The organism is Bradyrhizobium cosmicum (assembly GCF_032290525.1).
Lineage (GTDB): Bacteria > Pseudomonadota > Alphaproteobacteria > Rhizobiales > Xanthobacteraceae > Bradyrhizobium > Bradyrhizobium cosmicum_A.
In genome coordinates, this window is record NZ_JASXTA010000003.1 from 455,961 (window position 1) to 499,162 (window position 43,202).

Annotated in this window: 45 protein-coding genes, 1 tRNA gene and 1 other RNA gene (1 of these 47 only partly in view); 26 read left to right on the forward strand and 21 right to left on the reverse strand. The window is 64.8% G+C overall.

Annotated elements, in window-relative coordinates; translation table 11 throughout:
- Positions 1-594, forward strand: the 3' portion of a protein-coding gene (locus QSV46_RS08295) for an IclR family transcriptional regulator (protein WP_314949053.1). It extends 183 nt beyond the left edge of the window; 594 of the gene's 777 nt are visible here — the last part of the coding sequence; its start codon lies beyond the left edge, outside the window; it ends in the stop codon at positions 592-594.
- A 116-nt stretch (positions 595-710) separates the two neighbouring features.
- Here QSV46_RS08295 and QSV46_RS08300 read toward each other — a convergent pair whose 3' ends face one another.
- Both QSV46_RS08300 and QSV46_RS08305 read right to left on the reverse strand, forming a co-directional pair.
- A complete protein-coding gene (locus QSV46_RS08300; RefSeq protein ID WP_314949054.1) occupies positions 711-2,345 on the reverse strand; it encodes a gamma-glutamyltransferase family protein in 1,635 nt (544 codons plus the stop codon).
- Positions 2,342-3,652, reverse strand: coding sequence for an aspartate aminotransferase family protein (locus QSV46_RS08305; RefSeq protein WP_314949058.1), 1,311 nt, complete (start codon positions 3,650-3,652; stop codon positions 2,342-2,344). Before QSV46_RS08305 ends, QSV46_RS08300 begins: the two co-directional genes overlap by 4 nt.
- A 99-nt stretch (positions 3,653-3,751) precedes the next feature.
- On the opposite strand from QSV46_RS08305, the gene QSV46_RS08310 reads away from it, so the two are divergent.
- A complete protein-coding gene (locus tag QSV46_RS08310) occupies positions 3,752-4,615 on the forward strand; it encodes a LysR substrate-binding domain-containing protein (protein ID WP_314949060.1) in 864 nt (287 codons plus the stop codon).
- 83 nt (positions 4,616-4,698) lie between these two features.
- On the opposite strand, the gene QSV46_RS08315 is transcribed toward QSV46_RS08310, so the two are convergent.
- Together QSV46_RS08315 and QSV46_RS08320 are read right to left on the reverse strand one after the other, a co-directional pair.
- Positions 4,699-5,601, reverse strand: a complete 903-nt coding sequence (locus QSV46_RS08315) for a hypothetical protein (protein ID WP_314949065.1) — start codon at positions 5,599-5,601, stop codon at positions 4,699-4,701.
- Positions 5,602-5,838: 237 nt separating this feature from the next.
- Positions 5,839-6,882 carry a methyltransferase gene (locus QSV46_RS08320; protein WP_314949067.1) on the reverse strand — a complete coding sequence of 348 codons (1,044 nt, stop codon included), beginning with the start codon at positions 6,880-6,882 and terminating at the stop codon, positions 5,839-5,841.
- Between QSV46_RS08320 and QSV46_RS08325 the strand changes: the two genes are divergently transcribed.
- Together QSV46_RS08325 and QSV46_RS41390 are read left to right on the forward strand one after the other, a co-directional pair.
- Entirely contained in the window at positions 6,857-8,563 is a 1,707-nt protein-coding gene (locus tag QSV46_RS08325; RefSeq protein WP_314949070.1) for a winged helix-turn-helix domain-containing tetratricopeptide repeat protein, read from the forward strand. The genes QSV46_RS08320 and QSV46_RS08325 overlap by 26 nt on opposite strands.
- A gap of 157 nt (positions 8,564-8,720) precedes the next feature.
- On the forward strand, positions 8,721-9,032 hold the full coding sequence (locus QSV46_RS41390; RefSeq protein ID WP_409997158.1) for a recombinase family protein: 312 nt from the start codon (positions 8,721-8,723) through the stop codon (positions 9,030-9,032).
- Here the strand turns inward: QSV46_RS41390 and QSV46_RS08330 are convergent.
- Together QSV46_RS08330 and QSV46_RS08335 are read right to left on the reverse strand one after the other, a co-directional pair.
- Positions 8,988-9,064: transfer RNA gene (locus QSV46_RS08330), tRNA-Arg, on the reverse strand. The two genes, QSV46_RS41390 and QSV46_RS08330, sit on opposite strands and share 45 nt — an antisense overlap.
- A gap of 231 nt (positions 9,065-9,295) precedes the next feature.
- Positions 9,296-10,795: an ATP-binding protein gene (locus QSV46_RS08335; RefSeq protein ID WP_409997154.1), complete on the reverse strand. Its 1,500-nt coding sequence runs from the start codon at positions 10,793-10,795 to the stop codon at positions 9,296-9,298.
- Positions 10,796-11,143: 348 nt separating this feature from the next.
- On the opposite strand from QSV46_RS08335, the gene rpmH reads away from it, so the two are divergent.
- From rpmH to dapE, 11 genes are all read left to right on the forward strand, one after another.
- Positions 11,144-11,278, forward strand: a complete 135-nt coding sequence (rpmH, locus tag QSV46_RS08340) for a 50S ribosomal protein L34 (protein WP_008542748.1) — start codon at positions 11,144-11,146, stop codon at positions 11,276-11,278.
- Between the two features lie 26 nt (positions 11,279-11,304).
- A complete protein-coding gene (rnpA, locus tag QSV46_RS08345; protein WP_314949182.1) occupies positions 11,305-11,700 on the forward strand; it encodes a ribonuclease P protein component in 396 nt (131 codons plus the stop codon).
- A 13-nt stretch (positions 11,701-11,713) separates the two neighbouring features.
- The gene (gene yidC / locus QSV46_RS08350) at positions 11,714-13,561 is read left to right on the forward strand and encodes a membrane protein insertase YidC (protein WP_314949184.1); all 1,848 of its coding nucleotides are present in this window, start codon (positions 11,714-11,716) and stop codon (positions 13,559-13,561) included.
- A gap of 159 nt (positions 13,562-13,720) precedes the next feature.
- Positions 13,721-14,374, forward strand: coding sequence for a ribosome biogenesis GTP-binding protein YihA/YsxC (gene yihA / locus QSV46_RS08355; RefSeq protein WP_314949186.1), 654 nt, complete (start codon positions 13,721-13,723; stop codon positions 14,372-14,374).
- Entirely contained in the window at positions 14,374-14,745 is a 372-nt protein-coding gene (locus QSV46_RS08360) for a DUF423 domain-containing protein (protein WP_314949188.1), read from the forward strand. The genes yihA and QSV46_RS08360 overlap by 1 nt, the downstream gene beginning before the upstream one ends.
- A gap of 208 nt (positions 14,746-14,953) precedes the next feature.
- A complete protein-coding gene (gene argB, locus QSV46_RS08365) occupies positions 14,954-15,841 on the forward strand; it encodes an acetylglutamate kinase (protein ID WP_314949190.1) in 888 nt (295 codons plus the stop codon).
- 161 nt (positions 15,842-16,002) lie between these two features.
- Positions 16,003-16,989 carry a DUF1036 domain-containing protein gene (locus QSV46_RS08370; protein WP_314949268.1) on the forward strand — a complete coding sequence of 329 codons (987 nt, stop codon included), beginning with the start codon at positions 16,003-16,005 and terminating at the stop codon, positions 16,987-16,989.
- 211 nt (positions 16,990-17,200) lie between these two features.
- On the forward strand, positions 17,201-17,896 hold the full coding sequence (locus QSV46_RS08375; RefSeq protein ID WP_314949192.1) for a pyrimidine 5'-nucleotidase: 696 nt from the start codon (positions 17,201-17,203) through the stop codon (positions 17,894-17,896).
- A gap of 124 nt (positions 17,897-18,020) precedes the next feature.
- Complete coding sequence (dapD, locus tag QSV46_RS08380) at positions 18,021-18,866, forward strand: 2,3,4,5-tetrahydropyridine-2,6-dicarboxylate N-succinyltransferase (protein ID WP_314949194.1); 846 nt, start codon at positions 18,021-18,023, stop codon at positions 18,864-18,866.
- A gap of 214 nt (positions 18,867-19,080) precedes the next feature.
- The gene (locus tag QSV46_RS08385; protein ID WP_314949196.1) at positions 19,081-19,725 is read left to right on the forward strand and encodes a DUF805 domain-containing protein; all 645 of its coding nucleotides are present in this window, start codon (positions 19,081-19,083) and stop codon (positions 19,723-19,725) included.
- On the forward strand, positions 19,722-20,888 hold the full coding sequence (dapE, locus tag QSV46_RS08390; protein WP_314949198.1) for a succinyl-diaminopimelate desuccinylase: 1,167 nt from the start codon (positions 19,722-19,724) through the stop codon (positions 20,886-20,888). Before QSV46_RS08385 ends, dapE begins: the two co-directional genes overlap by 4 nt.
- Before the next feature lie 164 nt (positions 20,889-21,052).
- Here dapE and truA read toward each other — a convergent pair whose 3' ends face one another.
- The 3 genes from truA to def form a co-directional block, all read right to left on the reverse strand.
- Positions 21,053-21,790: a tRNA pseudouridine(38-40) synthase TruA gene (gene truA / locus QSV46_RS08395; protein ID WP_314949200.1), complete on the reverse strand. Its 738-nt coding sequence runs from the start codon at positions 21,788-21,790 to the stop codon at positions 21,053-21,055.
- A complete protein-coding gene (fmt, locus tag QSV46_RS08400; RefSeq protein ID WP_314949202.1) occupies positions 21,790-22,713 on the reverse strand; it encodes a methionyl-tRNA formyltransferase in 924 nt (307 codons plus the stop codon). The genes truA and fmt overlap by 1 nt, the downstream gene beginning before the upstream one ends.
- Before the next feature lie 165 nt (positions 22,714-22,878).
- The gene (gene def, locus QSV46_RS08405) at positions 22,879-23,403 is read right to left on the reverse strand and encodes a peptide deformylase (RefSeq protein ID WP_314949204.1); all 525 of its coding nucleotides are present in this window, start codon (positions 23,401-23,403) and stop codon (positions 22,879-22,881) included.
- A gap of 171 nt (positions 23,404-23,574) precedes the next feature.
- Between def and QSV46_RS08410 the strand changes: the two genes are divergently transcribed.
- The 3 genes from QSV46_RS08410 (at position 23,575) to QSV46_RS08420 (ending at position 26,606) form a co-directional block, all read left to right on the forward strand.
- Complete coding sequence (locus QSV46_RS08410; RefSeq protein WP_314949206.1) at positions 23,575-24,774, forward strand: DNA recombination protein RmuC; 1,200 nt, start codon at positions 23,575-23,577, stop codon at positions 24,772-24,774.
- Positions 24,775-24,852: 78 nt separating this feature from the next.
- Positions 24,853-25,155: a GIY-YIG nuclease family protein gene (locus QSV46_RS08415; protein WP_314949207.1), complete on the forward strand. Its 303-nt coding sequence runs from the start codon at positions 24,853-24,855 to the stop codon at positions 25,153-25,155.
- 86 nt (positions 25,156-25,241) lie between these two features.
- Complete coding sequence (locus QSV46_RS08420) at positions 25,242-26,606, forward strand: AmpG family muropeptide MFS transporter (protein ID WP_314949209.1); 1,365 nt, start codon at positions 25,242-25,244, stop codon at positions 26,604-26,606.
- Positions 26,607-26,751: 145 nt separating this feature from the next.
- On the opposite strand, the gene QSV46_RS08425 is transcribed toward QSV46_RS08420, so the two are convergent.
- From QSV46_RS08425 to ffs, 5 genes are all read right to left on the reverse strand, one after another.
- The gene (locus QSV46_RS08425; RefSeq protein ID WP_314949211.1) at positions 26,752-27,189 is read right to left on the reverse strand and encodes a hypothetical protein; all 438 of its coding nucleotides are present in this window, start codon (positions 27,187-27,189) and stop codon (positions 26,752-26,754) included.
- Between the two features lie 29 nt (positions 27,190-27,218).
- Positions 27,219-27,821 carry a recombination mediator RecR gene (recR, locus tag QSV46_RS08430; protein WP_314949213.1) on the reverse strand — a complete coding sequence of 201 codons (603 nt, stop codon included), beginning with the start codon at positions 27,819-27,821 and terminating at the stop codon, positions 27,219-27,221.
- A gap of 1 nt (position 27,822) precedes the next feature.
- Positions 27,823-28,143, reverse strand: a complete 321-nt coding sequence (locus tag QSV46_RS08435; protein WP_314949215.1) for a YbaB/EbfC family nucleoid-associated protein — start codon at positions 28,141-28,143, stop codon at positions 27,823-27,825.
- A gap of 27 nt (positions 28,144-28,170) precedes the next feature.
- Positions 28,171-29,997, reverse strand: coding sequence for a DNA polymerase III subunit gamma/tau (locus QSV46_RS08440; RefSeq protein WP_314949217.1), 1,827 nt, complete (start codon positions 29,995-29,997; stop codon positions 28,171-28,173).
- Positions 29,998-30,092: 95 nt separating this feature from the next.
- Positions 30,093-30,189, reverse strand: an RNA gene (gene ffs / locus QSV46_RS08445) — signal recognition particle sRNA small type.
- Between the two features lie 183 nt (positions 30,190-30,372).
- On the opposite strand from ffs, the gene QSV46_RS08450 reads away from it, so the two are divergent.
- The 8 genes from QSV46_RS08450 to QSV46_RS08485 all read left to right on the forward strand — a co-directional run bounded on the left by QSV46_RS08450 (position 30,373) and on the right by QSV46_RS08485 (position 36,891).
- Positions 30,373-31,230, forward strand: a complete 858-nt coding sequence (locus tag QSV46_RS08450) for a transporter substrate-binding domain-containing protein (RefSeq protein ID WP_314949219.1) — start codon at positions 30,373-30,375, stop codon at positions 31,228-31,230.
- Between the two features lie 126 nt (positions 31,231-31,356).
- Positions 31,357-32,019 (forward strand): amino acid ABC transporter permease, encoded by a 663-nt coding sequence (locus QSV46_RS08455; RefSeq protein ID WP_314949221.1) that lies wholly within the window; start codon positions 31,357-31,359, stop codon positions 32,017-32,019.
- A complete protein-coding gene (locus QSV46_RS08460) occupies positions 32,016-32,810 on the forward strand; it encodes an amino acid ABC transporter ATP-binding protein (protein ID WP_314949222.1) in 795 nt (264 codons plus the stop codon). Before QSV46_RS08455 ends, QSV46_RS08460 begins: the two co-directional genes overlap by 4 nt.
- Positions 32,810-33,565 (forward strand): SDR family NAD(P)-dependent oxidoreductase, encoded by a 756-nt coding sequence (locus tag QSV46_RS08465; RefSeq protein ID WP_314949224.1) that lies wholly within the window; start codon positions 32,810-32,812, stop codon positions 33,563-33,565. Before QSV46_RS08460 ends, QSV46_RS08465 begins: the two co-directional genes overlap by 1 nt.
- Positions 33,562-34,689, forward strand: coding sequence for a muconate cycloisomerase family protein (locus QSV46_RS08470; RefSeq protein WP_314949226.1), 1,128 nt, complete (start codon positions 33,562-33,564; stop codon positions 34,687-34,689). The genes QSV46_RS08465 and QSV46_RS08470 overlap by 4 nt, the downstream gene beginning before the upstream one ends.
- Positions 34,690-34,843: 154 nt before the next feature.
- Positions 34,844-35,263 carry an HIT family protein gene (locus QSV46_RS08475; protein ID WP_314949228.1) on the forward strand — a complete coding sequence of 140 codons (420 nt, stop codon included), beginning with the start codon at positions 34,844-34,846 and terminating at the stop codon, positions 35,261-35,263.
- 10 nt (positions 35,264-35,273) lie between these two features.
- A complete protein-coding gene (nudC, locus tag QSV46_RS08480; protein WP_314949231.1) occupies positions 35,274-36,218 on the forward strand; it encodes an NAD(+) diphosphatase in 945 nt (314 codons plus the stop codon).
- A gap of 163 nt (positions 36,219-36,381) precedes the next feature.
- Positions 36,382-36,891, forward strand: a complete 510-nt coding sequence (locus QSV46_RS08485; protein WP_314949232.1) for an Lrp/AsnC family transcriptional regulator — start codon at positions 36,382-36,384, stop codon at positions 36,889-36,891.
- A gap of 147 nt (positions 36,892-37,038) precedes the next feature.
- Here QSV46_RS08485 and QSV46_RS08490 read toward each other — a convergent pair whose 3' ends face one another.
- The 7 genes from QSV46_RS08490 to QSV46_RS08520 all read right to left on the reverse strand — a co-directional run.
- Positions 37,039-38,538 (reverse strand): phosphomannomutase/phosphoglucomutase, encoded by a 1,500-nt coding sequence (locus QSV46_RS08490; RefSeq protein WP_314949233.1) that lies wholly within the window; start codon positions 38,536-38,538, stop codon positions 37,039-37,041.
- A gap of 156 nt (positions 38,539-38,694) precedes the next feature.
- Positions 38,695-38,901 carry a DUF86 domain-containing protein gene (locus QSV46_RS08495; protein ID WP_314949270.1) on the reverse strand — a complete coding sequence of 69 codons (207 nt, stop codon included), beginning with the start codon at positions 38,899-38,901 and terminating at the stop codon, positions 38,695-38,697.
- Positions 38,856-39,002, reverse strand: a complete 147-nt coding sequence (locus QSV46_RS08500) for a hypothetical protein (RefSeq protein ID WP_314949234.1) — start codon at positions 39,000-39,002, stop codon at positions 38,856-38,858. Before QSV46_RS08500 ends, QSV46_RS08495 begins: the two co-directional genes overlap by 46 nt.
- A gap of 16 nt (positions 39,003-39,018) precedes the next feature.
- Positions 39,019-39,315, reverse strand: a complete 297-nt coding sequence (locus tag QSV46_RS08505) for a nucleotidyltransferase family protein (RefSeq protein ID WP_314949235.1) — start codon at positions 39,313-39,315, stop codon at positions 39,019-39,021.
- Between the two features lie 62 nt (positions 39,316-39,377).
- On the reverse strand, positions 39,378-39,890 hold the full coding sequence (locus tag QSV46_RS08510; RefSeq protein ID WP_314949236.1) for a TIGR02281 family clan AA aspartic protease: 513 nt from the start codon (positions 39,888-39,890) through the stop codon (positions 39,378-39,380).
- Between the two features lie 118 nt (positions 39,891-40,008).
- The gene (gene hrpB, locus QSV46_RS08515) at positions 40,009-42,483 is read right to left on the reverse strand and encodes an ATP-dependent helicase HrpB (RefSeq protein ID WP_314949237.1); all 2,475 of its coding nucleotides are present in this window, start codon (positions 42,481-42,483) and stop codon (positions 40,009-40,011) included.
- A gap of 116 nt (positions 42,484-42,599) precedes the next feature.
- Positions 42,600-43,202 (reverse strand): UDP binding domain-containing protein (locus QSV46_RS08520; protein ID WP_314949238.1); only part of this gene is annotated, 603 nt, incomplete at its 5' end.

Here is a 43,202-nt window from a genome sequence, read left to right on the forward strand (position 1 = left end):
ATGCTCGACGAAGTCCGCGCGGAGCGGAGCTACCGCCTTGCCGCGTCCGTCATCAGCGTCGGCCACGCGATGCGGACAGGGTCACCCGTGCTCAACGCGATCGGCGCGATGATGCGGGCAGAATCGGCGAAGCGCCGGCTCAACGTGGGGTTAGCTGCCGCGGATAGAACCATGATGGTCTATCTCGAATCGATCCGCTACAGCCCCCGCGCGGCACTGCGCAACGTGGTCGCCGGGCAGCAGGTGCCGATGGAGTTGACGTCGCTCGGTCGCGCCTATCTGGCCGGCGTCGCCGGGGCTGAGCGCGAGCGATTGCTAAGACTGTTCAAGCGGCGCAGCGCTGCGGCCACCAAGGCACTGCTTGCGGACGTCAGGAGATCGATCAGTTCCGTCGAACGGGACGGCTATTGTGCGGTGTCGTGGCAACCCGCCGTTCTTGCCGTCGCAACGCCGATCGCGCTCGACGGGCTTCCGGTCTACGCACTGAACATGAGCCTGCAGAATGTCGATCGGTCCGATGCGCTGGCGAGCGAGATGGGTGCGTATCTCAACGCCTTCGCGGCCAAGTGCAAGGAGGTGCTAGCGAGTCGGTGAGGCAACGATGCCGTGGGGGGCGTGGAAGATGGTGGTCGATGGCGTGGAGCTGACCCGTGCTCGCTAGAGCGACGCGTCAGCCGGAAAACTGACGAGCTTCGTCGAAGCCGAGACCGTCACAGGGCGACGACATACCCGTCCCGCCTCGGATCGGCGGCACCCGTCATCACTCCGGTTTCCGGATCAAGCGCGAGGGCCTGCATGCCGCCGCAGAGCATGGTCCACCCGGTGTCCAGGATTTCGATCTCGTGGCCGCGGCGTTTCAGGTCGGCGATCGTTTCCGGCGGGATGCGGTTCTCTGCTTGAATGAAGCGGCCATCCCAAAGCCGTGCACGCGGCGCCTCGATAGCCTGCTGCAGCGGAAGGCCGAACTCGACATACTGCACGAAAGCCTGAGCCTGGGTTTGCGGGATGCCGTAGCTGCCGGGCGTACCGAGCGCGAGCACCGGACGGTTGCTCCGCGTCGCGAGCGATGGCGCCATGGTCACCGGCAATGCGTCGCCCGGTTTGGCCAGGTTCGGGCTTCCCGGCTGCACATCGGCCCAATGGAGGTGATTGTTGAGGCAAACGCCGGTCCCGGGCACCACGACGCCGCTGCCGAACGGGCTGCCGAGACTCTGCGTGATGCAGATCAGATTGCCCTCGGCGTCTGCGATCGAGAACGAGGTGGTGTGCCCGGGATCGGCACGATCCTGCGGCATCCACTGCTCGGTCGGGCCGGTGATCGGCCGGCCGTCGCTCACGCGCTGCCGAAGCCGCGCAATCACCGTGTCGGACAAGACGTCGGCTGCTTGATCCAGCCCCAGATGACCGTGTGCGATGCGCTCGCCGGCTGCAAGACGGATCGCACGATAGACCGTGTCGAGATGATCCGCGCCGTCCTTCGGCAGGCGCCCAAGGTCGTAACCTTCAAGAATTTTGAGGGTCAGGGCCAATTGGAAACCGCCGCATTGCGACGCCGGGACGTGAAGCTCGAGCCCCCGATACGACACGGTCAGGGGATCGAGCCAATATGGCTTCACGGCGGCGAAATCCACCAGCGTCAGGCTGCCGCCGAGCGCGCCGAGATGGTCTCTGATCCGCCGGCCGAGTTCGCCGCCATATAGATGCTCCGGCCCTAATTCGGAGATCTCGGCAAGCGTCCGCGCGAGTTCGGGCTGAGTGACGACGGTGCCGAGCTTCACCGGCATGCCATCCTGCAGGTAGTTCTTGACCAATGCGCTGTGGAGCTCCGGCCAGGGCTCGAGCAGCGGCACTTGCTCGTTGATCTCATCACGACCGAAGTCCGAGAGGGCAAAGCCGTCGTGCGCCAGCGTGATCGCCGGAGCCAGGACATCGGGAAGCGATTTGCGGCCATAGCGCGAGAGCAGCTCACACCAGCCCGCGAGATTTCCGGGCGTTGAGGCCGCCTGCGGGCCGCGCTCGAGCTCGAAGCGGCTGGTGTATCTGCCGACCCGGAAGCTCGCGGGCATCGGCGGCGTGAAGTCGAGCACGCGAACGCGCTTCTCGCTTGCGACCCAGATCGTGGCCAACCCGAACCCGGCAAGCCCCGACATGAACGGTTCGACCACATTGAGGGCGGCCGCGGTGGCCACGGCCGCATCGAAAGCATTACCGCCCTGGATCAGGAGCCGTCCACCAGCCTGCGCCGCAAGCGGATGCGCGGCAGCGACCATGCCGTGCCGCGAGAACAGCGTCGGACGCCCATATGTCCTGGCAAGTTGCACCTGTTCAGGCTTCCCGGCGATCATCGGCCGCTGGCTGCTGCCTGGATCGCCTCCGACATGATCTCGAGACCGCGATCGATTTCGGCCTCGGACACCGTGAGCGGCGGCGCGATGCGGAAGACGCCGCCCATGCTGGGCAGCTTGACGATATTCATGCTGAGACCACGACGCATGGTTTCCTCCATGATCCGCGCGCCGAGTTCGAAGCCCGGCGCCTTCGACTGCCGGTCGACGACGATTTCAAGACCGAGCAGAAGTCCGCGGCCTCTGACGTCGCCGACGCATTCGAACCTTTGTTGCAACGACAGCAATCCATCCCGGAGCCTGTCGCCCCTTGCGGTCGCCTGCGCGACCAGCCCGTCGCGCTCGACCACGTCGAGCACCGTCACGCCGATCGCGGCGGGCAGCGGATCGGAGACATGCGTGGTGTAGAACAGAAAGCCGCGCTCAAACGCGGCCTGCTCGATGGCCTTTGTCGTCATGACCGCGGCGAGCGGCAGGCCCGCACCGAGCGTCTTCGACAGCGTGAGAATGTCCGGCACGACACCGTCGCGCTCGAAGGCGAACATGTGCCCGGTGCGGCCAATTCCGGTCTGGGCCTCGTCGAGGATCAGCAGCATCCCGCGCTGTTCGCATTTTCGCTTCAGCGCGGCGAGATAGCCGAGCGGCAGTTCCAGAATGCCGCCGCTGGACAGGATCGGCTCGGCGATGAAGGCCGCCAGATTGCCGGTCGACTGGCTGTCGATCAACGCGAACGCATCGTCCAACTCGGTCTGCCAGTCGTTGCTGCCATCGGCGCTCCTGAAACGCGGCCGATAAGCGTTCGGCGCGGGAATGACGAACGATCCAACCGCGGCCGGCCCGTAGCCGCGCCGGCCCGCGCTGTAGGTCGCAGATGCCGCGGCGCCGGTCATGCCGTGCCAGCTTTGCGCGAAGGCGACGATCTCGTGCCTGCCGGTGACGAGCTTCGCCATCCGGATCGCCGCTTCGTTGGCTTCCGCACCTGTCGTCAGCAACTGCACGCGCTCGAGGCCGGGAGCAAGCGCGGCGAGGCGCTCGGCCAAATTCACCACCGGGCGCGAGAGCATGCCGCTGAAGAGATGAGCGACCGCACCCATTTGCCGCGCGACAGTGGCGACGATGTCGGGGTGCGTGTGCCCCAGCACCGCACTCATCTGACCCGAGGTGAAATCGAGGATGGCGCGTCCATCGGCGTCGTACACGAAGCTGCCGGCCGCCCGCTCGATAATGACGGGTTCAAAACTCGGGCCGTAGCGGGTCAGATGCGTGTTGGCGGAAGCCCAGAAATCGGTATCGGCGTTCAAGGTCATGACAAGCCACCTGCGCTTGGAATGTCAGAGCTCTAGTCAATCCTTTGACTTCAGGCTAATTGATATAATTCAACGTAGATATCAATCTGACTGATACCAATGCTGGATCTCATTCTCCTGCGGAATTTCGTTATTGTGGCCCGTGTCGGCTCCATCAGCCTGGCCGCCTTGCAGATCGGCCGGACGCAGTCCGCGCTCAGCATGCAAATCCAGCGGCTGGAAGAGACGATCACGCAACCGCTGTTTCACCGCAGCGGGTCCGGCATGAGGCTTACCGCGGCCGGCGAAAAACTGCTCGCGCACGCTGAGACGCTGCTGGCACAGCACGATGAGATTTTGGCCGACATGAGCGGTGAGGGCCTCAAGGGCGCGTTGAGCCTGGGATGCCCGGAGGACTATTCGATCGCCTTCCTGCCGGCGCTGCTGAAGGGGTTCTGCGCGCTCCATCCCGATGTCGAACTGCGCATGGTCTGCGCCCCGACCTCCGAGCTGCGCCCCATGCTGGCCCGGCGCCAGATCGACATGGCGCTGGTCTCGCTGTCTGATGCCGGCGCGAGCGATGTGATCCGCCAGGAGCGCTTCGTCTGGGTGGCGAACGAGGCGGAACCGAAAATACTGACGCAAGACGTCCTGCCTCTGGCCCTGGCGGCACCGATGAGCCTGGATTACCGCGCAGCCTGCGCCGCGATGAACGCGGTCAACCGACGCTACAGGGTCGCTTACGCAAGCAACAGTCTCGCCGGCTTGATCGCGATCGCGCGGTCCGGTCACGCGATCAGCGTCCTGACGCGAACCGCCGTTCCGTTCGATCTTCACGTCGTGTCGGCCGGATTGCCTCTGCTTCCGACGATCGGCATCGCGCTCGAATTCTCGGAGGCCAGGCCGTCTTTGTTGGCGACAACACTGGCCGAGCACGTCCGCACCGTGCTGCCCGGACTGAAGACCAAGGCGGAGATCGACTAGAACGGCATCGGGAGAGACGTCGCTGATGATGCTCTATCCAGCTGAGCGAGGGGCCCGTACGCCGGCTATGTCACCCGGCGCCGTTACAATTTTCCATAGACGCGCCCGGCGACAGCCTTCAGGCGCTCGACAGAGCCGGATTCGGGATGCGGCTTGACCGGCGCGAACAGGATCGACGCCTGCCTGCCGTTCTTCCAGACATAGATGGTGACGGCGTTGCCGTTGCCCTTGGTGCAGGAATGCTCACCGAACGCTTCGCCGCCGAACTCGGGTATCGCCACGTGTTGGCACGGGCCCGTGCGTTTCATCATGCTGACCACCGTGGCGCGCGAGATGTCGATCACCGCGACGGTCATGGTGTTGGCCTCGCGATCAAACATCATGCAGCTGCCCGCACCGGTCCGCTGGACCGTCAGCGTGCTGTTGTCGAGAAAACCGTCGGCATCTGCGGCAGTGAGCCACTCGCAATTGCCGAAGCGTTCGCTGCTCTTGCTCACATTGGCGATGGCAACGCGCGCGGCTTCGGTGAGCGGCCCGAGCAACGCGTCGTCGGCACGCCGGCCGGTCGGATAGACGCTGATCTGCAGAATGTAATCGCCCGACAAGGTGACGATCGAGGCCTCCTGGCGCTCCGCGCCGGCGGCGCTCGTTCCGCCCTGGCCTTCCTCGCCGATCCCCGCGACCGCGTTCAGCGGCATGCGCTCGCCAAGCGTCTTGACGAAGGTCGCGTACAATTCCCTGGCGCGGTCCTTGTCGGGATTGCGGAACACGGTCAGCATCATCGTGTCGCCGCGCCCGCCCTGGTAGATGCAGCCCCGGCCATCCTGATTTGAAATCAGTGACCATTTGAGCGCCGGCATCGCGCCGGCGAGTTCCCTGGCGCTGATGAACGGGCAGGTTTCGGCCGCGCGCGCGGGAAGCACCGGGCCGGCTGCAATTGCCAGGAACAGAACGAAGCAGGAGGGCAGACGGTCGATAATACGCATCCGGCAACTTACCGCCGAAATGGCGCGCCGCGGGCGATGAAGATGGCCACTATTGCTGCGCCGTGGCACTATGATGCCATAGCCGATTACGCGCTCCGGCGGAGTAACCCGCGATCTTTCGCTACGCCTCATGGGCCGCAGTCTTCCCGATTTCCAGTGGCCCGTCGATAGCGACCTTTTAGATCAGTCCCGGAAATGGCGTGATAAGCCGAGGCCGGAGAAAAGCTCGGTCGCGTCTCACTTGATGCCAATCACCATCGAATCTGGGCCAACCAGCGGCTCGACGCGCGTTTCGACAAAGCCCGCCTCCTTGAGCCAACCGATGCAATCGGCTCCTGTGAAATCGAAGCCTTCGCGGGTTTCGATCAGCATGTTCAGGCTCATCAGGAGCCCGAACGCATTCTTCCTGCGCTCGTCATCGATGATCGGATCGTAGACGATGAGCGCGCCACCATAAGGAAGCGCCTGGTAGGCGCTTCGGATCAGCATTCGCTTTTTCTCGAGGCTCCAGTCATGCAGGATGTGCCCCATGATCAGCACGTCGGCCGTGGGCATCGGGTCGGCGAAGAAGTCACCTGCTTGGAACGAGAGCCGCGACGAGAGGCCATGCTGCACCGCGTAGGCCTCGAAATGCGGCTTCACCACTGAAAGATCGAATCCGATGCCCTCGAGATGGGTGTGCGCGCGGGTGAGTTCGACCGCAAGGGCGCCTTGGGCGGTACCGATATCGGCGAAAGTCTTGTGGTCGGCCCAGGGGAATTTGTCCACGATCGCGTGTGCGGCGCCAAGGCTCAGTCCCGTCATCGCCTTAAGGAAGTCGGCGAGGATTGCCGGGCTCCGGTAAATCTCATCGAATAGGTCCCGGCCCTGCTTGGCCTCGTTCTGCGGCTCGCCGGTCCGCAGCCCCTGGGTTAGCGAGCCCCAGAATGGATAGAGCCGCGCATTTGCCATTTCGAGTATGCCGCCCACATAGGTCGGCTTGCGGCGATCGAGAAACAGCGCGCCCGCCGGCGTATTGGAATAGAGCGCGTCGTGGCGCTCGAGTTGGCCGAGCGCGACCAGTGCATCGAGGAAATCGCGGACGCTGCGCGGATGCAGCTTGAGCTGCGTGGTCAACGCCTCGGCGCTCATCGGCCCGTCGGCCAGCACTGTGAACAGTCCGAGCTCTATCGCGCTCAAAAGCGTTTTCGAACCCCAAAATGCAAAACCAAGCTGCATGATAGCCTCCGGCGTCGGCGTGGAGGCGGGCGTCGTAATGTTCGGCTGGACCTGCTGGTTCATGACTGCACCTTTGCGTATTCGCGTGAGAGCCAGCCTAGCCAAGCCGACAGCACTCCGCATGGAGACGCTATTGATTTTTCATGCTCATTCCATTGACATACCAATTGGAGCGGCAGAGAGCGGCGGCATGCGCCTTCACTTCGATCAGTGCGTCCTGGACACGGAGCGTCGGGAGCTCCGCCGTGGACTGGCTCCGGTGCCGGTGCAGCCTCAGGTCTTCGATCTGTTGGTCTATCTGATTGAGAACCGCAGTCGCGTCGTCAGCAAGGATGACCTCCTCCTCGCGGTCTGGAACGGACGGATCGTATCCGAATCGACCCTCATCAGCCGCATCAATGCGGCACGCCGCGCAATCGGCGACGATGGCGATCAACAACGCCTGATCCGGACGGTCCCGCGCAAGGGTGTGCGGTTCGTCGGCGAGATAAAGGGGGAATTGAACAGCGTTGCGTCATCGGACTTGGCGCGGGAGACGCCGATCGGCGGCCTCGCGCCGCCGGACCGGCCCTCGATTGCGGTCCTGCCTTTCGTTAACATGTCGAACGATCCCGACCAGGATTTCTTCGCCGACGGAATCACCGAGGACATCACGGCGGCGCTCAGCCGCATCCGTCAGTTCTTCGTGATCGCGCGCAACGCGACACAGCGATACAAGCAAGCGCCGCTAGATTTGCGTGAGATTGCCGCGACGCTCGGTGTGCGCTATGTGGTGGAAGGTAGCGTGCGCAACGCCGAAGGGCGCGTCAGAGTTTCGGCTCAGCTCCTCGACGGCCTCAGTGGAAACCATATCTGGACGGAGCGCTTCGACCGCAAGCTGAACGATATATTCGCTGTCCAGGATGAGATCGCCTTGGGGATCGCCGGGCAGATCGAGCCCGAGCTCAGCCGCGCCGAGTATGAGCGGACCAAGGCAACGCCACCGGAGAATCTTGGTGCCTGGGAACTCTTCCATCGTGGAATGGCGCTGATCGCGAAGCGCACCCGGGAGGGCAACCTCGAAGCCCGCCAGTTGCTCGAAAGATCGTTGAGCCTCGACCCCAACTTCGCACCAGCCCACGCGGCGATCGCCTGGAGTCAGGCACAGGACCTCTTCTTTTGCTTTGCTGTTCACGATCCAAGGGATATTTTCGACCGGGCACGCCGCGCCGCAACGCTCGATGATCGCGACCCCCTGTCACATCTTGCGCTCGCCTGGGCGCTGACCTTCATGCGTCAGCCGGATTCTGCGATCGAAGCGGTGAAACGGTCGATCGCGCTTAGTCCAAGCTTTGCCCATGCCCATGCGATCCTGGGTCGGCTGCTGATTCAGTCCGGCCGATGTCTTGAGGGCATCGCGGAGGCCGAACAGGCGATCCGTCTGAGCCCCTTCGCGCCAAGCGCGCGGCAATATCTCAACGTTCTTGCAGTCGGGCATTTCTACCTCGGTGAGTACGCCAAAGCCATCGAGATCGCCCGTCAGTCTATCCAGACTTTTGACACTTGGGTGCCACGGATGCTGATTGCGTCGTCGCTAGGGCATCTCGGCGATCGCGCGAACGCCGAGCAGGCGCGCGTCGAGCTGGAGAAGCACCACCCTCGATTTTCCATTGCTCAGGCGCGGCGTGACTACGTGGTCTTCGACGAACGATGTCTCGAACGCCTGCTAACCGGTCTGCGCAGGGCCGGCGTACCGGAAAGCTAACGGGCATCTGGAACGGCGCGCTGCCGCCGGTCGGCTATCGCATCGTGGAAGCCACCGAGCAACGCGGCCACCGCACGAAAGGAGACGCTGGAGATCGATCCAATCCAGGCCGAAACTGTACGGCTGATCTTCAGCCGACGCGCGGGGAAAACGGCTCATCAGGACCGATCGGCGTCAAGTTGATTGCCAAGCCCTCAACGTAGCGGGCGTCCGAACGCGCAACGGCAGGCGCTTGGGGGGCGATGCCGTTCACAAGGTACTCACCCGAACGACGTACGGGGCGGTCACCGCTTCAACCAAGTATTGGAAAACGCACGAATGCAAACCGGAGGCAGTGGTGGTCGAAATGGCCGCGCCGCCGATCATCGACGTGGCCGAGTTCGAGGCCGTGCAAACGTTGCTCGTCCAGTTTTTGTATCGAAAATGGCGCGCCCGGAACGATTCGAACGTCCGACCCTCAGATTCGTAGTCTGATGCTCTATCCAGCTGAGCTACGGGCGCGTGTTTCGCGAACAGTGCGAGCCAAAGCCCGCAGGCAGCCTCCGGACAGCGCCGGAGGGGTGCGAAAGAGCGCTTTGACTAACCGCTCTTGTCCCGGTTGGCAAGGTCCGGATTGGAGAGATTTTCGCGTATTTGTCCCTCTGGCCGTCATTCCGGGGCGACGCGAAGCGGCGAGCCCGGAATGACGGAAGTGGCGGAAGTCGCGCCAAGTCTCGCTCGGCCGCCGGCCGACTACGCCCTTGCCCGCTCGTTGCGGATCGAGAGCAGTTCCACGGGGCGGTCGGGGATGACGATCCGGAACGTGGCGCCGATGGTGCCCTCGACCAGATGGATGTCGCCGCCATGGGCGCGCACGAGCTCGGCGGCAATGGCGAGGCCGAGGCCGCTGCCGCCGGGGCGACCGGAGGTCTGGAATGCCTCGAACAGATGGTCCCGGGTCTTCTGGGGGACGCCGGGCCCGGTGTCCGAGACCTCGATGATGGCGACGGCGCCTTCGCGTTTTCCGGTGATGCGGATCTGCTGCGCGCCGCCCTCGGCGGAGGCATGGCTTTCCAGCGCCTGGGCGGCGTTGCGGACGAGGTTGAGCAGCACCCGGAAGAGCTGGTCGGGATCGGCATCGACCGCGAGCCCGCGCTCGATCGCGGCGACCCAGGCGATCGAGGCGTCCGAGGCGAGCCCTGCGGTCTCGCGCACCTCCAGCACGACCGGCTCGATCAGGATCATGCGGCGGTCGGGCGCCGCCTCCTGGGCCCGGCCATAGGACAGCGTCGACTGGCAGAAGGCGATGGCGCGCTCGAGCGAGCGCACCAGCTTTGGCGCGAAGCGCTGCACCCGCGGATCGGGCACGCTGGCGAGCTGGTCGGACAGGAGCTGCGCCGAGGCGAGCAGATTGCGCAAATCGTGGTTGATCTTGGAGACGGCGAGCCCGAGCGCGGCGAGCCGGCTCTTCTGATTCAGCATCGACATCAGGTCGCGCTGCATGTCCGACAATTCGCGCTCGGCGACCCCGATCTCGTCGCTGCGCTGGCTCGGCACGATGATTCGGGCCGCGCTTTCAGGGTTTTCGTGGAAGCCGACCAGGCTCGCGGTGAGCCGCCGCATCGGACGCACGAACAGATAATGGAGCGCGAGGTAGACCAGACCCGCGGTCAAAACCGCGATGATCAGCGCCACCACCACGACGTTGCGGGAGAAGCGGTACATCGACTGCCGCAGCGGCAATTCGTCGGTGACGATCTCGACGAACTGGGCATTGCCGACGCCGGGGCCGACGATGCGGATGGCCTGGTTGCCGGTCTCCAGCATCATCTGGAACGAGCCGGTGATCGCCTCCCACACCGTCATGTCGCGCAGATCAATGTCATGCTCGATGGCTGTGGGCAGGTTGTCGCTGGCGAGCAGCCGGCGCTGCTGGCCCATCTTGATGGCGACGGCGCGGGCATTGATGCTTTTCAGGATCTCACGCGACAGCGAATCGGGGACCATGCCGAGCGGTGCGGCATCCAGCACCAGCGCCGCCGTGTTGGCCGCCGCGACGCGGTCGTTGAGCCGGTTGACCCAGAAGTTGGCGATGGCAGGCACGTAGAGCAGAACGGCGGCGATCATCACCAGGGGGACGGTGAGCAGCAGCAGCTTGCCGGAGAGCCCGAGCCCGCGCGTTCCGCGAGGCCACATCACTGGCCGGCCCGGCTGATCCGCATCCTGGATCGGCTGGAGGTCTGTCGCTGCCACGAAATTCGCCCCTATTGGCCTGGCTCACGGAGGATGCGACCCGTCCGGGGGCCGGTCAAATTACGGATCGCTAATCTTCGCAGCCCGGATGTAAGCGCAGATATCGCAAGTCGCTACCTCAAGGGTTAAAAACCCCGCACAAACAGCGATATTCACCGGAATCGCGCGCTCATGCGGCGTTGACGAAAACAAGGCGCTCGCTTATAAGCCGGCCAAATTGTCCGCGATGACCCGGTGTGACGCCGGGAGCGGCTCTCTTGGGGCCGAAAAGGGCCCGTTTTGGGCCGCATCTTCCGGACTTTATCATCAATTCTACAGGCAAATTGCCCGGTCAGCGGAGAAAAACCCGTGAAGCGGACTTATCAACCCAGCAAACTGGTGCGCAAGCGCCGTCACGGCTTCCGTGCCCGTCTCGCCACTGCGGGCGGCCGCAAGGTTCTCGCAGCCCGCCGCGCCCGCGGCCGCAAGCGTCTGAGCGCCTGAGCCGGACCCCCTTTTGGGATTTCATCATGGATCGGCTGAGGCAGCGGGCGGATTTCCTCGCCGTTGCCAATGGCGCGCGGGTGAATAGTCCCGCGTTCGTCCTGCAAAGCCTTGACCGAAAAAGCCTTGGCCGCGACGACAGCGGTCCGATCCGGATCGGCTTCACCGTTACAAAAAAGAACGGCAACGCCCCCGAGCGCAATCGCATCCGGCGCCGGCTTCGCGAACTGGTGAAGCGGCTCGATCCGGTGTCGATGCAGCCCCATCATGATTATGTGCTGGTCGGCCGAAGGGACGCGCTTTCGCGCGACTTCGCCACCATGCTCGACGATCTGCGCATAGCGTTTACACGGCCCGCGCGGCATATGGCCAAGGGTCGTGGCCAGAGGCCAGGCCCCGCGACAAGCCGCAAACCGGATTGATGACGAGAGAATGATGACCGACAACCGCAATACCATCCTCGCCGTCATCCTGTCGGGTCTGGTCCTGATCGCCTGGCAGTATTTCTACAACGTGCCGGCGATGGAGAAGCAGCGCGCCCAGCAGCAGACGGCCGAGCTCCAGAAGACCACGCCGCAGCCGTCGGCGTCCGCGACGCCGGGCGCCGCGCCGCAAGCGGGCGGTGCCGCTCAGCCCTCGACGCCGGCCGCGAACCAGGCCCAGCCGGTCGTCGCCCGCGACACCGCGATTGCAGCCAGCCCGCGCGTGAAGATCGAGACACCGCGGCTTGCCGGCAGCATCTCGCTGAAGGGCGGCCGCATCGACGACCTCGCGCTGGTGCAATACCGCGAAACGGTCGATCCGAAGTCGCCGCCGATCTACCTCTACTCGCCCTCGGGCACCGCGGAGCCCTATTACGCCGAGTTCGGCTGGGTGGCGGCGACAGGCGTGACGGCGAAGATGCCGGGCGCGCAGACCGTCTGGCAGCAGGACGGCAGCGGCAGCCTGACGCCTGCCACGCCGGTGGTGTTGAAATGGGACAATGGCGAGGGCCTCACCTTCCGCCGCACCATTGCGGTCGACGACCATTATCTCTTCACCGTCAAGGACGAGGTAAGCAATGTCGGCAACGCGCCGGTCACGCTCTATCCGTTCGCGCTGATCTCGCGCCACGGCGCGCCCCAGGTCTCCGGCTACTACATTCTGCATGAAGGCCTGATCGGCTATCTCGGCGACCACAAGCTGCAGGAATACGCCTACAAGCAGATCGACGAAGCCAAGACGGTCAACTTCAAGGCCACCAATGGCTGGCTCGGCATGACCGACAAGTACTGGGCCTCGGCGCTGCTGCCCGACACCGACGCCCAGCTTCAGGCGCGTTTCTCGTCGAACCCCGTCGGCAACGTCCACACCTACCAGACCGATTATTTGCTCGACCCGGTCACCGTCGCGATCGGCGGCACTGCCACCGCGAATGCGCGTCTGTTCGCCGGTGCCAAGGAAGCCGGCGTCGTCGGCATCAACTTCCCGCTCGCCGGCCTCGGCGGCTACAACAAGGAGCTCGGCCTCAACCATTTCGATCTGTTGATCGACTGGGGCTGGTTCCACTTCATCACCAAGCCGATGTTCCTCGGCCTCGACTTCTTCTACCGCTTCTTCGGCAATTTCGGCGTCTCGATCCTGCTCGTGACCGTGATCGTGAAGCTGTTGTTCTTCCCGCTGGCGAACAAGTCCTACGCCTCGATGGCGAAGATGAAGTCGATCCAGCCGCAGCTTATGGCGCTGAAGGAGCGCTATCCCGACGACAAGGTGAAGCAGCAACAGGAGATGATGGAGATCTACCGCAAGGAGAAGATCAATCCGGTCGCCGGCTGTCTTCCCGTGGTGATCCAGATTCCCGTGTTCTTCTCGCTCTACAAGGTGCTGTTCGTCACCATCGAGATGCGGCACGCGCCGTTCTACGGCTGGATCAAGGACCTCTCGGCGCCGGATCCGACCAACCTGTTCAACCTGTTCGGCCTGATCCCGTTCGACCCGACCACGATTCCCGTCTTCGGCCACTACCTCGCGCTCGGCATCTGGCCGATCATCATGGGCATCACGATGTGGTTCCAGATGAAGCTGAACCCGACGCCGCCGGATCCGACCCAGCAGATGATCTTCAACTGGATGCCGCTGATCTTCACGTTCATGCTGGCGGGCTTCCCGGCGGGCCTCGTGATCTACTGGGCCTGGAACAATCTGCTCTCGGTGCTCCAGCAGAGCTTCATCATGCGCCGCAACGGCGTGAAAGTGGAGCTGTTCGACAATCTCAAGGCGACGTTCGCGAAGAAGGCGACGTAGCTCTCCGGGCAAGGTGCCCGCCGATGTAATGCGGGCACGATGCTTCCAAGTCGTCATGCCCGGGCTTGTCCCGGGCATCCACGTTTTGGAAGCGCGCTCCGCGGCAAGACGTGGATGGCCGGGACAAGCCCGGCCATGACGAAAGGATAGAGCCTTCGCATGACCAACGACGAAGATGCGAAGCTGATCGAGGCCGGGCGAAAGCTGTTCGCGCGCGACTGGCAGTTCATCTGGGCCTCGCCTTCGATTCAAGCACTGCCGCCGATGGCGGGGCTGGAGATCGCCTTTGCCGGGCGCTCCAATGTCGGCAAGTCCAGCCTGATCAACGCGCTCACGGGGCGCAACGCGCTCGCGCGCACCTCGCACACGCCGGGCCGCACCCAGGAGCTGATCTTCTTCGAGGTCCCCGGCAAGTCTGACCTGCGCCTCGTCGACATGCCCGGCTATGGCTATGCCAAGGCGCCGAAGAGCCAGGTCGCGTCCTGGACCGAGCTGATCCACACATTCCTGCTGGGACGCGCCTCCCTCGCGCGCGTCTACGTGCTGATCGACGCGCGGCACGGACTGAAGGACGTCGATCTCGAGGTCCTGAAGACGCTCGACCGCTCCGCCGTCAGCTATCAGATCGTACTGACCAAGACCGACCAGGTGAAGGCCGCAGAGCTGCAGTCGCGCGTCGCCGAGACCGAGGCCGCGCTGGCCAAGCATCCGGCCGCGTTCCCGAATGTGCTCGCGACCTCGTCGCGCAGCTCGACCGGCATGGAGAGCTTGCGCGCCGCGATGGCGAAGCTGCTGGAAGAGCGGACCAAGTAATGACCGCGTTCCGCCTGCTGCTTGGGCTTGCCGGCTTGATGGGCGCCGCCGGCGTTGCGCTGGCTGCTGCCTCTGCCCACGGTGCGGATGCCGGCCGGCTTGCCTCCGCCAGCGCCATGCTGCTGTTTCATGCAACTGCCATACTTGCGCTTGCCGCGGTCGCCTTGCACGCGCGCGGACTTCTGCATGGCGGAATTGGCCTCGTTGCGGCGTTCGGTTTCGTGATCGGCGCAGCATTGTTCGCGGGCGATCTCACCTTGCGGCAATATGCCGGCCATTCGCTGTTTCCCTATGCGGCGCCGACCGGCGGAACGGTGATGATTGCGAGCTGGCTGGCGGTGACGCTGGCGGCGGTGGCGGCGAAGAAATAAGTCTCGTGCCCCGGACGCAGCGCAGCGCTTCAGCGGTGCGCTGCTGAGCCGGGGCCCATGCCGCTTTCTGGGTCCCGGCTCAGCGGCGCGGCACTACGCGCCGCACCGCGTCCGGGACACGAGAGCGGCATGCCAGTCACGCTTTGCGCCGCGCCCGCCAATCGGATAGAACGCAGGCCGCGTTAGTCCCGCCAGCGAGATCCGCCTCATGACCGACATCTCCCCGCTCGACCAGGCCCGCATCCTGTCCGAAGCGCTGCCGCACATGCAGCAGTATGACGAGGAAACCATCGTCATCAAATATGGCGGCCATGCCATGGGCGACGAGGAGACCGCGAAGAACTTCGCCCGCGACATCGTGCTGCTCGAGCAGACCGCGATCAATCCTGTCGTCGTGCACGGCGGCGGGCCGCAGATCGCGACCATGCTCAAGCGCCTCGGCATCCAGTCGGAGTTTGCAGCCGGCCTGCGGATCACCGACGCCGCGACCATCGAGATCGTCGAGATGGTGCTGGCCGGCTCCGTCAACAAGCAGATCGTCGGCTACATCAACGAAGCCGGTGGCAAGGCCGTGGGATTGTCGGGCAAGGACGCCAACATGGTGAAGGCGTCGAAGACGACGCGTACCATCATCGATCCGGACTCGCACATCGAGAAGGCGGTCGATCTCGGCTTCGTCGGCGACCCCGAGAAGGTCGACCTCACGCTGCTCAACCAGCTGATCGGCTACGAGTTGATTCCGGTGCTGGCGCCGCTTGCGACCTCGAAAGAGGGCCAGACGCTGAACGTCAACGCCGACACTTTTGCCGGTGCCGTCGCGGGCGCGCTCAAGGCCAAGCGCCTCTTGCTGCTCACCGACGTGCCGGGCGTGCTCGACAAGTCGAAGAAGCTGATCCCGCAGCTCTCGGTGAAAGATGCACGAAAGCTGATCGCCGACGGCACCATTTCCGGCGGCATGATCCCGAAGGTCGAGACCTGCATCTACGCGCTCGAGCAGGGCGTCGAAGGTGTCGTGATCATCGACGGCAAGATGCAGCACGCGGTGCTGCTCGAGCTGTTCACCAACCAGGGCACGGGAACGCTGATCCACAAGTGAGAGACGAGCGGTCGCAGCGGAAAAAAGTCGTCATGCCCGGGCTTGTCCCGGGCATCCACGACTTTCCGCGCTCGCTGCTGCACGTGGATGGCCGGGTCAAGCCCGGCCATGACGAAGCGAGAGAGCGGCGGCCTCGCCGCTCCTTCCTGTCGCGCTTCCTGATGACGCTCCCCGCCGCGGCGGTCTCGTTCCTGTTCTCCTCCGCGCCGGCCTTTGCCGACCTCAAGATCTGCAATCGCATGTCCTATGTCGTGGAAGCCGCGATCGGCATCGACGACAAGGCGGCGACCGCGACGCGGGGTTGGTTCAGGATCGATCCCGCCAGCTGCCGCGTGGTGGTGCAGGGCACGCTGACCGCCGACCGCATCCTGCTCAATGCCCGCGCGCTCGGCGTCTATGGCGCCTCGCCGATCCCGCAGAACGGCAGCGACATGCTGTGCGTGGCGCAGGACAATTTCGTCATCGCCGCCGCACGGCAATGCCGCAGCGGCCAGACGCAAGTCCCCTTCACCCAGATCACGCCGACGCGGGGCGACGACGGCAACCTCACGGCTTATCTTGCGGAGGATTCCGAGTATGACGACGAGCAGGCACGGCTCGCCGCCATCCAGCGGCTGCTGGTGATCATCGGCTATGACGTCGGCGCGATCGACGGCGTCGACGGACCGAAGACGCAAGGCGCGCTGGCGGCGTTCCTGAAGAGCCGCGGGCTGCCGTCCGACGCCGTGTCGTCGCCGAATTTCTTCAAGACCATGGTCGATGCGACGCAGACCCCGTCCGCGAGCGGCCTGACCTGGTGCAACGACACGCCGCACAAGGTGATGGCGGCAGTCGCCACCGACGACGGCAAGTCGGTGACGAGCCGCGGCTGGTATCGCATCGATCCAAGGACCTGCCTGCATCCCGATGTAACCGGCCAGCCCAGGCAGGTCTTCAGCTTCGCGGAAGCCATCGACGCCGACAATCGCGCGATCAAGCTGAGGGACAAGCCGCTGAACTGGGGCGGCGACAAACAGCTCTGCACCCGCGAGACCAAGTTCGAGACCAACGAGCAGACCGATTGCGCCGCCCGCGGCTTCGCGGCGACGGGTTTTGGCGCGGTGGACATGTCGGGCGGCGGCAAGACGCTGCGCTTTGCGATGCCGTGATGGGTGTTGTGATGCTGTTGCGACAAACTCAACTGTCGTCCCCGCGCACGCGGGGACCCATAACCACGGGGAGTTGTTGCGGCGCAAGCTGCGAACTCCGAGTCTTCGTCAAACCACGCCCCGTGGTTATGGGTCCCGGATCCGCGCTTCGCTTGTCCGGGACGACAGCGGAGAGTGAGCGACGCTCCCGTGTAACGGATCGAGAGTTGGCATGAACCCACCCCGCGCCTTTGCCCATGTCGACACCTGGGTGTTCGACCTCGACAACACGCTCTATCCGCATCACGTCAATCTGTGGCAGCAGGTCGATGCCCGGATCGGGGAGTTCGTCTGCAACTGGCTGAACGTGGCCCCGCTGGAAGCGCGAAAAATCCAGAAGGACTATTACCAGCGCTTCGGCACCACCATGCGCGGCATGATGACCCTTCACGGCGTGCGGGCCGACGACTATCTCGCCTATGTGCACAAGATCGATCACTCGCCGCTGGAGCCGAACCCGGCGCTCGGTGCAGCGATCGCAAAGCTGCCGGGGCGAAAGCTGATTCTGACCAACGGCTCGGTCAGCCATGTCGATGCCGTGCTGGCGCGGCTCGGCTTTGCTTCGCATTTCGACGGCGTGTTCGACATCATCGCGGCCGGCTTCGAGCCGAAGCCGGCGCCGCAGACCTACCGGAAATTTCTCGACGACCATGCGGTCGACCCGGCACGCGCGGCGATGTTCGAGGACCTCGCCCGCAACCTCACCGTCCCGCACGCGCTCGGCATGACCACCGTGCTGGTGGTGCCGGACGGGACGAAAGAGGTGGTGCGCGAGGACTGGGAATTGGAGGGCCGGGACGCCGCCCATGTCGACCACGTCACGGATGATCTGGCGGGGTTCTTGGACAAGCTGTCCCACCCCAAATAGCCGCTGTCCCGGACAAGCGTAAGCGCAGACCGGGACGAGGGCGGAGTATACCTTGACTCCGCCCGTCCAAATCCCGAAAAAGCGCCCAATCCATCAAAATTCCCGTTCTGAAGAGGAAATCCCGATGTCGCTCCAAGCCCTGGAATCCACCATCAACAGCGCCTTCGACGCGCGTGACGGCATCTCGACCTCGACCAGGGGCGAGGTGCGCGAGGCCGTGGACCAGGCGCTGGAGATTCTGGACAAGGGCGAGGCGCGCGTCGCCGAGCGCGAGGCCAGCGGCAAGTGGAAGGTCAATCAATGGCTGAAGAAGGCCGTGCTGCTCTCCTTCCGCCTCAACGACATGGGCGCCATTCCCGGCGGCCCCGGCAAGGCGACGTGGTGGGACAAGGTGCCCTCGAAGTTCGATGGCTGGGGCGAGAACCGCTTTCGTGATGCCGGTTTCCGCGCGGTCCCCGGCTCCATCGTGCGCCGCTCCGCCTTCATTGCCCGCAACGTCGTGCTGATGCCGTCCTTCGTCAATCTCGGCGCCTATGTCGATGAGAGCACCATGATCGACACCTGGTCGACGGTCGGCTCCTGCGCGCAGATCGGCAAGCGCGTGCACATCTCCGGCGGTGTCGGCATCGGCGGCGTGCTCGAGCCGCTGCAGGCCGAGCCCGTCATCATCGAGGACGATTGCTTCATCGGCGCGCGCTCCGAAGTCGCCGAAGGCGTGATCGTGCGCAAGGGCGCGGTGCTGTCGATGGGCGTGTTCCTGGGCGCCTCGACCAAGATCGTCGACCGCGAGACCGGCGAAATCTTCATCGGTGAAGTGCCGGAATATTCGGTCGTCGTTCCCGGCGCGCTGCCCGGCAAGCCCATGAAGAACGGCCAGATCGGCCCGAGCACCGCCTGCGCCGTGATCGTCAAGCGCGTCGACGAGCGCACGCGCTCGAAGACCAGCATCAACGAACTGCTGCGGGATTGATCTGAGCCGCGAACCATGATCCACCACCGTCACCCTGAGGTGGCCGCTCCTTCAGCGGCCCTCGAAGGGCGACGGCCCGGCTACATCCCGACCGTTCATCCTTCGAGGCTCGCTGCGCGAGCGCCTCAGGATGACGGGTCTGACAGGGCTCGAACCCCGCCTTCAGTTCAAGCGACCAATTTCCGGGCGGCTCCTCCCGCCCGGAGCCTTTCGGATGGACTGGACCTGGTATCTCCTCCGCTTCGACGGCCGCATCAACCGCGCCCTGCTGTGGCAGGCGTTGCTGATCGTCGCATTGCTGGCGGGCTTGCTCGGGCTGATCGGTCAGGCAATCCACGTCCTCAACGGCCAGAGAATGTTCACCTCCACCCTTACGCTCGATTTCGACTTCGGCCTCGACGACCTCTTCAAGCTGGTCGATCCCCGGGCCTATCGCTCGCTGGCATCTTTTGATCGCACGGATCTGATCCTGAAGGCGTTCGGCCTGGCGCTGTTCTCCTGGATTTTCCTGGCAACCGCGATCAAGCGGCTGCACGATCGCGACAGGAGCGGCTGGTGGATCGTTGCGTTCTTCGTCGTGCCGGGCGTGTTCAGTCAGTTCTCGGACCTGCTGCCCGACTCGCATTGGACGCTTCCGTTCGGCCTTGCCGCTTCGATCCTGTGGTTGTGGGGGGTCGTGGACATGTTCTGCGTGCCCGGCACGTCAGGCCACAACCGATTTGGTCCCGATCCGCTCGCCGAGATCGAGGACGCCTCGACCCCGTCCGCTGCGAAAGGCTGGGACCAGAGCCGCGAGATCGAATTTGTCCCGCCCAGTGCTAGCCCGCCCGGCGGCATGCATGTTAAGCGAGACGCATGACCGATGCTCTCTCCATTGCCCGCGATCTGATCCGCTGCCCCTCGGTGACCCCGGCCGATGCCGGCGCGCTGGGAGTGCTCGAAAGGGCTCTCACTGAAGCCGGCTTCATATGCCACCGTGTGACGTTCTCGGAGCCTGGCACCGCCGACGTCGACAATTTCTATGCGCGGATCGGCGCTGAGGGGCCGCACATCACCTTTGCCGGCCATACCGACGTGGTGCCGCCGGGCGACGAGAGCGCCTGGAGCGTCGGTGCGTTCTCCGGCGAGGTGAAGGACGGTTTTCTGCACGGCCGCGGCGCGGTCGACATGAAGGGCGGCATCGCCTGCTCGGTTGCCGCGGTGCTGGAGCATCTCGCTGCCAATGGCGGCAAGCCGCGCGCGGACGGCAAGGGCTCGGTCTCGTTCCTGATCACCGGCGACGAGGAAGACGTCTCCATCAACGGCACCATCAAGCTGCTCAAATGGGCGGCCGAGCGCGGCGAAAAATTCGACCATTGCGTGCTGGGCGAGCCCTCCAATGTCGAGACGCTCGGCGACACCATCAAGGTCGGCCGCCGCGGCTCGCAATCCGGCACGCTGTATGTCGACGGCGTGCAGGGCCACGTCGCCTATCCGCATCGTGCCGCCAATCCGGTGCCTGACATTTCGCGGCTGATCGTGGCGATGTCCGACGAGCCGCTCGATCACGGCAGCGCGCAATTCCAGGCCTCCAACCTCGAATTTACCTCGGTGGACGTCGGCAACAAGGCCAGCAACGTCATTCCCGGCGAGGCTCGCGCCAAGTTCAATATCCGCTACAACGACAATCACACGCAAGCGAGCCTGCGCGAGCTGGTCGAGACGCGCCTCGCAAAAGCCTGCGGCAACCGCATCCGCGCCCGCATCGTCTGGGATCCCTCGAACTCCAACGTGTTCGTGACCAAGCCCGGCCCGTTCACCGATCTCGCGGTCTCGGCGATCGAGGAGGTGACGGGGAGGAAGCCGGAGCTGTCGACCTCAGGCGGCACTTCGGATGCGCGATTCATCTCGAGCTATTGCCCGGTGATCGAGTTCGGCCTGGTCGGCCAGACCATGCACCAGGTGGACGAGCGTGTGCCGGTGGAGGATCTGGAGAAGCTGACGAGGGTGTATCGCGGGATTTTGCAGAGGTATTTTGCGTGAGGCTCCGTTATCGCCAAAACCTCCGCTGTCATCGCCCGGCTTGACCGGGCGGTCCAGTAATCCGAGACAGCAGTGATCGAGCCGAGAAGCTGCGGCGTACTGCATTCCCCGCCTTCGCGGGGAATGACAGTGGTGAACGTGGCGAGAGTTTCTCGCCTCTCACCTCAATAATCCACCCTCATCAGATACAGCCCGTCCGGCGGGGCGACGATGCCGCAGGCGGCGCGGTTGCGGGCTGCGAGGGCTGCAGAGAGATCGTCGGCGGTCCAGCGTCCCTCGCCGACCCAGACCAGCGACCCCACCATCGAGCGCACCTGGCTGTGCAGGAACGAGCGCGCCGAGGTGATGATCGTGATCTCGCGGCCGTCGCGCATCACGTCGAGCTGGTCGAGCGTTTTCTCCGGCGATTTCGCCTGGCATTCGGTGTCGCGGAAGGTCGTGAAATCGTGCTTGCCGAGCAGCCGCTGCGCGGCGGCATGCATCGCCTCGGTGTCGAGCTTGCGCGGCACGCGCCAGGCGTGGCCGATATCGAGCGCGAGATTGGCGCGGGTGTTGACGATGCGGTAGCGGTAATGGCGTTTCGTCGCCGAAAAGCGCGCCTCGAAAGTATCGGGAACGATCTCGGCTTCGAGAACCGCAATCGGATGCGGGCGCAGATGTGCGTTGAGCCCATCGCGAAATCGCCCGGGCGGGAACTGCTTCCCGATGTCGACATGCGCGACCTGGCCGCGCGCATGCACGCCGGCATCGGTGCGGCCGGCGCCGTGCACCCGCGCATCTGTGCCAATCATCGCCTTCACCGCCGCCTCCAGCGCCCCCTGCACCGAGGGCAGCGTCTCCTGCACCTGCCAGCCGAAGAACGGCGCGCCGTCATATTCGATGGTGAGCTTGTAGCGGGGCATCAGGCCAGCCGCATCGGCGGCTTGACGGGCACGCCGCGCAAAAACTCCACAGCCTGCATCCGCGCCTTGCCTTCGCGTTGCAGCTCGAGGATACGGATCGCGCCCTCGCCGCAGGCAATGGTGAGCTGCTCGTCGAGCACCTCGCCCGGCGCGCCCGAACCCTTCGCCAATTCGCAGCGCAGGATTTTCACGCGCGCATTCTCAAGCTCTGCCCACGCGCCGGGGAACGGCGACAGGCCGTGGATATGGCGCAGCACCTCATGCGCCGGCTTGCTCCAGTCGATGCGCGCCTCGGCCTTGTCGATCTTGGCGGCATAGGTGACGCCATCTTCGCTCTGCTTCTTGAGCTGGAGCCCACCGCGGTCGAGCGCGGCCATCGCACGCACCATCAAATCGGCACCCAAGCGCGAGAGGCGATCGTGCAGATCGACCGCTGTCATGGTGTCGGTGATCGGAAGGCGCTCGGCCATGGCGACGTCGCCGGTGTCGAGGCCAACGTCCATCTTCATCACCATGACGCCGCTCTCGGCGTCACCGGCCATGATCGCGCGGTTGATGGGGGCAGCGCCACGCCAGCGCGGCAGCAGCGAAGCGTGCAGATTGTAGCAGCCGAGCTTCGGCGCATCGAGGATCGCCTGCGGCAGGATCATGCCATAGGCGACGACGACGGCGGCATCGGCATCGAACGCGCGGAACTCTTGCAGCGCCTCCTCTGTCTTCAGCGTCTTCGGCGTCAGCATGGGAACGCCGAGCTTTCGCGCCGCCTCCTCGACCGGCGTCGGCTGCAATTGCAGCCCGCGCCGCCCGCCCGGCTTCGGCGCGCGGGTGTAGACCGCCACGATCTCATGGCCGTGCGCGACCAGCTCGAGCAGCGTCGGCACGGAGAAATCGGGCGTGCCCATGAAGATCAGGCGGAGGGGCATGTGGCGAGACAATCCTCGGAAACGAGCAACGTACTCGTCATGGCCGGGCTTGTCCCGGCCATCCACGTTCTTCCTGCTTGCGGCGGCAAAGAACGTGGACGCCCGACACGTTAGCTTAAAGACGCGCTCTGCGCTTTCGGCCGGGCATGACGGCGGAGGGCGTGGCTACTCCGCCCGCTTGGCGGCTTTCTCGAACTTCTTGATCACGCGATCGCGCTTGAGCTTCGACAGATAGTCGACGAACAGGACGCCGTTGAGATGGTCGATCTCGTGCTGGATGCAGGTGGCATAGAGGCCTTCGGCGTCCTCCTCGTGCACCTTGCCGTCCAGATCCGTGAAGCGCACGCGCACCTTGGCGGGCCGTTCGACCTCCTCGTAATATTCGGGGATCGACAGGCAGCCTTCCTCGTAGACCGACAGGTCCTCGGAGGAGGCGATGATTTCAGGATTGATGAAGACGCGCGGAAGCGGCTTGGTCTCGCCGTTCTCGTCGCGCTTGGCGAGATCCATGGTGATCAGCCGCAAGGGCTGCGCGACCTGGATCGCCGCCAGCCCGATGCCGGGTGCGTCATACATGGTCTCGAACATGTCGTCGGCAAGCTTGCGGATCTCGGCCGTGACCTTCTCGATCGGCTTGGAGACCAGACGCAGCTGCTTGTCGGGCAGGATGATGATTTCTCTGAGGGCCATGGCGGCGATTTAAGCCGCGCGCCGGATGCGGTCAATGCGGCGGGGAACCCCGTTAACCCTCCGCTAACCATAAAACTTCGGGTTTCGTTAACCATAAAAATTAACGGGGCATTTACCGGAAATGTTCGCTATTCGTTCGTGCGTCCCGCCGAATCGGCTAGAAGGGCAGGCATGAACGAGATCATTTTCGTCGCCGGCGACTGGCCGGTACGCACCATCGATGCACTGATCGGCTTCGGCGCCCTCGTCCTGATCCTGCTGGTGGCGATTGCGGTGGTGATCGCGCGATCGGGGCGGCGCGGCGCGGAACTCGCGATGGCGAATGCCATCCGCGCCGACGAGCTCGAGGAGCGCCTCAGCCAGGTGCTGCACGCCCAGAGCGAGGCCGCCGGCCGCGCCGACGCCATGACCCAGGCATTGGCCGGCCGCCAGGCCGAGATGGCCCGCGCGGTCAACGAGCGGCTGGATTCTGTGACCCACCGCGTCGGCCAGTCCATGGAACACTCGACCCGCAACACCATGGACAGCCTGCGCGCGCTGCACGAGCGGCTCGGCATCATCGACAGCGCCCACAAGAACCTCACCGACCTCACCACCCAGGTGACCACCTTGCGCGACGTGCTCGCCAACAAGCAGTCGCGCGGCGCCTTCGGCCAAGCGCGGATGGAGGCGATCGTCCAGGACGGACTGCCGAAGGGGGCGTACGAGTTCCAGTTCACGCTCTCGACCGGCAAGCGACCCGACTGCGTGGTGTTCCTGCCCGACCAGCGCCCGCTCTGCATCGACGCAAAATTTCCGCTGGAGGCGATGACCGCGCTGCACGACGCCCGCAGCGACGAGGAGAAGCGGATCGCCACGCAGCGGCTGCGCGGCGACGTCATGAAGCATGTCAGCGACATCGCGGAAAAATATCTCGTCGCCGGCGAGACCCAGGAGATGGCGCTGATGTTCGTGCCGTCGGAATCGGTCTACGCCGAGATTCATGACGGCTTTGACGACGTGATCCAGAAGGCCTATCGCGCCCGCGTCGTACTGGTGTCGCCGTCATTGCTGATGCTGGCGATCCAGGTGATGCAGCAGATCATGAAGGACGCGCGCATGCGCGACGCCGCCGATCTGATCCAAACCGAGGTGATCAAGCTCGGCGACGATCTCGGCCGCCTGCGCGACCGCGTGCTCAAATTGCAGAAGCACTTTGCCGACGCCAACGAGGACGTGCGGCAAATCCTGATCTCGGCCGACAAGATCGAGAAGCGCGCCGGCCGCATCGAGGAGCTCGATTTCAGCAAGACCGATGCACCCGAAGCCCCGCATCTGGTGGCGACCGGTGCGGCAGAGCTGTTCCCGCGGAAGCTTCAGGCGGGGGAATGACTTGTTCGAGACTGCGGCCGCAATCTCGGCTGTCGTCGTCCGGCTTGACCGGGCGACCCAGTATTCCAGAGACCCCAAATGGGAACGCGCAGCTATTACGTCTACATACTCGCCAGCAAAATCGGCGGCACCCTCTATATCGGCGTGACTAACGATCTCATCCGCCGGGTAGCGGAACACAAATCAAAGCTGATTGAGAGCTTCACAGAGCAGTACGACGTCGTCAGGCTCGTCTACTTCGAGCAGTTCGATGATCCCGAGAACGCGATCAAGCGCGAGAAGCGACTCAAGAAATGGAAGCGAGCATGGAAGATCGCGCTGATTGAGAAAGACAATCCGGATTGGAACGATCTTTATCCGGAGATAGCAGGTCCCCCATAAGCCCTGCCTCTGGAATACTGGGTCGCCCGATCAAGCCGGGCGACGACACCTCCCTCGCCGCCCCCAGAATCTGCTAACACCACCCCATGACCGCACCCGACGCGACGTCCCCCGCCACCAGCTCCGCCGCTGCGACCTCCTGGCGTGACAGCCTTGCCGTTTACCTGCAACCGCGGGTGCTGATCGTGCTGTTCCTCGGCTTCTCGTCCGGACTGCCGCTGGCGCTGTCGGGATCGACGCTGCTGGTGTGGATGCGGGAATCCGGCGTCGATCTCGGCACCATCGGGCTGTTCGCGCTGGTCGGCACGCCCTACACGCTGAAATTCCTGTGGGCTCCGCTGGTGGATGCGCTCCATGTGCCGCTGTTCACCCGCGCCTTCGGCCGCCGCCGCGGCTGGCTGCTGTTCTCGCAACTGCTGCTGATCGTCGCGATCCTGCTGCTGGCGCTGACCGATCCGGCGCGCTCGCCGTTCTACGTGGCGCTCGGCGCGCTGCTGGTCGCAACGGCGTCGTCGACGCAGGACATCGTGGTCGACGCCTTCCGCGTCGAGAGCTTGCCCGAGAGCGAGCAGGCCGCCGGCATGGCGTCCTATGTCGCGGCCTATCGCATCGGTATGCTGGTCTCGACCGCGGGCGCGCTGTTCATCGTCTCCGGCTTCGAGGGCACCGGCATTGCGCGCACGTCGGCCTGGATGTGGGGCTATGTCGTGATGGCGGCCATGGTGCTGATCGGAACGATCACGGCGCTGGCCGCGACCGAGCCCGAACAATCGGCGCGGGCCGAGGCGGCGACGAAAGCCGAGACGGCGTTCGCACGCGTGCTGCACGCCGCGATCGGCGCATTCTCTGAATTCCTGTCGCGCAAGGACGCGCTCGCGGCGCTGGCCTTCGTGGTGCTGTTCAAGTTCACCGACGCGTTCTCCGGCACCATGACGGCGCCGTTCGTGATCGATCTCGGCTTCTCCCGCAACGATTATGCGGCGATCGTGAAGGGCGTCGGGCTTGCCGCCACGTTGATCGGCGGCTTCGCCGGCGGGTTCGTGGCACGGCGCTATTCGCTTTCGACCAGCCTCTGGATCGGCGGCGTGGTGCAGGCGCTGGCCAATCTCTCCTTCTCCTGGCTGGCCTTCATCGGCACCAGCCAATGGGCGCTCGCCTTCGCCATCACAGCTGAGAACTTCACCAGCGCGATCGGCACCGTGATCTTCGTCGCCTATCTCTCCGCGCTGTGCCAGAACCCGCTGCATACGGCGACTCAATATGCGCTGCTCACCGCGCTCGCGGCCGTGGGGCGCACGTATCTGTCGTCGGTGGCCGGCTACGTCGCCAAGGCGACCGGCTGGCCGCTGTTCTTCGTGATCTGCGTGCTGGTGGCAGTGCCGAGCCTGATGTTGCTCAGCTGGCTGCAGAAGCGCGGACACTTTGAAGTGCTGGGACCGGTAAGGGTATAGCGTAGCGCTCGCTGTCATGCCCCGCGAAAGCGGGGCATCCAGTATTCCAGAGACAGTTGTGATCGACCGAGAAGCCGCGGCGTACTGGGTCGCCCGGTCAAGCCGGGCGACGACACCGCAATTGTGGAGAACGCGTCGCGCCCCACTACTGCTTCCTGATGATGCTCCACTTCGTGATCACAGCTTCGCTCATCTGGCCGGGATCACTGGCGCAGGCGACCTCATCGACCTTGACCGAGATCTCCTTGCCGGCGAAGGTCTTCAACTGCGCGGCCTGGGCGTCGCCGCTGGGGACGAGCTGGAACGTCTCGGGGCCGGTCTCGAGATTGCACAGCCCGTTCGGCGGCGGCAGGCGGCGCGGCTCCGAGGTGATCTGGTAGGTCGCAACCTTCTTGCCGCCGTTCTTGGCGTCGCGCACTTTCATCGCGTTCAGCTCGCCCGAGAGCACGTCGCCGGTGTTGATCGGCTTGCCGGGCTTCGGCGGCGGCGCCGCGTCATCGCCCTGCTGCGCGGAGATGGCCGGGGTCGCCAGCATCATCATGGTCGCAACCAAAGCCAATCGAGTGGCGAAAAGTTTCGTCATGTCGTCCGTTCCGTAAGTCTGTAGGAGTGCTAGAACAAGGTCCGCTGCCGCATCGCGGCCGATAGCGTACCTTCATCGAGATAATCAAGCTCGCCGCCGACAGGCACACCATGGGCCAGCCGGGTTACTTTTACGTTGGCGTCCTGGAGCAGGTCGGTGATGTAATGCGCCGTGGTCTGGCCGTCCACCGTCGCATTCAGCGCCAGGATGATTTCCTGCACCTGCGGATCATGCGCGCGCGCCACCAGCGTATCGATGGTGAGATCCTGCGGGCCGACGCCGTCGAGCGGCGACAACGTCGCGCCCAGCACGTGATAGCGCCCTTGGGTGGCATTGGCCCGCTCCAGCGCCCAGAGGTCGGCGACATCGGCGACGACGACGATGATCGAGGGATCGCGGCGCGGGTCGGTGCAGACGGTGCAGGGATTTTGCGTGTCGATATTGCCGCAGGTCTTGCAGACCTGAACCTTCTCGAGCGCAACCTGCAAGGCGCCGGACAGCGGCATCATCAGCGCCTCGCGCTTCTTGATCAGATGCAGGGCCGCGCGCCGCGCGGAGCGCGGACCGAGGCCCGGCAGCCGCGCGAGGAGCTGAACCAGCCGCTCGATCTCGGGACCTGCAACCGCGCCCATCTTATTGGCCGAACAGCCCCGGCGGCAGGCCGAGCCCGCCGGTGAGCGACTGCATCTTTTCCTGCACCGCCGTCTCCGCCTTGCGGCGGGCGTCACCGAGCGCAGTGACGAGCAGGTCCTCGAGCACCTCGCGCTCTTCGGCCTTCATCAGCGAGGGATCGATCTTGATGCCCTTGACGTCCATCTTCGCGGTCATGCGCACGGCGACGAGGCCGCCGCCGGAGATGCCTTCGACTTCCACATTGGCAAGCGCATCCTGCATCTCCTGCATCTTGGATTGCAGCTGTGCCGCCTGCTTCATCATGCCGAGAAAATCAGCCATGGGTGTTCGTCCTTGGAAAGATCGGCTCTAGAGATCGTCGTCGGCGTCGGAACCGTCGGGCGGATCGTCACTGCCATAGTCGGCGTTAATATTGGATTCCGGCGTCTCGGGGGCAAGCTTTCGAACCTCGACGACCTTCGCGCCGGGGAAGCGCGACAGCACCTCCTGCACGCGCGGATCGGCTTCGGCGGAGCGGGCATGTTCCTGCTTGGCCGCCTGGTTTACCGAGCGCAGTGTCGGCTGACCCTGCTCGTTGGAGACGATCACGGTCCAGCGCCGGCCGGTCCACAGCTCGAACTTGCGTGCGAGCTCGGAGATCATGGTCTTGGAGGCGTTGGGCTCGAGCGCGACTTCCAGCCGGCCCTCCTCGAAACGCACGAGGCGCATGTCGCCTTCGAGCGCCCCCTTGGTCATGAGGTCGCGCTTCTGGCCGGCGAGCGCGACGAGCTGGGTGAAGCTGGTGATGCGCAGCTGCGGCGCTGTGGCTTGCGGATCCGGCGCCGGTGCCGCCATCTGCGGCCGGGCAGCGCCACCGCCGAACGAGGACGGCGACGAATTCGGCATGCGAACCGGGGCCGCAGAGGCAATCGGCGCGGCCGGCGCGCTGCTGCGCGCCGCACTTCCGCCGTTCACGACCGGCGAGCCGCCGCCGTTCTGCTCCAGCATCCTGAGCGCTTCGTCCGGCGTCGGCAGGTCGGCGACATAGGCGATGCGCACCAGCACCATCTCGGCGGCCGCGGCGGGGCGGGTCGCGGCCTGCACCTCGGTGATGCCCTTGAGCAGCATCTGCCACATCCGCGACAGCACGCGCATCGAGATCTTCGCGGCGAACTCGCGTGCGCGCACCCGTTCGGTCTCGCCATAGGCGACGTTGTCGGCCGTCGCTGGCACGATCTTCACGCGGGTGACGAAATTGACGAACTCGGCAAGATCCGAGAGCACGACGATCGGGTCGGCGCCGACATCGTACTGGTCGCGGAACTCCTTGAAGGCGGCCGCGATGTCGCCGCGCGCCAGCGAATCGAACAGGTCGATGACGCGGGTGCGATCGGCGAGCCCCAGCATTTGCCTGATGGCATCGGCCTTCACCGCGCCGGCCGCATGCGCGATCGCCTGGTCGAGCAGCGACAGCGAATCGCGCACGGAGCCTTCCGCGGCGCGCGCGATGATGCCGAGCGCTTCCGGCTCGATCTCGACGCTTTCCTTGGCAGCGACATTGGCGAGATGCTTCATCAGCACGTCGGCCTCGACCCGGCGCAGGTCGAAACGCTGGCAGCGCGATAGTACCGTAACCGGAACCTTGCGAATCTCGGTGGTCGCGAACACGAATTTGGCGTGCTCCGGCGGTTCCTCCAGCGTCTTCAGGAAGGCGTTGAACGCCGCCGTCGACAGCATGTGGACTTCGTCGATGATATAGACCTTGTAGCGGGCGCTGGCCGGCGCGTAGCGCACGCTGTCATTGATCTGGCGGACGTCGTCAACGCCGGTATGCGAGGCGGCATCCATCTCCAGGATGTCCATGTGCCGGCTTTCCATGATCGCCTGGCAATGCACGCCGAGGGTCGGCATGTGGATGGTCGGGCCCTTCACCGAACCGTCCGGCATCTCGTAGTTGAGCGCACGGGCGAGGATGCGCGCGGTGGTGGTCTTGCCGACGCCGCGGACACCGGTGAGAATCCAAGCCTGCGGAATCCGCCCGGTCTCGAACGCATTGGAAACAGTGCGGACCACGGCCTCCTGGCCGATCAGATCGTCAAAGCTGGAGGGGCGGTATTTGCGCGCCAGCACCCGGTAAGGCGCGTTGCCAGCCTGGCTGGCGCTGTCAGGATTGGGAGGGGCGCCGGCGTCGGTCATCGGTCGATCCGCAATGAAATGTCTTTCGGCCGGCGTTTGCGGACAGGAGCGCGCTGGCGGCTTGAGCCGCCGGCGCAATTCGCTCGAAAAAACAGGTAGGAGACTGACGAGCGACCCGATCCGGACCTCGTTAGGGCTGCTTCCTTCCGGACCTGACCCGGTTGGCGAGTGGCTCGTCCACCGCCAATCTCCCGGTCCCTATTTGGGGCCAAAAGGGCGGGAAAGCAAGCGGGGATCGCCTTGAACGGGTTGGGTTTGCCCAGCATCCGGGCAATTCCCGGCCTGCCCAGCCGACAGGCTGTGCTTTCTCTGCCAGAGACGCCTTGGTAAGAACGCTTGACGGAACTCATCCAACCAGAAAAGCGATTGATCCCAATGGTTACACGTCGTGATGTTGCATCGATAGTCGGACTTGGCGCCATCGGCGCGATGGCTGCGGCCACGCTGGCCTCCCCGGCCGTGGCGCAGACCGCTGCCGATCCCAACGAATCGACCTTCGCCCGCATCCGCCGGACCAAGAAGATGCGGATCGGCGCGGTCGGCGGCGGCGCACCCTACTACATGAAGGATCTCGCCAGCGGCCAGTGGAAGGGCTTTTACGTCGACATCGCCAAGGGGCTCGCCGACGACATGGAGGCCGAGCTCGAGATCACCGAGACCACCTGGGGCAATTCGGTGCTCGATCTGCAGTCCAACAAGATCGACATCTTCTTCGGCCTCAACCCGACCCCGAAGCGCGCGCTGGTGATCGACTTCTCGGTGCCGGTCTTCAACAACGCCTTCGGCATCCTGTGCAAGAAGGACTTCAAGCCGAAGAGCTGGGCCGAACTGAACTCGCCCGATGTCAAGATCGCCGTCGACCAGGGCTCCTCGCACGACCAGGTCGTCAGCCGCCTGACGCCGAAGGCGCAGATCACCCGGCTGAAGACCGCGGACGATGCCACCGCCGCGCTCCAGACCGGCCGTGTCGACGCGCAGTGCCTGATCACGATGCTGTCGCTGACGGTGCTGAAGAAGAATCCCTCGCTCGGCCAGTTCGTGCTGCCGACGCCGATTTTCGCGACGACGTCGAATGCCGGCTTCCGCCGCGAGACCGACAAGACCTGGCGCGACTTCGTCAACACCTGGATCGACTTCAACAAGGGTCTCGGCTTCATCCGCAACGCGATCATCACCAACATGGAGCTGGTGGGCGTGACCGAAGCGGACATCCCGCCGGGCGTTTCGTTGTAAATTTCACGGTGTCATTCCGGGGCGCCCGAAGGGCAAACCCGGAATCTCGAGGTTCCGGGTTCGATGCTTCGCATCGCCCCGGAACGACAATGCCAGCGGTCAAGGCGTACGACGAGTTAAGCACGCATGTATCAGTGGGACTTCGGCATCCTCTGGAGCTATCGCTGGCTCTTTCTCAACGGGCTCGGCGTCACCGTCGGCTTCACCGTGGTCATCGTGGTGCTCGGCCTCGTGTTCGGCCTGTTCGGGGCGTTCGGCAGCCTGTCGCGTTTCAAGGTGGTGCGGCTCATCGCCCTCACCTTCATCGAGGCGTTCCGCTGCACGCCGATCCTGGTGCAGCTGATCTGGTTCTATTACGCGCTGCCGATCCTCGCCGGCGTCGAGATGACGCCGATCACGGCCTCGGCGCTGGCGCTCTCGCTCTATGGCGGCTCGTTCTATTCGGAGATCATCCGCGGCGGCATCATCTCGATCGACCGTGGTCAGTCGGAAGCCGGCGCCGCGCTCGGCATGACTCCTAGCCAGTCGATGCGGCGAATCGTGCTGCCGCAGGCGATCACGCGCATGATCCCGGCGCTGATGAACCAGTCGATCATCCAGTTCAAGAACACCTCGCTGGTCTCGGTGCTGGCGGTGCCTGACCTCGTCTATCAAAGCCAGGTCGCCGCCCATGACAGCTACCGGCCGCTGGAAACCTACACCGCGGTCGCAGTCGCCTATGCGGCGATCCTGATTCCGCTCACCATTATCGTCCGCCGCGGTGAAAAGCGACTGGCGGTCAGCGAATGAACGACACGTCAAAAATCGAGATTCGCAGCCTTCGCAAGAGCTTTGGCAGCAACGAGGTCCTGAAGAACATCAGCCTCGACGTCGCCAAGGGCGGCGTCGTGGCGCTGATCGGGCCGTCCGGCTCGGGCAAATCGACGCTGCTCCGCTGCATCAACCTGCTGGTGACGCCTGATGGCGGTAGCGTTAGGGTCGGCGATATAAGCTTCCAGTTCGGCGAAGGCGCGAATCTGCCCGACGTCAAGACTCTCGCAAGATTCCGCGCCACCACCGGCATGGTGTTTCAGCATTTCAATCTGTTCCCGCACATGACGACGCTCCAGAACGTGATGGAGGGGCCGGTCACGGTGCGGCGCATGGCCAGGGCCGACGCCGAGACGCTCGCGCGCGCGCAACTTGCGAAGGTGGGCCTCGCCGAGAAGGCCGACCAGTATCCCGCGACGCTCTCCGGCGGGCAGAAGCAGCGCGTCGCGATCGCACGCGCGCTCGCGATGGAGCCTGATGTCATGCTGTTCGACGAGGCCACGTCCGCGCTCGATCCCGAGCTCGTCGGCGAAGTCCTCGCCGTGATCCAGCAGCTGGCCGCCGAAGGCATGACCATGGTGATCGTGACCCACGAGATCGCCTTCGCCCGCGAGGTCGCCGATCGCCTCATCTTCATGCGCGACGGAATCGTCGTCGAGGAAGGCCCGGCGCGGCAGGTGATCGACCATCCGAGGGAAGCCGCCACACGCGCCTTCCTCAGCCATTTCCACCGCACCGGCGCATTGCCGCCGGCCACAACGGCTTCATAATGTCCGATATCGATCGCGTTTATCTCGTCACCGGTGCCGCCAGCGGCATCGGCCGCGCCACCGCAAAACTGCTCGCAGCCCCCGGCGTCGGGCTCGTGCTGCATACCCGATCGAACGAAGACGGACTCAAGGCGACCGCGACGGAAGCCAAAGCAAGCGGTGCTGCTGTTGCAACATGCCTCGGCGATCTCGCTAATGAAGTGGCCCTGACGCTTGCTTGCGCGACCGCCCATCTCGATTTTGGCCGGCTTGACGGATTGATCCTGATCGGAGGTCACGCCCGGCGCGGCAGTGCGATCGGCACGCCCGCGGATCAATTCCTGCAGGCGATGGACGAATCGGCCCTCGCCTTCACACGTTTCGTCAAGCTTGCTCTTCCGCAGCTGCGTGCGGGACGAGATGCGCGGATCGTGGCGGTGTCGTCGTTCGTGGCGCATGCGATCCGTCCCGAATTCGCGCCCTTCGCCGCGACGGCTGCGAGCCGTTCCGCGCTCGAAGCGCTGGTACGGCTCACCGCCATCGAGCTCGCCAGGGAGGGCATCACCGTCAACGCAGTTGCGCCGGGCCTCATCGTCAAGGACAAGCCCAGCGAAAGCCGGCTGTCGCCCGAGCAGATCGCCGCGACCGAGGCGCTGATCCCGATGAACCGGCGCGGGCGCCCGGAGGAAGTCGCCGAGATCATCGCCTTCCTGGCATCACCAAAAGCGTCCTACGTCACCGGCCAGGTCTGGCACGTCAATGGAGGCCTAACATGACCGAAGCGACCGTCGAACGTCTCAGGCTGTTCTTGATCGAGAGCCCGATCAAGATGGCGCGCCTGCAGGGCGTCGGCAACGTCAAGGGCACGGTGAAGCGCGTGCTGCTCGAGCTCACCGCAAGCGACGGCGTCGTCGGCTGGGGCGAAGCCGCACCCTGGGAAGTGTTCACGGGAACGCCGGAGGCCGCGTTCTCCGCGCTCGATATCTATCTGCGCCCCATCGTGCTCGCCAAGCCGGTCCGCCGCATTCGCGCGCTGATGGCGGAGCTCGACCGTGCGCTGGTCGGCCATGCCGAGGCCAAGGTCGCGATCGAGATGGCGCTGCTCGACATCGTCGGCAAGTCGTCGGGACTTTCGGTTGCTGACCTGCTCGGCGGCCGCGTGCGCGATACCATCCCGCTGTCGTTCTCGATTGCCGATCCCGATTTCGCCGCCGATCTGGAGCGCATGCGGAAAATGGTTCCGGACGGCAACGTCATCTACAAGATCAAGACCGGCGTAAAATCGCATCGCGAGGACCTCGATCATCTCGAAGTGATCCGCAAAGAATTCGGCGACACGGTCGATCTGCGCGTCGACTACAACCAGGCGCTGGCGCCGTTCGGCGCGATCAAGATCTTGCGCGATGTCGAAGAATTCGCGCCGACCTTCATCGAGCAGCCGGTGCCGCGCAAATTTCTCGACGTAATGGCGCAGCTCACCGCGGCGCTGGAAACGCCCGTGCTCGCCGACGAAAGCTGCTTCGATCGCCGCGACATGATGGAGGTGGTGCGCCGCGAGGCGGCGGATGCCGTCTCGATCAAGCTGATGAAGGCCGGCGGCCTGTTCGAGGCGCAGGCGATCATGGCCATCGCCGACATCGCCGGCCTGCCCGGCTATGGCGGCACGCTGTGGGAGGGCGGCATCGGGCTTGCGGCCGGCACGCAGCTGATCGCGGCGACGCCCGGCATCTCGCTCGGCTGCGAATTCTACATGCCGCATCACGTGCTGACCGAGGACGTACTGGAAGAACGCGTCGCCAACCGCGCGGGTCATGTCGTGGTGCCGGATGGTCCGGGCCTCGGCATCCGCGTCAGCGAAGCCTCGGTCCGCACCAATGCACGCGTGCTGGCGGAGGCGTAATTACGTCATTCCGAGGCGGGCGCCTTGGGCGCGCTTGTCCAGGGCGACGATCGCGTATGCAGCGGCAGGGGAGCGCCATCCTTCCCCTCGCAGACTCCGTATCGTATGGTCCGGCCAAATAGGCCCGAACCCATCGGGCCATCCGGAAACGCAGATGTCTGATCCCGCCTGGTTGCTGCACTCCCGCCTGAAAGAGGACACCATCGACATCGGCGATTTGCCGCTGTCGAAGGTGCTGGTCATCAAGGACGCGCATTATCCCTGGCTGCTGCTGGTGCCGCGGCGGCCCGACGCGGTCGAGATCATCGATCTCGACGAGGTCCAGCAGGCGCAGCTGATGACCGAGATCTCCCGCGTCTCGCGCGCGCTGAAGGAGATCACCAGTTGCGACAAGCTCAACGTTGCCGCGCTCGGGAACCTGGTGCCGCAGCTTCACGTCCACATCATCGCGCGCCGCACCAGTGACGCCGCATGGCCGCGCCCGGTCTGGGGCGTGATGCAACCCTTGGCGCACGACGCCACCGAGGTGCAGAATTTCATCAGCGCGCTTCGCCGCAAGATCTGGTTGGGTTGAAGGAACAAGAATGTCAGCATTCGACTCGTTTCCGCTGGGACAGCCGGCCTTCGTCACCAACATCCTCGATCGCGCCGCGCATCTGCGCCGCGATGACCAAAAGCTGTTCGCGATGGAGCAGAAGCCGTCCTCGCGCGCCTATGTCGTCCACCGCGACTCGCTGCTGGTGAAGCACGAGGGCGAGAAAATCCGCGCGCTGCTGGGAATCGACGAGGCGCTGAAATGCGGCGCCAATCCCGGCACGATCTTCCTGGGCTTGCGGGATGGTGCGGCAATGTTCGGCATGGGCCTGTCGCAGGCCGCCGCCGAGAAGCTGGTCGGCCGCGAGGACTACAGCCTCACCGAGCTGCGCGGCATGGCGATGCAGGGCGCGATTCCGCCGCAAGAGCTGTCGGCGATCGCGATGGCGAAGTCGATGGTGAGCTGGCATCAGCGCCACGGCTATTGCGCCAATTGCGGCACGCGCAGCGCGATGAAGGAAGGCGGCTGGAAGCGCGAGTGCCCGAGTTGCAAGGCCGAGCACTTTCCTCGCACCGATCCCGTCGTGATCATGCACGTCGCCTCCGGCGAAAAGTGCCTGCTCGGCCGCCAGAAGCAGTTTCCGCCGGGGATGTATTCATGCCTCGCCGGCTTCGTCGAGGCCGCCGAGACCATCGAGGACGCGGTGCGCCGCGAAATACTGGAGGAGTCCGGGATCCGCTGCACCGACGTGCAGTATTACATGACCCAGCCCTGGCCCTATCCGTCATCGCTGATGATCGGTTGCAGCGCGCGGGCCGTGAGCGAGGACATCGTCGTCGACCATTCCGAGCTCGAGGACGCGCGCTGGTTCACACGCGATGAGGCCGCCCTGATGCTGACGCGGACGCATCCCGACGGGTTCGCCGGCCCCCACCCCTTCGCCATCGCCCATCACCTGCTCGGCCGCTGGGTGCACGACAAGAGTGGCTTGTAGCAGCGACGGCGTCAGGACACCCGCGTAACACATTGAAGTTGAAAGGTTTTGCGCCCGCTCTCCGGGGCGCCTGCCGCCGGGACGCCGCGATAACAGGCTTGTCATAGAATGATTTTCTCTATATGAGGGGAATCGCCCCTTGCAATGGAACAAAGTTCTTCAAATGACCGACCTTGCCGTCCAGATCCCCGAGACCAGCCGCCGCCTCGACGCCATCGACCGCAAGATCCTGATGGTACTGCAGGAAGATGCCTCTTTGTCCGTCGCCGAAATCGGCGACCGGGTCGGGCTGTCCTCGACGCCCTGCTGGAAGCGCATCCAGCGCCTGGAAGCCGACGGCGTCATCATCAAGCGCGTAGCCCTGGTCGACCAGAACAAGATCGGGCTCGGCATCTCCGTGTTTGTCTCGGTCGAGAGCGCCGACCATTCCGACGCCTGGCTGAAGAGGTTCGCCGAAGCCGTCAGCGCCATGCCCGAGGTGATGGAATTTTATCGCATGGCCGGCGACGTCGACTACATGCTGCGCGTCGTGGTCGCGGACATGCAGGCCTATGACATCTTCTACAAGAAGCTGATCAGCGCCGTGCCGCTGAAGAACGTCACCTCGCGCTTCGCGATGGAGAAGATCAAATCGGTGACCACGCTGCCGATTCCGGCGGTGGCGGCGGCTTAGGTCTCACCACACGCAGACTGTCATCGCCCGGCTTGACCGGGCGATCCAGCACGCCGTGACGCCTGAAATCGATCGAGAAGCCGCGGCGTACTGGATGCCCCGCCTGCGCGGGGCATGACACGGCGCGTGTGGCACGCGTTTGCCGCCTCAGATCTTCTGATTGTACTCGCCGACTTCGGGATGCGTGCGCAGCACGCTGTTCACCATCTCGAACATGTCGTGCATGCGCTGCTCGGAGACCGGGCTCTCGACCACGACCACGAGCTCGGGCTTGTTGGAGGAGGCGCGCACCAGGCCCCAGCTGCCGTCCTCGACCGTGACGCGCACGCCGTTGACGGTGACGAGATCGCGGATCGCCTGGCCGCCGATGCTGGCGCCCTTGGCCTGCAATCCTTCGAAATGCTTCACCACCTGGTCGATGACGCCGTATTTGACCTCGTCGACGCAATGCGGCGACATGGTCGGCGACGACCAGGTCTTCGGCAGCGCGTTCTTCAGATCGGCCATCGATTTGCCGGGCGCGCGGTCGAGCATGTCGCAGATCGCGAGTGCCGACACCAGGCCGTCGTCATAGCCGCGTCCATACGGCTTGTTGAAGAAGAAATGGCCGGACTTCTCGAAGCCCGCGAGCGCGCCCGTCTCGTTGGTGCGACGCTTCATGTAGGAATGGCCGGTCTTCCAATAGGTGGTCCTGGCGCCCTGCTTCTGCAGCACCGGATCGGTGACGAAGAGGCCGGTCGACTTCACGTCGACGATGAACTGCGCGTCCTTGTGGATCGCCGACATGTCGCGCGCCAGCATCACGCCGACCTTGTCGGCGAAGATCTCCTCGCCGGTGTTGTCGACGACGCCGCAACGGTCGCCGTCGCCGTCGAAGCCGAGGCCGACATCGGCCTTGTGCTGCAGCACCGCGTCGCGGATCGCGTGCAGCATTTCCATGTCTTCCGGATTCGGATTGTATTTCGGGAAGGTGTGATCGAGCTCGGTGTCGAGCGGAATCACCTCGCAGCCGATCGCTTCCAGCACCTGCGGCGCGAACGCGCCGGCGGTGCCGTTGCCGCAGGCGGCGACGACCTTGAGCTTGCGCTTCAGCTTCGGACGGCTGGTGAGATCGGCGATGTAGCGCGACGGATAATTCTCGTGGAATTGATAGGAGCCGCCGGCCTTGTTCTTGAAATCGGCATTGAGCACGATCTCCTTCAGCCGCGTCATCTCGTCGGGACCGAAGGTCAGCGGGCGATTGGCGCCCATCTTGACGCCGGTCCAGCCATTGTCGTTGTGCGAGGCCGTGACCATCGCGCAGCAGGGCACGTCGAGATCGAACTGCGCGAAATAGGCCATCGGCGTCACCGCAAGCCCGATGTCGTGCACCTTGCAGCCCGCCGCCATCAGGCCGGAGATCAGCGCATATTTGATCGAGGCCGAATAGCCGCGGAAATCATGGCCGGTGACGATCTCCTGGCTGACGCCAAGTTCCGCGATCAGCGCGCCCAGGCCCATGCCGAGCGCCTGCACACCCATCAGGTTGATTTCCTTCTGGAACAGCCAGCGCGCGTCGTATTCGCGAAACCCCGTGGCCTTCACCATCGGCTCGGATTCGAAGGCGTAGGTATTGGGCAGCAAGACGGATTTCGGCTTGGGAAACATTGAGGCGGTCTCGTGAAAATGGCGGGAATTGATGCAGCCTTAGCGAATGCCGGGCCGCAGCGGAAGGCGGGAATGGCAGCTTATGGCTGATAATTGCGGCAGTTTGGTAACGGGGAATGGTGTGCTGGGAGAGACCTGCATTTTTGGCCAGATCAGCTATGGACGTGCCATCTCATCTTCAATGACTGCCCTGAGAGCTGGGAGGGCCTGTTGAACGGTCTCCCACACAATATGGGCTGCAACGTCCTCATAGTTGTGGCGATAGACATTGCCCGCCGCCGCCATCTGTCTCCATGCGATCGCTGGGTGCCTCGCCTTCAGTTCTTCTGGCAGGCGGCGAGACGCCTCTGAAATGATTTCCAGACACCAGCATAGACGGCCCGCAGGTCCGCCGCGAATGTATTGCGATCGAGACCTCCGGCGAACGCCGTCGCCAGATCGATGTGATGCAGGACGTCCTGCAAGGCCCCGTCGATGCGATCAGAAGGCATAGACAGCGTCAGCCGTCGCCGCCGGCGCGACGTATGATTTCAGACCGTCGCGATTGACGACATCAACCGGCCCGTCAAAAAGGTTCGCAATATATTCCTTGAGCTCGACGTAGTCGAAGACAGTGATCCGCGCCTCGGGATCGATCTCGACCATGATATCGACGTCGCTGCCGGCATGATTTTCACTCCTCGCGACCGAACCGAACAACGCGGCATGCAAAACGCCCCGCTCGCGCAGGGCAGGCTCGGACTGTCGCAGGATAGCAATCGCGTCGAGGCTGTTCATGGACGGAATATAGCACCCCGCCCGCCCTTAAGGGAGGCCCCATCAGGCCAATTGAAGCGGACCTACTGCTCCAGCACCATCTGGCCGTTGGCGTACTCAAATCGCTTGAGCCTGGAGAGGAAGGAGAGGCCGAGCAAGTTCTCGGACAGCGCCTCGTCCGGCAGCACCATGGCATCGACGTCGCGCACGACGAGGCCGCCGACCTCGAGCATGGCGATGCGGGTGCGGGCGGCCTTGATGGTGCCGTTGGCGGTGGAAACCGTGGCTTTGTACTCGCCGCGCGAGGGGCGAACGCCAAAGCGGGCGGCCGAGGTCTCGTTCAGCGCCACCACGGAGGCACCCGTGTCGATCATGAAGCCGATGCGCTGGCCGTCGATCCGGCCCTCAGTCTGGAAATGGCCGCGGCCGTCGCGACCGATGCTGAGGCTGCGGCCACCGGCCGGCGCCGTGGACGCGATTGCCACCGTCGTGCGCGGGACGGATGTGGCGGACGCGGAGCTCATCTTGTCCGCCATCTGCGCCATGAAGGTACCGAGACCGATCATGACGGCCGCGATGATCACAATGTTACGCATCACACCACTCGAAGCCGGAAAGCTCGATTTCACCACGCGGCACGCCCGGCCGCGAGCCACGCCGCGGTGAGAGCCGTGCTATTTTGACGAAAAGGATGAGCGGACGGTTAATGCGGCTTCACGTGCCGCGCGGCTTCACCCGCCGGGTCGGCAGCGCATTCGCAGGATCTTCCGGCCAGGGATGGCGCGGATAGCGGCCGCGCAGGTCGGAGCGGACGGCGGCGTAGCTGCCGCGCCAGAAGCCGGGGAGATCGCGCGTCACCTGCACCGGGCGCTGCGCCGGCGACAGCAATTCCAGCACCAGCGGCACCTTGCCGGCGGCAATCGACGGGTGGGTGTTGAGGCCGAACAATTCCTGCAGCCGTACCGCGATGGTCGGCCCCTGCTCGGCCTCGTACTCGATCGCGAGCACGGTCCCCGTCGGCGCCTCGAAATGCGTCGGCGCCTCGCGGTCGAGCCGCGCGCGCATCTCCCACGGCAGCAAAGCCATCAACGCGTCGGAGAGATCGCCGGCGGAGATGTCCTTGAGGGCGATTTTGTCGTAGAGCGCAGGCACCAGCCAATCGTCACGCCGCGCGATCAATCCGTCGTCGGACAGATCCGGCCAGCTGTCGCCTTCGGCCTTGCGCAGGAACATCACGCGGTCACGCCACTGCTTTGCGGCCTTCGACCAGGGCAGCCGGTCGAGGCCTGCTGCGATCAGACCATCGGCGAAGATGCGCGCCGTCGCTTCCGAGGGCGACACGGCAAGCGTCGCCTCGGAGAGCGTGATCGCGTGCAGCGCGCGCTTGCGGCGTGCACGCAGCGCCATCGCGCCGCGGTCGAACGATATCTCGTCGACGCTCTCGATATGCTCGGCGAAATGCCGCTCGATCTCATCCTGCGTGATCTGCGCGGCAAGCAGGATGCGTCCGCTCGCGGCCGTGCCCGTCATCTCGCCGATCGCGATATAGGGCGCGCGGGCGAGCGAGGAGGTCTGCTCCACGGCAGCGCCACGGCCGTTAGCGAGCACGAAGCTGCCATTGCCGCGATTGCGCCCGACGCGATCCGGGAAGGCATAGGCGAGCATCAGGCCGGTGGAGAGTTCGTCCTGCTGCCCGGCCTTCTCGGACGTCGCCACCTGCGAAGCCCAGCGCCGCGCCAGATCGCGCGCGCTCGCAGCACGCGGCGAGCGGTCGCGCCGGAACTGGTCGCGGCGGTGCTCGAGATCGATGCTGTCGCCGCCGAGCCCGCGCTCGGTGATGATGGCCGCGATCTCGGCGGCGGCTTCGCCCGCTCCGGCGCGATGCGAATCCACGATCATACGCGCCAGCCGCGGCGGCAGCGCCAGCGCGCGCAGGCTCTTGCCTTCCGCGCTGATGCGGCCGTCGCCGTCGAGCGCGTTGAGCTCTTCGAGCAGGCTCTTGGCTTCCTTCCACGCCGGCGCGGGCGGCGGGTCGAGGAACGACAGCGCTGCAGGATCAGCGACGCCCCATTGGGCGAGATCGAGCACCAGCGACGACAGGTCGGCGCTGAGGATTTCCGGTTGCGTGTAGGGCGCAAGCGAGGCCGTCTGCGGCTCGTCCCAGAGGCGGTAGCAGACACCGGGCTCGGTACGGCCGGCGCGGCCGCGGCGCTGGTCCACCGCAGCGCGCGAGGCGCGCACGGTCTCGAGCCGCGTCAGCCCGATGTCGGGCTCGTAGCGCGGCACACGGGCAAGCCCGGAATCGACCACGATGCGGACGCCTTCGATAGTGAGCGAGGTTTCCGCGATCGAGGTCGCCAGCACCACCTTGCGCGTGCCCTTCGGTGCCGGCGAGATCGCGCGATCCTGCACGGCGGCATCGAGCGCGCCGAACAGCGGCACGATCTCGATGCTGGCATCCTGCACGCGCTCGCCGAGGAAATTCTGGGTGCGACGGATTTCGGCGGCGCCCGGCAGGAACGCCAGCACCGAGCCGGCGTCGGCGCGCAGCGCGGACGCAATCGCATCCGCCATCTGCCGCTCGATCGGCGCATCCGGCTTGCGGCCGAGATAGCGCGTCTCGACCGGAAAGGCGCGGCCCTCGCTTTTGACGACGGGCGCCTCGCCGAGCAATTTTGCGACGCGGGCGCCGTCGAGGGTGGCCGACATCACGAGGATGCGCAAATCCTCGCGCAGGCCGGTCTGCGCGTCGCGCGCCAGCGCAAGGCCCATGTCCGCATCGAGCGAACGCTCGTGGAATTCGTCGAACAGGACGGCGGCAACGCCGGACAGTTCGGGATCGTCGAGGATCTGGCGCGTAAAAATGCCTTCGGTCACAACCTCGATGCGCGTCGCGCGCGAGATTTTCGAGCCGAAGCGGACGCGATAACCGACGGTCTCGCCGGCGCGCTCGCCCAGTGACTTGGCCATGCGGTCGGCGCTGGCGCGCGCGGCGATCCGGCGCGGCTCCAGCACGATGATCTTCTTGCCCTTGACCCAGGGCGCGTCGAGCAGCGCCAGCGGCACGCGCGTGGTCTTGCCGGCGCCGGGAGGAGCCACCAGAACGGCGGCGTTATGCGCCTCCAGCGTGCGCGAGAGGTCGTCGAGCACGGCATCGATCGGAAGGGGCGTGTCGAAGCTGCGGGGCAAAGTCTATCCATTCGTCATGCCGGCCTTGTGCCGGGCATCCACGTCTTGGACTAGAAACAGACGTGGATGGCCGGGACAAGCCCGGCCATGACGGAATTATGCGCGGCGGTGGATCGTCAGCCCTGCGCCGACGGCCGGCCGACGCTTTCGTAGGTGAAGCCGGCCGCCGCCATCTCCTCGGGCCGGTAGATGTTGCGGAGGTCGACGATGACGGGCTGGGCCATGATCGTCTTCAGCCGGTCGAGATCGAGCGCGCGGAACTGGACCCATTCGGTGACGATGACGATCGCATCGGCGCCTTCCGCGCAGGAATAGGCATCCTCGCAATAAATGATGCTGGGCAATTCGCCCTTGGCCTGCTCCATGCCGACCGGATCGAACGCCTTGACCTTGGCGCCCATGTCGATCAGGCCGGTGACCAGCGGGATCGACGGCGCATCGCGCATGTCGTCGGTGTCGGGCTTGAAGGTGAGGCCGAGCACGGCGACGGTCTTGCCGCGCAGCGAGCCGCCGAGCGCCTGGCTCACCTTGCGCGCCATCGCGCGCTTGCGGTTCTCGTTGACCGCCAGCACGGATTCGACGATGCGCAAGGAGACGTCGTAGTCCTGCGCGATCTTGATCAGCGCCTTGGTGTCCTTGGGAAAGCACGAGCCGCCGAAGCCGGGTCCGGCATGCAGGAACTTGGTGCCGATGCGGTTGTCCAGGCCGATGCCGCGCGC

Coding starts and splice junctions, on each gene's coding strand:
- QSV46_RS08300 (WP_314949054.1), bottom strand. CDS start 2,345: ATGATCGCCGGGAAGCCTGAACAGGTGCAACTTGCCAGGACATATGGG.
- QSV46_RS08305 (WP_314949058.1), bottom strand. CDS start 3,652: ATGACCTTGAACGCCGATACCGATTTCTGGGCTTCCGCCAACACGCAT.
- QSV46_RS08310 (WP_314949060.1), top strand. CDS start 3,752: ATGCTGGATCTCATTCTCCTGCGGAATTTCGTTATTGTGGCCCGTGTC.
- QSV46_RS08315 (WP_314949065.1), bottom strand. CDS start 5,601: ATGCGTATTATCGACCGTCTGCCCTCCTGCTTCGTTCTGTTCCTGGCA.
- QSV46_RS08325 (WP_314949070.1), top strand. CDS start 6,857: ATGTTCGGCTGGACCTGCTGGTTCATGACTGCACCTTTGCGTATTCGC.
- QSV46_RS08320 (WP_314949067.1), bottom strand. CDS start 6,882: ATGAACCAGCAGGTCCAGCCGAACATTACGACGCCCGCCTCCACGCCG.
- rnpA (WP_314949182.1), top strand. CDS start 11,305: ATGGATCGGCTGAGGCAGCGGGCGGATTTCCTCGCCGTTGCCAATGGC.
- yidC (WP_314949184.1), top strand. CDS start 11,714: ATGACCGACAACCGCAATACCATCCTCGCCGTCATCCTGTCGGGTCTG.
- yihA (WP_314949186.1), top strand. CDS start 13,721: ATGACCAACGACGAAGATGCGAAGCTGATCGAGGCCGGGCGAAAGCTG.
- QSV46_RS08360 (WP_314949188.1), top strand. CDS start 14,374: ATGACCGCGTTCCGCCTGCTGCTTGGGCTTGCCGGCTTGATGGGCGCC.
- argB (WP_314949190.1), top strand. CDS start 14,954: ATGACCGACATCTCCCCGCTCGACCAGGCCCGCATCCTGTCCGAAGCG.
- QSV46_RS08370 (WP_314949268.1), top strand. CDS start 16,003: ATGACGCTCCCCGCCGCGGCGGTCTCGTTCCTGTTCTCCTCCGCGCCG.
- QSV46_RS08375 (WP_314949192.1), top strand. CDS start 17,201: ATGAACCCACCCCGCGCCTTTGCCCATGTCGACACCTGGGTGTTCGAC.
- dapD (WP_314949194.1), top strand. CDS start 18,021: ATGTCGCTCCAAGCCCTGGAATCCACCATCAACAGCGCCTTCGACGCG.
- QSV46_RS08385 (WP_314949196.1), top strand. CDS start 19,081: ATGGACTGGACCTGGTATCTCCTCCGCTTCGACGGCCGCATCAACCGC.
- dapE (WP_314949198.1), top strand. CDS start 19,722: ATGACCGATGCTCTCTCCATTGCCCGCGATCTGATCCGCTGCCCCTCG.
- truA (WP_314949200.1), bottom strand. CDS start 21,790: ATGCCCCGCTACAAGCTCACCATCGAATATGACGGCGCGCCGTTCTTC.
- fmt (WP_314949202.1), bottom strand. CDS start 22,713: ATGCCCCTCCGCCTGATCTTCATGGGCACGCCCGATTTCTCCGTGCCG.
- def (WP_314949204.1), bottom strand. CDS start 23,403: ATGGCCCTCAGAGAAATCATCATCCTGCCCGACAAGCAGCTGCGTCTG.
- QSV46_RS08410 (WP_314949206.1), top strand. CDS start 23,575: ATGAACGAGATCATTTTCGTCGCCGGCGACTGGCCGGTACGCACCATC.
- QSV46_RS08415 (WP_314949207.1), top strand. CDS start 24,853: ATGGGAACGCGCAGCTATTACGTCTACATACTCGCCAGCAAAATCGGC.
- QSV46_RS08420 (WP_314949209.1), top strand. CDS start 25,242: ATGACCGCACCCGACGCGACGTCCCCCGCCACCAGCTCCGCCGCTGCG.
- QSV46_RS08425 (WP_314949211.1), bottom strand. CDS start 27,189: ATGACGAAACTTTTCGCCACTCGATTGGCTTTGGTTGCGACCATGATG.
- recR (WP_314949213.1), bottom strand. CDS start 27,821: ATGGGCGCGGTTGCAGGTCCCGAGATCGAGCGGCTGGTTCAGCTCCTC.
- QSV46_RS08435 (WP_314949215.1), bottom strand. CDS start 28,143: ATGGCTGATTTTCTCGGCATGATGAAGCAGGCGGCACAGCTGCAATCC.
- QSV46_RS08440 (WP_314949217.1), bottom strand. CDS start 29,997: ATGACCGACGCCGGCGCCCCTCCCAATCCTGACAGCGCCAGCCAGGCT.
- QSV46_RS08450 (WP_314949219.1), top strand. CDS start 30,373: ATGGTTACACGTCGTGATGTTGCATCGATAGTCGGACTTGGCGCCATC.
- QSV46_RS08455 (WP_314949221.1), top strand. CDS start 31,357: ATGTATCAGTGGGACTTCGGCATCCTCTGGAGCTATCGCTGGCTCTTT.
- QSV46_RS08460 (WP_314949222.1), top strand. CDS start 32,016: ATGAACGACACGTCAAAAATCGAGATTCGCAGCCTTCGCAAGAGCTTT.
- QSV46_RS08465 (WP_314949224.1), top strand. CDS start 32,810: ATGTCCGATATCGATCGCGTTTATCTCGTCACCGGTGCCGCCAGCGGC.
- QSV46_RS08470 (WP_314949226.1), top strand. CDS start 33,562: ATGACCGAAGCGACCGTCGAACGTCTCAGGCTGTTCTTGATCGAGAGC.
- QSV46_RS08475 (WP_314949228.1), top strand. CDS start 34,844: ATGTCTGATCCCGCCTGGTTGCTGCACTCCCGCCTGAAAGAGGACACC.
- nudC (WP_314949231.1), top strand. CDS start 35,274: ATGTCAGCATTCGACTCGTTTCCGCTGGGACAGCCGGCCTTCGTCACC.
- QSV46_RS08485 (WP_314949232.1), top strand. CDS start 36,382: ATGACCGACCTTGCCGTCCAGATCCCCGAGACCAGCCGCCGCCTCGAC.
- QSV46_RS08490 (WP_314949233.1), bottom strand. CDS start 38,538: ATGTTTCCCAAGCCGAAATCCGTCTTGCTGCCCAATACCTACGCCTTC.
- QSV46_RS08505 (WP_314949235.1), bottom strand. CDS start 39,315: ATGAACAGCCTCGACGCGATTGCTATCCTGCGACAGTCCGAGCCTGCC.
- QSV46_RS08510 (WP_314949236.1), bottom strand. CDS start 39,890: ATGCGTAACATTGTGATCATCGCGGCCGTCATGATCGGTCTCGGTACC.